Source organism: Nocardia uniformis NBRC 13702 (assembly GCF_001613345.1).
Lineage (GTDB): Bacteria > Actinomycetota > Actinomycetes > Mycobacteriales > Mycobacteriaceae > Nocardia > Nocardia uniformis.
The window spans coordinates 1-57671 of record NZ_BDCE01000040.1 but is presented as its reverse complement, the minus strand read 5'-3'; the positions used below and the strand labels follow the sequence as shown (position 1 = coordinate 57671).

The 57671-nt window shown below is 65.6% G+C and carries 51 protein-coding genes and 1 pseudogene (1 of these 52 running past the window's edge); 29 read left to right on the top strand and 23 right to left on the bottom strand.

Annotated features, from left to right (window positions below; translation table 11 throughout):
- Nucleotides 1-8098, bottom strand: partial view of a type I polyketide synthase gene (locus tag NU1_RS11660; RefSeq protein WP_067520231.1) — the 5' portion only. 2048 nt of this gene lie to the left of the window's left edge; the window shows 8098 of its 10146 coding nt (coding positions 1-8098); the start codon lies at nt 8096-8098; its stop codon lies beyond the left edge, outside the window.
- A gap of 255 nt (nt 8099-8353) precedes the next feature.
- Between NU1_RS11660 and NU1_RS11655 the strand changes: the two genes are divergently transcribed.
- The 3 genes from NU1_RS11655 to NU1_RS40255 all read left to right on the top strand — a co-directional run bounded on the left by NU1_RS11655 (nt 8354) and on the right by NU1_RS40255 (nt 11976).
- Nucleotides 8354-9694, top strand: a complete 1341-nt coding sequence (locus NU1_RS11655) for a cytochrome P450 (RefSeq protein ID WP_067520230.1) — start codon at nt 8354-8356, stop codon at nt 9692-9694.
- A gap of 317 nt (nt 9695-10011) precedes the next feature.
- Nucleotides 10012-11643 carry an ABC-F family ATP-binding cassette domain-containing protein gene (locus NU1_RS11650; RefSeq protein WP_067520228.1) on the top strand — a complete coding sequence of 544 codons (1632 nt, stop codon included), beginning with the start codon at nt 10012-10014 and terminating at the stop codon, nt 11641-11643.
- A gap of 81 nt (nt 11644-11724) precedes the next feature.
- The gene (locus tag NU1_RS40255) at nt 11725-11976 is read left to right on the top strand and encodes a helix-turn-helix domain-containing protein (protein WP_084521199.1); all 252 of its coding nucleotides are present in this window, start codon (nt 11725-11727) and stop codon (nt 11974-11976) included.
- A gap of 331 nt (nt 11977-12307) precedes the next feature.
- Here the strand turns inward: NU1_RS40255 and NU1_RS11645 are convergent, their stop codons facing one another.
- The 4 genes from NU1_RS11645 to NU1_RS11630 all read right to left on the bottom strand — a co-directional run bounded on the left by NU1_RS11645 (nt 12308) and on the right by NU1_RS11630 (nt 14992).
- Nucleotides 12308-13270, bottom strand: coding sequence for an MvdC/MvdD family ATP grasp protein (locus NU1_RS11645; RefSeq protein ID WP_067520226.1), 963 nt, complete (start codon nt 13268-13270; stop codon nt 12308-12310).
- A 30-nt stretch (nt 13271-13300) separates the two neighbouring features.
- Nucleotides 13301-13786, bottom strand: a complete 486-nt coding sequence (locus NU1_RS11640) for a hypothetical protein (RefSeq protein WP_067520224.1) — start codon at nt 13784-13786, stop codon at nt 13301-13303.
- A gap of 161 nt (nt 13787-13947) precedes the next feature.
- Nucleotides 13948-14364: an acyl-CoA thioesterase gene (locus NU1_RS11635; protein WP_067520222.1), complete on the bottom strand. Its 417-nt coding sequence runs from the start codon at nt 14362-14364 to the stop codon at nt 13948-13950.
- A 130-nt stretch (nt 14365-14494) separates the two neighbouring features.
- Entirely contained in the window at nt 14495-14992 is a 498-nt protein-coding gene (locus NU1_RS11630; RefSeq protein ID WP_067520220.1) for a cupin domain-containing protein, read from the bottom strand.
- Between the two features lie 72 nt (nt 14993-15064).
- Between NU1_RS11630 and NU1_RS11625 the strand changes: the two genes are divergently transcribed.
- From NU1_RS11625 to NU1_RS11615, 3 genes are all read left to right on the top strand, one after another.
- Entirely contained in the window at nt 15065-15571 is a 507-nt protein-coding gene (locus NU1_RS11625; RefSeq protein ID WP_067520218.1) for a MarR family winged helix-turn-helix transcriptional regulator, read from the top strand.
- 224 nt (nt 15572-15795) lie between these two features.
- A complete protein-coding gene (locus tag NU1_RS11620; RefSeq protein WP_157552109.1) occupies nt 15796-16002 on the top strand; it encodes a hypothetical protein in 207 nt (68 codons plus the stop codon).
- The gene (locus NU1_RS11615; RefSeq protein ID WP_067520214.1) at nt 15999-16319 is read left to right on the top strand and encodes a hypothetical protein; all 321 of its coding nucleotides are present in this window, start codon (nt 15999-16001) and stop codon (nt 16317-16319) included. The genes NU1_RS11620 and NU1_RS11615 overlap by 4 nt, the downstream gene beginning before the upstream one ends.
- Here NU1_RS11615 and NU1_RS11610 read toward each other — a convergent pair.
- From NU1_RS11610 to NU1_RS11600, 3 genes are all read right to left on the bottom strand, one after another.
- Nucleotides 16303-16863: a DUF1254 domain-containing protein gene (locus NU1_RS11610; protein WP_084521198.1), complete on the bottom strand. Its 561-nt coding sequence runs from the start codon at nt 16861-16863 to the stop codon at nt 16303-16305. The two genes, NU1_RS11615 and NU1_RS11610, sit on opposite strands and share 17 nt — an antisense overlap.
- A 292-nt stretch (nt 16864-17155) precedes the next feature.
- Nucleotides 17156-17722, bottom strand: coding sequence for a TetR/AcrR family transcriptional regulator (locus NU1_RS11605; protein ID WP_067520212.1), 567 nt, complete (start codon nt 17720-17722; stop codon nt 17156-17158).
- A gap of 256 nt (nt 17723-17978) precedes the next feature.
- Entirely contained in the window at nt 17979-20795 is a 2817-nt protein-coding gene (locus tag NU1_RS11600; RefSeq protein ID WP_281221101.1) for an aconitate hydratase, read from the bottom strand.
- A gap of 226 nt (nt 20796-21021) precedes the next feature.
- Between NU1_RS11600 and NU1_RS11595 the strand changes: the two genes are divergently transcribed.
- Nucleotides 21022-21579 carry an Rv1476 family membrane protein gene (locus NU1_RS11595; RefSeq protein ID WP_067520208.1) on the top strand — a complete coding sequence of 186 codons (558 nt, stop codon included), beginning with the start codon at nt 21022-21024 and terminating at the stop codon, nt 21577-21579.
- 306 nt (nt 21580-21885) lie between these two features.
- The gene (locus NU1_RS11590; protein WP_067520206.1) at nt 21886-23301 is read left to right on the top strand and encodes an NlpC/P60 family protein; all 1416 of its coding nucleotides are present in this window, start codon (nt 21886-21888) and stop codon (nt 23299-23301) included.
- 54 nt (nt 23302-23355) lie between these two features.
- Here the strand turns inward: NU1_RS11590 and NU1_RS11585 are convergent, their stop codons facing one another.
- On the bottom strand, nt 23356-24033 hold the full coding sequence (locus NU1_RS11585; RefSeq protein ID WP_067520204.1) for a FadR/GntR family transcriptional regulator: 678 nt from the start codon (nt 24031-24033) through the stop codon (nt 23356-23358).
- A 168-nt stretch (nt 24034-24201) separates the two neighbouring features.
- On the opposite strand from NU1_RS11585, the gene NU1_RS11580 reads away from it, so the two are divergent.
- Genes NU1_RS11580 through NU1_RS11570 form a run of 3 tightly spaced genes read left to right on the top strand, consistent with a single transcriptional unit; the run spans nt 24202 to nt 28138 of the window.
- Complete coding sequence (locus NU1_RS11580; protein WP_067520202.1) at nt 24202-25650, top strand: amino acid permease; 1449 nt, start codon at nt 24202-24204, stop codon at nt 25648-25650.
- Complete coding sequence (locus tag NU1_RS11575) at nt 25647-26714, top strand: asparaginase (protein ID WP_067520200.1); 1068 nt, start codon at nt 25647-25649, stop codon at nt 26712-26714. The genes NU1_RS11580 and NU1_RS11575 overlap by 4 nt, the downstream gene beginning before the upstream one ends.
- Nucleotides 26711-28138, top strand: a complete 1428-nt coding sequence (locus NU1_RS11570) for an aspartate ammonia-lyase (protein ID WP_067520198.1) — start codon at nt 26711-26713, stop codon at nt 28136-28138. The genes NU1_RS11575 and NU1_RS11570 overlap by 4 nt, the downstream gene beginning before the upstream one ends.
- Before the next feature lie 4 nt (nt 28139-28142).
- On the opposite strand, the gene NU1_RS11565 is transcribed toward NU1_RS11570, so the two are convergent.
- Genes NU1_RS11565 through NU1_RS11535 form a run of 7 tightly spaced genes read right to left on the bottom strand, consistent with a single transcriptional unit; the run spans nt 28143 to nt 36571 of the window.
- Nucleotides 28143-29063, bottom strand: a complete 921-nt coding sequence (locus NU1_RS11565; protein ID WP_067520196.1) for an acyl-CoA thioesterase — start codon at nt 29061-29063, stop codon at nt 28143-28145.
- 40 nt (nt 29064-29103) lie between these two features.
- A complete protein-coding gene (locus tag NU1_RS11560; RefSeq protein ID WP_067520194.1) occupies nt 29104-30732 on the bottom strand; it encodes an amidohydrolase in 1629 nt (542 codons plus the stop codon).
- The gene (locus NU1_RS11555) at nt 30729-33125 is read right to left on the bottom strand and encodes a bifunctional salicylyl-CoA 5-hydroxylase/oxidoreductase (protein WP_067520192.1); all 2397 of its coding nucleotides are present in this window, start codon (nt 33123-33125) and stop codon (nt 30729-30731) included. Before NU1_RS11555 ends, NU1_RS11560 begins: the two co-directional genes overlap by 4 nt.
- A gap of 7 nt (nt 33126-33132) precedes the next feature.
- Entirely contained in the window at nt 33133-33615 is a 483-nt protein-coding gene (locus NU1_RS11550; protein WP_067520190.1) for an acyl-CoA thioesterase, read from the bottom strand.
- Nucleotides 33612-35225, bottom strand: coding sequence for an AMP-binding protein (locus NU1_RS11545; RefSeq protein ID WP_067520188.1), 1614 nt, complete (start codon nt 35223-35225; stop codon nt 33612-33614). Before NU1_RS11545 ends, NU1_RS11550 begins: the two co-directional genes overlap by 4 nt.
- 28 nt (nt 35226-35253) lie before the next feature.
- Complete coding sequence (locus NU1_RS11540) at nt 35254-35688, bottom strand: cupin domain-containing protein (RefSeq protein WP_212761185.1); 435 nt, start codon at nt 35686-35688, stop codon at nt 35254-35256.
- Nucleotides 35675-36571, bottom strand: coding sequence for a fumarylacetoacetate hydrolase family protein (locus NU1_RS11535; RefSeq protein WP_067520264.1), 897 nt, complete (start codon nt 36569-36571; stop codon nt 35675-35677). The genes NU1_RS11540 and NU1_RS11535 overlap by 14 nt, the downstream gene beginning before the upstream one ends.
- Nucleotides 36572-36702: 131 nt before the next feature.
- On the opposite strand from NU1_RS11535, the gene NU1_RS11530 reads away from it, so the two are divergent.
- Complete coding sequence (locus NU1_RS11530; protein WP_067520184.1) at nt 36703-37101, top strand: RidA family protein; 399 nt, start codon at nt 36703-36705, stop codon at nt 37099-37101.
- 49 nt (nt 37102-37150) lie between these two features.
- On the opposite strand, the gene NU1_RS11525 is transcribed toward NU1_RS11530, so the two are convergent.
- The 3 genes from NU1_RS11525 to NU1_RS11515 form a co-directional block, all read right to left on the bottom strand.
- On the bottom strand, nt 37151-38002 hold the full coding sequence (locus tag NU1_RS11525; protein WP_067520182.1) for a PaaX family transcriptional regulator: 852 nt from the start codon (nt 38000-38002) through the stop codon (nt 37151-37153).
- 75 nt (nt 38003-38077) lie between these two features.
- A complete protein-coding gene (locus NU1_RS11520) occupies nt 38078-39376 on the bottom strand; it encodes an MFS transporter (RefSeq protein ID WP_212761186.1) in 1299 nt (432 codons plus the stop codon).
- Between the two features lie 452 nt (nt 39377-39828).
- The gene (locus NU1_RS11515; protein WP_157552108.1) at nt 39829-40143 is read right to left on the bottom strand and encodes a hypothetical protein; all 315 of its coding nucleotides are present in this window, start codon (nt 40141-40143) and stop codon (nt 39829-39831) included.
- A 261-nt stretch (nt 40144-40404) separates the two neighbouring features.
- Here NU1_RS11515 and NU1_RS11510 point away from each other — a divergent pair, with 261 nt between their 5' ends.
- The 3 genes from NU1_RS11510 (at nt 40405) to NU1_RS11500 (ending at nt 42744) form a co-directional block, all read left to right on the top strand.
- Nucleotides 40405-40863, top strand: a complete 459-nt coding sequence (locus NU1_RS11510; RefSeq protein ID WP_067520176.1) for a PaaI family thioesterase — start codon at nt 40405-40407, stop codon at nt 40861-40863.
- A gap of 32 nt (nt 40864-40895) precedes the next feature.
- The gene (locus tag NU1_RS11505; protein WP_067520174.1) at nt 40896-42038 is read left to right on the top strand and encodes a N(5)-(carboxyethyl)ornithine synthase; all 1143 of its coding nucleotides are present in this window, start codon (nt 40896-40898) and stop codon (nt 42036-42038) included.
- 124 nt (nt 42039-42162) lie between these two features.
- Nucleotides 42163-42744 carry a Uma2 family endonuclease gene (locus tag NU1_RS11500; RefSeq protein ID WP_067520172.1) on the top strand — a complete coding sequence of 194 codons (582 nt, stop codon included), beginning with the start codon at nt 42163-42165 and terminating at the stop codon, nt 42742-42744.
- A 114-nt stretch (nt 42745-42858) separates the two neighbouring features.
- Here the strand turns inward: NU1_RS11500 and NU1_RS11495 are convergent, their stop codons facing one another.
- The gene (locus NU1_RS11495; RefSeq protein ID WP_067520262.1) at nt 42859-43830 is read right to left on the bottom strand and encodes a helix-turn-helix transcriptional regulator; all 972 of its coding nucleotides are present in this window, start codon (nt 43828-43830) and stop codon (nt 42859-42861) included.
- A gap of 107 nt (nt 43831-43937) precedes the next feature.
- On the opposite strand from NU1_RS11495, the gene NU1_RS11490 reads away from it, so the two are divergent.
- From NU1_RS11490 to NU1_RS11470, 5 genes are all read left to right on the top strand, one after another.
- Complete coding sequence (locus NU1_RS11490; protein WP_067520170.1) at nt 43938-46241, top strand: ATP-binding cassette domain-containing protein; 2304 nt, start codon at nt 43938-43940, stop codon at nt 46239-46241.
- Between the two features lie 66 nt (nt 46242-46307).
- Nucleotides 46308-47120, top strand: coding sequence for a VOC family protein (locus tag NU1_RS11485; protein ID WP_067520168.1), 813 nt, complete (start codon nt 46308-46310; stop codon nt 47118-47120).
- 16 nt (nt 47121-47136) lie between these two features.
- Nucleotides 47137-48078, top strand: a complete 942-nt coding sequence (locus tag NU1_RS11480) for a Gfo/Idh/MocA family protein (RefSeq protein WP_067520166.1) — start codon at nt 47137-47139, stop codon at nt 48076-48078.
- A 110-nt stretch (nt 48079-48188) separates the two neighbouring features.
- Nucleotides 48189-48596: a VOC family protein gene (locus tag NU1_RS11475; protein WP_067520260.1), complete on the top strand. Its 408-nt coding sequence runs from the start codon at nt 48189-48191 to the stop codon at nt 48594-48596.
- Nucleotides 48597-48767: 171 nt separating this feature from the next.
- Entirely contained in the window at nt 48768-49523 is a 756-nt protein-coding gene (locus NU1_RS11470; RefSeq protein ID WP_245720064.1) for an alpha/beta fold hydrolase, read from the top strand.
- 43 nt (nt 49524-49566) lie between these two features.
- Here the strand turns inward: NU1_RS11470 and NU1_RS11465 are convergent, their stop codons facing one another.
- Together NU1_RS11465 and NU1_RS11460 are read right to left on the bottom strand one after the other, a co-directional pair.
- On the bottom strand, nt 49567-50889 hold the full coding sequence (locus NU1_RS11465) for a carotenoid oxygenase family protein (RefSeq protein WP_084521197.1): 1323 nt from the start codon (nt 50887-50889) through the stop codon (nt 49567-49569).
- Nucleotides 50886-51443, bottom strand: coding sequence for a hypothetical protein (locus tag NU1_RS11460; protein ID WP_067520162.1), 558 nt, complete (start codon nt 51441-51443; stop codon nt 50886-50888). The genes NU1_RS11465 and NU1_RS11460 overlap by 4 nt, the downstream gene beginning before the upstream one ends.
- 95 nt (nt 51444-51538) lie before the next feature.
- On the opposite strand from NU1_RS11460, the gene NU1_RS11455 reads away from it, so the two are divergent.
- The 5 genes from NU1_RS11455 (at nt 51539) to NU1_RS11440 (ending at nt 54921) form a co-directional block, all read left to right on the top strand.
- Nucleotides 51539-52063 carry a PadR family transcriptional regulator gene (locus NU1_RS11455; protein ID WP_067520160.1) on the top strand — a complete coding sequence of 175 codons (525 nt, stop codon included), beginning with the start codon at nt 51539-51541 and terminating at the stop codon, nt 52061-52063.
- Between the two features lie 227 nt (nt 52064-52290).
- Nucleotides 52291-53334 (top strand): alpha/beta fold hydrolase, encoded by a 1044-nt coding sequence (locus NU1_RS11450; RefSeq protein WP_067520158.1) that lies wholly within the window; start codon nt 52291-52293, stop codon nt 53332-53334.
- Between the two features lie 44 nt (nt 53335-53378).
- Entirely contained in the window at nt 53379-53543 is a 165-nt protein-coding gene (locus NU1_RS41305; protein ID WP_169815040.1) for a hypothetical protein, read from the top strand.
- A 54-nt stretch (nt 53544-53597) separates the two neighbouring features.
- Nucleotides 53598-54374: an isocitrate lyase/PEP mutase family protein gene (locus NU1_RS11445; protein WP_067520256.1), complete on the top strand. Its 777-nt coding sequence runs from the start codon at nt 53598-53600 to the stop codon at nt 54372-54374.
- Between the two features lie 136 nt (nt 54375-54510).
- Nucleotides 54511-54921: a hypothetical protein gene (locus tag NU1_RS11440; RefSeq protein WP_067520156.1), complete on the top strand. Its 411-nt coding sequence runs from the start codon at nt 54511-54513 to the stop codon at nt 54919-54921.
- 169 nt (nt 54922-55090) lie between these two features.
- On the opposite strand, the gene NU1_RS11435 is transcribed toward NU1_RS11440, so the two are convergent.
- The gene (locus tag NU1_RS11435) at nt 55091-55474 is read right to left on the bottom strand and encodes a hypothetical protein (protein WP_067520154.1); all 384 of its coding nucleotides are present in this window, start codon (nt 55472-55474) and stop codon (nt 55091-55093) included.
- Nucleotides 55475-55621: 147 nt separating this feature from the next.
- Between NU1_RS11435 and NU1_RS11430 the strand changes: the two genes are divergently transcribed.
- From NU1_RS11430 to NU1_RS11420, 4 genes and pseudogenes are all read left to right on the top strand, one after another.
- A complete protein-coding gene (locus NU1_RS11430; RefSeq protein ID WP_281221100.1) occupies nt 55622-56407 on the top strand; it encodes a helix-turn-helix domain-containing protein in 786 nt (261 codons plus the stop codon).
- Nucleotides 56401-56580 (top strand): Scr1 family TA system antitoxin-like transcriptional regulator, encoded by a 180-nt coding sequence (locus tag NU1_RS43770; protein ID WP_307643584.1) that lies wholly within the window; start codon nt 56401-56403, stop codon nt 56578-56580. The genes NU1_RS11430 and NU1_RS43770 overlap by 7 nt, the downstream gene beginning before the upstream one ends.
- The gene (locus NU1_RS11425) at nt 56570-56770 is read left to right on the top strand and encodes a DUF397 domain-containing protein (RefSeq protein WP_067520152.1); all 201 of its coding nucleotides are present in this window, start codon (nt 56570-56572) and stop codon (nt 56768-56770) included. Before NU1_RS43770 ends, NU1_RS11425 begins: the two co-directional genes overlap by 11 nt.
- Nucleotides 56771-57342: 572 nt before the next feature.
- Nucleotides 57343-57671: pseudogene (locus NU1_RS11420) on the top strand (DUF6461 domain-containing protein); the annotation flags it as partial.

The following is a 57671-nucleotide window of genomic DNA, read 5'->3' as shown; positions in this document are numbered from 1 at the left end:
TCGCGTCGGCATGCATGCGGGTATCGACCGGGACCGCCACGGCGAATCGGTCGATCCGCTGTCGCCGCGCCAGCGCGATGGCCAGCGCGCCGAGGAAGATCGCGGCCGGGGTGAGGCCCAGGTCGCGAGCCCGGTCGGCGACCCGGTCGTGCAGTCCTGCCGGCATATCGAGCGCGATGGCTCCCGCACGGTAGCTGCGCTCGGCTGGACGAGGACGCGCCAGCGTCAGCTCGAGTCGGCGGGCTCCGGCGAAGGCCTCGCGCCATCGGTTAGCCGCGCCATCGGCAGCGTCACGCCTATTCGGCTGTGCGGCAAGCAATTGATGCATGTCGCGGTTGGTGACGGTGTCATCGAGTCGCACACCGGACAGGTCCGCGGCGAGCTCGCCCGCAACGAGCAGCATCGACTGCACATCGCTCATGCCGTGATGTGCGCCGAAGAGCAGGACCTGATCGGCGGCGGGGGCATCGAGCAGCTCGAAGCGCCACAGCGGACCCGTCTCCAGGTCGAACGGCCGCGCCATCAGCTCCCGGAAATGCTCCTGTACCGCCGCGTCATCGAGGTGGTCGAGGTCGCGCCAACCGGCCAGGTCGCCCGGCTCGCGTCGAATCTCGAGCTGCCGCCCGTGTTCGGCGTGGGGCCGAATGGTGGTGCGCAGTGCGGCATGTCGGCGGGCCAGTCGGGTGAGCGCCTGCGTCAGTTGCTCCCGGGTGATCGGCGCGGGCAGTCGCACGGCGACACCGCCGGTCTGCGCCGCGCTCGGGATACCGAGCTGTTCGGTCCGCAGCAACCGCATCATATCCCGGGTCACCGGCAGTACCTCGACCTCCGGCGCCTCCGCGGCCACCATATCCGGCCCTTCGGGTTCGCTGTGCCGCAACACTTCTCCGACGAGATAGTCGGCGAGGTCGGTGAGATTCTGCTCGGCGAGCATGGTGCCGAGCGGCACCGAGATTCCGGTGTGCTCGCGCACCTTGTTGCGCAGTTCGATCGCCATCAGTGAATCCAGGCCCAGACTCTGGAAGGTCTCCTCGGCCGCGACCGTCTCGGTGCCCGTATGACCGAGCACCTGCCCGGTCCAGTCAGCCACGGCGGCCATTGTCAGGGCGACCGCTTCCGCGCGCGGAACCGATCGAAGTTGTTCGGCGAAGCGCGATTCCGCCGCCGCGTCGACGGTCGGCACGTCGGCGACGGCCCGGCGCGGTACGCGGCGTACGAGTCCGCGCAGTAGCGGCGGGATGCCCGTCGCACGACGCAGGACATCGGTATCGAGCAGCAGGGGGACCAGTATCGGATCGCCCTGCCGCAGCGCGGCATCGAAGCAGGCCATGCCCTGCTGTACCGAGAAGGTGCGGATACCCGCGCGCTCGATACGCCGAATATCGGCCGGTGCGTAGTGGTCGTGCATATCGACCTCCCACGCGCCCCAGGCCAGGGATTGGGCGGGCAGACCGAGCGATCGACGGCGCAGCGCGAGTGCGTCGAGATAGGCGTTGGCCGCCGCGTAGTTGGCCTGCCCGGGTGTGCCGAACAATCCGCCCGCCGCGGAGAACAGCACGAATATCGACAGCTCCCGATCCGCCGTCAGCTCGTGCAAATACTGCGCCGCATCGACTTTCGGGCGCAGGACGCGGTCGAGCCGCTCCGGTGTCAGCGAACCGAGTACGCCGTCGTCGAGGACGCATGCCGCGTGGACCACACCGGCCAGCGGCACACCGTCGAGCAACCCGGCCAGCGCCGACCGATCGGTAATATCGCAGGCGGCGAATCGCACACTCGCACCACGGCGCTCGAGGTCATCGCGCAGTTCCCGGCCACCCGGCCCCTCGATACCGCGGCGACTGACCAGCACCAGGTCGCGGGCACCGTAGGCGTCGACCAGATGCCGGGCGAGTGCCGAACCGAGTCGTCCCGGCGCACCGGTTACCAGTACCGCGCCGTCCCCGAGTGATACCCGGCCCTCCGGTGTGCGCCCCGTGGTCTCCGGCAGCCGGGCCAGCCGTGGAATGAATCCGACGCCGTCCCGTACGGCCAGCTGCTGTTCGCCCGTTTCGAGGAGGGCACCGAAATCCACGGCGGTATCGGCGGTATCGATCAGTACGATTCGGCCCGGGTTCTCCGACTGTGCCGAGCGCACCAGCCCCCACACGACCGCACCGGCCGGATTCGGTATCTCCGGATCGGATACGGCGACGGTATCGCGCGAGACGGCCACCGCACCGCGGGTGCGCACGATCAGCGTCGTGTGCTCGAAGCGGCTGTCGCCGAGAATTGTTTGCAGCGTGGCCAGTATGCGCTGAGTGGTGGCGTGCACCTGCTCCGGCGAATCACCCGCCGGCACCGGCAGAATGATGGCGTCGGCGGTTCCGGCCTCGGCGGAATCCCACTCGCACACCGTGCGTGCCAGGGTCGGCACGGGAAGGGCGAGCTCCGACCACTCCATGTGGAAAAGACGACGGTAGGCGGGCATCAGCGCTGCGGCATCCCACTGCGCGGCGGCGACCGGTCGCAGGAGCACCGAACTCACCGACACCACCGGGCGTCCGCCGCGATCGGTCGCGGACATGCTGATGGTGTCGGTACCCGATCGGGTGAGTCGGACACGCAGCGCGGTCGCGCCTGAGGCCCACAGTGCCACATCGGTCCACACGAAGGGCAGTAGCGCGTGTTCGCCGTCCGCGGCGAACAGGGCGGTGGCGTGCAAGGCCGCATCCAGTAGTGCCGGATGGATACCGAACTTCGCGGCATCCCCGTGTGCGGATTCGCCGAGTTCGACGTCCACGTAGATCTCGTCATCGCGTCGCCACGCCGCGCGCATCGCGCGGAACAGGGGACCGTAATGGTGCCCGCGTGCGAATAGCCGGGCGTACAGCCCGTCGACATCGACTCGCTCCGCGTCCGCGGGCGGCCACACCGACGAATCGAACTGCGCCGCAGCGGGTTCGGATTCGTCGGCCAGGGTGCCGTCGGCATGGAGGGTCCACCGCGCATCCCGGTCCCGCTCGTCGCGGCCGTAGATACGCACCGTCCGCAGACCCTCGGAGTCCGCGCCGCCGACCACCGTCTGGATCTGCAAGGCTCCGCGCTCGGGAACCAGCATCGGGGCGCGCACCACCAGCTCTCGCACCACCGGGCTGTCCACTTCGTCACCCGCGCGAACGGCCAATTCGACGAATGCGGCACCGGGCAGCAGTACCGCGTTCGGACCCGCGTGATCGGCCACCCACGGCTGTAGCCGACGCGATACCCGGCCGGTCAGCAGGACACCATCCGAATCCGGCCGCGGCACCACGGCTCCCAGTACCGGATGGGTGACGTCGTCGAGTCCCAGCGCGGTGGTATCGCGGTGGACTCGTTCGGTCCAGAACCGGCGCTCGTCGAAGGCGTAGGTGGGCAGGTCCACTCGCCCGTACTCGGGAACCAGACCGGTCCAATCGAGTTCGTGACCCGCGACGTAGAGTTCGGCCTGCGCCCTGGCCAGACAGGTCGGTCCGTCCTGGTCCCGCACCAGCGAACCCACCGCCACCACCTCGCGCGCACGCTCCTCCGCCACCGTCTTCACTGCCGCGGTCAGCGACGGATGCACACCCAGTTCGACGAAATACCGGAATCCGTCGTCGATCATGCGCTCGATCGTGGGCGCGAACCGCACGGTGTCGCGGGCATTGCGATACCAGTAGTCGGGACCGATCGGCCCGCCTGTCATCGGTTCGCCCGTTACCGTCGAATACCAGCGCGTCACAGGCGAATAGGCCGCCACCCCGGCCAGTTCGACAGCCAATGGCTCGCGGATGGGTTCGATCAGCCTGCTGTGCCCGGCGAACCCCGCACCCGACCCGGCGAGCCGGGTGTAGACGCCCGCGCGGTCCAGCTCCGCCACCAGTTCCTCGACCGCGACCTGTTCACCCGCCACGACCGTCGAACGACCCACATTGACCGCCGCGATAGACACTCGGCCGTCGAAGGCCGCCAGCCGGTGCCCGACCTCGGCTTCGGACAGCCCGATAATCGCCATCGCACCCGCGCCACGAACGCCCTGCAACAGGCGGCTGCGGGTGGCGATAATCCGTGCGGCATCGCTCAATTCGATGGCACCGGCGCAGTAGGCGGCGGCGACCTCGCCCTGACTGTGTCCGATCACCGCATCGGGGATAACGCCCGCTGCCCGCCAGGTGGCCGCGAGCGCGGCCATGGTCGCGAACAATAGCGGCTGCACAACCGGAAAATCATCGAGATCCGCCGTGGTCATGGCGGTCAACCGGTCCACCAGTGACCACCCGGTGTGGGCACCGAAAGCCTTGTCGCACTGCTCGAATTCGGTGCGGAACTCCGCGGAGCGCGCGAACATATCGCGTGCCATGCCGACCCACTGGGTGCCCTGCCCGGGGAAGACGAACGCGGTTTTGGCGTTGGTGAGCACCGCACCGGCACCGACGACGACATTCGCCGACGACCGGCCGTCCACCAGATCGCGCAGCGCGCCGACCATCTCATCGCGATCGGCCGCCACCACGACCGCACGCCGCTCGAACTGGGTGCGCTGCAACGCCAGTGCACGTGCGACCGGACCCGGTTCCAAACCCGGATCGGCGACCACCAACTCCAGCAGCCGTTCGGCCTGACCGTGCAACGACGCTGTGCTGCGCGCCGAAATCGGCAGCAGCACAACACCCGTATGGTCGGTCGGCGTACCCGATGCCGCAGCGGGCTCGGCCGGAGCCTCCTCGAGAATCAGGTGCGCGTTCGTACCGCTGAGGCCGAAGGCACTCACGCCGGCACGACGCGGCCGATCGCCTCGCTGCCACGGTATCGATTCGGCCGCGACCGCCACCCCACTGCGTTCCCAATCGACGTGCGGGGACGGCACGCTAGCGTTCAAGGTGGCGGGAATTCGCTCATGCTGCAGGGCCAGCACCAGTTTGATGACACTGCCCACGCCCGCCGCCGCCTGGGTATGTCCCACATTGGATTTCAACGACCCGATACCGAGCGGCCGCGCCGGATCGCGATCGGGCCCGAACACCCGCGCCAACGCGCGCGCCTCGATCGGATCACCGAGTGCCGTTCCGGTGCCGTGCGCCTCGACATAGTCGATATCGTGCGGCGTCAGACCCGAGACCCGCAGCGCCGATCGCAATACCTGTTCCTGGGCCGCGCCATTGGGGGCACTCAGACCCTGGCTGCGGCCGTCCTGATTGACGGCCGAACCACGGATGACCGCGAGCACCCGGTCCCCGTCGCGGCGCGCATCGCCGAGCCGTTTCAACAGCAGCAGCCCGGCGCCCTCGGCCCAGACCGTGCCATCCGCCGCCGCGGAGAACGGCGCACACCGACCCGACGGCGACAGCACGCCCAGTTTGCACAGTTCGATATGGGCGATCGGTGACATCAGCAGCGTGGCACCGCCCGCGAGGGCGAGATCGCACTCACCCGCGCGCAACGCGGCCATCGCGGAATGCATGGCGACGATCGACGAGGAACACGCGGTGTCCAGGGTGACCGCCGGACCGTGCAGCCCCAACGTGTAGGAGATGCGACCCGATGCCACACTCGGCGAAAGTCCGGTTCCCACTTGACCGTTCAGCTGTTCCGGCGCGGGATCGGCCAGATAGCCGGTGCCGTATACGCCGAGGTATACACCGGTCGTACTGCCGTGCAGGGTGCGCGGATCGCGTCCCGACCGCTCGATCGCCTCCCAGCTCAGCTGCAACATCATCCGCTGCTGCGGATCCATGACCGCGGCCTCGCGCGGGCCGATACCGAAGAACGCGGCGTCGAAACGATCGACGCCGTCGACATATCCGCCACGGAAGGTGTACGCCTTACCGGTCGCGGAGGTATCGGGGTCGTAGAGCCCGTCGATATCCCAGCGGCCCGCGGGCACCTCGGAGAGCCCGTCGCGCTGGCCGTCCAGCAGCCGCCACAGGGCCTCGGGGGAATCCGCCGCACCTGCGAACCGGCAGGACATCGACAAAATCGCGATCGCGTCATCGTCCGCGTGGTCGTCGACGTCGTCCGAACCATGGTCCGTGGCCGCGGACTCGGTAGCGGCCGCGCCCAGCTCGATCGGCGCGGCGGGCGCCAGTACGGTGGCCACACCGTCGATCGTGGGATGGTCGAAGAACACATTGGTATCGATGAAGCGGCCGACGAAATCCGACAGGTCGACGACCAGTTCCACCAGATCGTGTGAGCCCAAACCGAATTCGACCAGCGGCAAATGTACATCGATCCGTTCCGGATCCAATGCCGCCTGCCGCGCGATCTCGGTCACCAACCAGGATCGAATCGCCTCCGCCGACGGGCCATCCGCGGTGGCGTCTGCCAGTTCCGCGGTCGCCGTGGTCGGTTCGAAGTCGGACAGCTCGTCCTCCGGCGATCTCAGCGGACCCGCCGACAGCGCGAGGAGCTCACCGGACACATACGCCGCACGACACGCGGAACGCTGGATCTTCCCACTGCTGGTCTTGAACACCGTGCCCGGACGAATGAGCAGTACCGTCGCGAGCGTGAGCCCGTGTTCGGTCGCCACCGCGCCGCGTACCGCACTCTCGATCGCGGCCAGTTCGAGGGGATCATCGGCGCGCACCTCGGCCACCACGACCGGCTGCTCGCCACTCGCCCCGAGATCGACGGAGAAGGCCGCGATACAGCCCGGCCGAATACTGTCGTGCGCGGTCTCGACCGTCGATTCGAGGTCCTGCGGGTAGTGATTGCGGCCATCGACGATCAGCAGGTCTTTGCGTCTGCCGGTGACGAACAGCTCGCCACCGGAAAGGAATCCGAGGTCCCCGGTACGGAGGTAGCGGCGATCGTCACCGGCCAGCATCGCCCCGAAGACGTCGGCGGTGGCCTCCTCATCCTGGAAATAGCCTGCGGCGACGCTGTTTCCGGCCACCCAGATTTCGCCTTCGACCTCGTCGGCGTGCTCGACACCGCGCTCGGGGTCGACGATCGCGATCGACATGCCCTCGGCCGGTCGCCCGACTCCCGACAGTTCGATAGTGCGGGCGCGGCCCGCCGACCCGGTGACCTCACGCAGCGTGGGCGTCGCACTGGTGGACGACGCGGTCACGATCAGCGTGGCCTCGGCCAGACCGTAGACCGGCTGATGGGATTTGGCGCGGAACCCGGCTCCGCCGAAAGCGTCGGTGAAGCGTCGCATGGTCGCGGCCCGCACCGGTTCGGAGCCGTTGAAAGCCACCCGCCACCGGCTCAGGTCGAGCCCATCGAGCTGCTCCGGCGTGACCTTGCGCGCGCACAGTTCGTAGCCGAAGTTGGGGCCGCCACTGGTGTGGGCGCGATAGGTGGAGATCGCCCGCAGCCAGCGCTCCGGGCGCTGCAGGAAATGCAGCGGCGACATCAGCACCGAATTGGCCCCGAGATAGACCGTATGCAGCAGTGGCGCGATGAGGCCCATATCGTGGTACATCGGCAGCCAACTGGCGAACAGCGCACCGTCCCAGGAATCGGCGAACGCGCGGTCGTGGCCGAGCCCGGAGGCAAGCGCCGCCTGGTTGTGCAGCAGATTCTCATGGGTGAGCAGGACGCCACGCGGTGCGCTGGTGGACCCGGACGTGTACTGGATGAACGCGACCGAATCCGGGGCGAGGTCGGGTGCCCGCCACTGCGCGGCCTCCGTGCCCGGGATCTGGTCGGTGGCCAGCCAGCGCACCGTCGTCAGCTCGGGAATCTCGGTACACAGCGCCGCCGAATCCGCGACGACCCGCTGTGGTGCCAGCACCACATCGACCTCGGCGTGCGCGACCATGCGCCGCAACCGGCGCAGTGAGCGGTTGTCCCATTCGGGCAGCGGCGCGGGCACGGCGACCACACCGGCCGCGAGGCAGCCGAGGAACGCCTCGGCGAACTCCGGGCCCGCCGGGTACAGCAATAAGGCCCGGCGCGGCGCCGAATCCCGCTGCGGGAACGAATCCCGCAGTGCGGCCCCGATCGCCCGTACACGGACGCCCAGGTCCGCGTACGTCATTTCGCGGACTACGCCGTCGACATCACCGCTGTCCAGGAACCGGTACACCAACTCGGTCGGCCGATTCTCGACCTGAGTGAACAGCGTTTCGACGAAAGTGTTGCGCACGAACTACATCCTCTACCAGTGAAACTCGAGATGCGGGTGGTCGTCGTTCCCCTGGTGTCCGAGGAATCGCGGGGGCGTGTTTGCGGCTGATTTGCGCCCACGATAGCCATGTTTACGCTTTCGCGCCGGACGTCGGCAAGCACGAAACCGCGGACCGCGCGCCCCTAAAAATAGGGGCAGCGAGCCTTCGAAGCCCGTTGTGGCTGCGGTGATTTCGCGTTTGCCAGGCGTCGAGTCAGCAGTGAGGATGGCTAGGTGTCACACACCCCGGTAGCCACGCCGATAACGCTGCGTCAACTCCCGCGACTACGCCCCCGCCACTACGGGCAGCTCGGTGGACTGCTGCGCCCCGGCACCCACTCGTCGCCCCTGCTGGAATTCGGAAAACGGTTCGTCATCGCGCCGCCGGGATTTCCCACCATGCTGGTCACTCACGATATGGACGATGTACGAGAACTGTTCGCCCATCGTGACGACTTCTCGATCGGCCAGGTGCTGAGCCGGTTGTCCAGCCACGATCGGATGTTCGGCAAGCAGACGCTGATCTTCCTCGACGGCGAGGAACATCGCCGCGAGCGCAAGCTGTTCGCGCCGTCATTCCAGCACAGGGCCCTCGAGTCCTACGAGGACCTCATGGTCGAGGTAGTGCGGCGCGAACTGCCCACCTGGCCGGTCGGTGAACCGATCGAATTCTTGACGATGGGCTACGACCTGGCCATCGGTGTCCTGCTCGGCGTCGTCTTCGGCGATGTCGCGCCGGCCCGCGCCGACCGGCTGAAGCAGGCGGTCAGCGACTGGTTCGGCGAGATCGAAAGTCGGGGTTTCCTCGCCGTCACCCTGCTCACGCCGCTGTTGGGCGGCTACACACCGCCGTACCCGCCGCTCGGCCGCCGTCAGGCCGATGTCGACACCGTCATTATCGAGGAGATCACCGCGCGCCGGTCCGATCCGGGCTACGGGAACGACCGCGGAGATGTGCTGTCCCGCTACGTCGGAACCGACCTGGATCAGCACGATGACGCCGCGCTGGCCCGCAACCTGCGCGGCATTCTGCTGGGCGCCTACGAAACCACCGCCATCACACTGGGTTGGATTGCCGCCATGCTGGCCGGACACCCCGAGGTGATGGCCGAGGTGGACGCGGCGGCCGACTCCGGCGACCGGGCCCGGCTCGACGCGTATCTGGACGCCGTGGTTGCCGAAACGATGCGGCTGCGGCCGGTGTCCCCGTTCACCGGACGACGCGCGCTGCGCGACACCGTTATCAACGGTGTGCACATCCCCAAAGGCGCCATCGTCATCGTTCCGATCCTGCTGATTCACGAATCGGCGGAGCACTACCCGGATCCGATGGCCTTCCGTCCCGAACGCTTCCTCGACGAACGACCGAACGGGCACCTGTGGCTGACCTTCGGTGCCGGTCCGCATCGCTGCCTGGGGGCCCAGTTCGCCCTCGCGGAAGCGCGAATTCTCTTCCGCACCGTCCTCGAACACCGCCGCATCGACACGAATTCCGGCCCGGTCGAACCCCCACGCCGCTTCCACACCGGCCTCAGCCCGGCCGACAATGCCCGGATCACCCTGCTGCCACGCTGACCGCAGGCCCGATGTGACCAAAGCGCAGCAATTTTCGACAGTGATTCGCGCCATGCCCGGATTCGCGGGGGAGGCCCACGGCTGCGGCCCGAATCCGGCACTGGCACAGGCGAACATCGGCGCACCTCCAGGCGAGAGGCGCGACGGCCCCCGCCGCGGAAGGCAGCGCGGTGGCGGCACATCGGCTCCACGCGGTAGCCGATGGTGTGCTCGATTCGTCGACTCGTCATCCGCGCCCGTAAAATGGGTGGTTCGTGTGTGTCGAGGGGACGCACAATCGAAACGTTTGCCACCCGCCTCGTGCCTAGGAGACTTTTGTGATCACCGCGACCGACCTGGAGGTCCGGGCCGGAGTCCGCACCCTGCTGACAGCGCCCGGCCCGGCGCTGCGGGTGCAGTCCGGAGACCGGATCGGCCTCGTGGGTCGCAATGGTGCCGGGAAGACCACCACGCTGCGCATCCTCGCGGGGGAGGGCGAGCCGTATGCGGGCATGGTCATTCGGTCCGGTGATCTCGGTTACCTACCGCAGGACCCACGCGAGGGCAACCTCGACGTGCTGGCCCGCGACCGGGTGCTCTCCGCCCGCGGCCTGGACAAGCTGCTCCGCGATATGGAGAAGCAGCAGGCGCTGATGGCCGAGGTGGTCGACGAGAGCGAGCGCGATAAGGCGATCCGCAAGTACGGGCGGCTGGAGGAACGGTTCTCCTCGCTCGGCGGATATGTCGCCGAGAGCGAGGCGGCGCGCATCTGCAGCAGCCTGGGGCTGCCCGATCGCGTCCTGGCGCAGGAACTGCGCACCCTCTCCGGTGGCCAGCGTCGTCGAATCGAATTGGCGCGCATCCTGTTCGCCGCCTCCGACGGTTCCGGCGGCAAATCCGATACCGTGCTGCTGCTCGACGAGCCCACCAACCACCTCGACGCCGACTCCATCACCTGGCTGCGCGGATTCCTGCAGAACCACGACGGCGGCCTCATCATTATCTCCCACGATGTGGAACTGCTCGGCGACGTGGTGAACAAGGTGTGGTTCCTCGACGCCGTGCGCGGCGAGGCCGATATCTACAATATGACCTGGCAGAAGTACCTCGACGCCCGCGCCACCGACGAGCAGCGCCGTCGCCGCGAACGCGCCAATGCCGAGAAGAAGGCCTCCGCCCTCAAGCAGCAGGCCGCCAAGATGGGTGCCAAGGCCACCAAAGCCGTTGCGGCACAGAACATGCTCAAGCGCGCCGAGCGCATGATGTCGGAGGTCGACGATATCCGCGTGGCCGACCGGGTGGCGCGCATTCGCTTCCCGGAACCGGCGGCGTGCGGCAAAACCCCGCTCATGGCGAAGAACCTCACCAAGCTCTACGGCTCGCTGGAGATCTTCACCGGCGTGGACCTGGCCATCGACCGGGGCAGCCGCGTCGTCATCCTCGGGCTCAATGGCGCGGGTAAGACCACCCTGCTGCGCCTGCTCGCGGGCGTCGAGGTCCCCACGGCGGGTGAACTCGAACCCGGCCACGGCCTCAAGGTCGGCTATTTCGCGCAGGAACACGACACCCTCGACGACACCGCCACCGTCTGGGAGAACATCCGGCACGCGGCTCCCGATGCGGGCGAACAGAATTTGCGCAGTCTGCTCGGCGCGTTCATGTTCTCCGGTCCGCAGCTGGAGCAGCCCGCGGGCACGCTGTCCGGTGGTGAGAAGACCCGTCTCGCCCTGGCCGGTCTGGTGTCCTCGGCCGCGAACGTACTGCTGCTCGATGAGCCCACCAACAACCTCGACCCGATCTCGCGGGAACAGGTCCTCGACGCGCTGCGCAGCTATGCGGGCGCGGTCGTCCTGGTGACCCACGATCCGGGTGCCGCGGAGGCCCTCAACCCCGAGCGCGTGATCTTGCTTCCGGACGGCACCGAGGATCATTGGTCGAAGGAATATCTCGAACTGATTCAGCTGGCGTGATTCCCATCACACAGAAGCGTTGATCACGGCACTCTGAGTGTCTAGCCTGGAAAGAGGCTGCAGGGCGACTCGGAGGAAGCCATGAGTGACAGGCCCGCACAGGGTAAGGCCGCATTGGGTAAAGGCACTCGCGTCACGGGAAAGTCGCGGGACCGCTTGCAAACCCAGCTCAAGAAGCAGTACGAGGCCGGGGCGAGTATTCGATCCCTAGCCCGGGAAACCGGGCGCTCGTACGGCTTCATTCACAACGTGCTGGTGGAGTCGCATGTGCAACTCCGCAGTCGGGGTGGGGCGAACCGGCGCAAGTCGACAGCGAAATCGTCCGGTAAGTAGGCGATTTCACGACGGAACGCGACGCCGCGATCGAAGGCGACGCGTGTGGGATTCGCACGCCGCGACCCGCCCAGTCGTGAAATCGTTCGGCTCCCTGGAGGTTTGGCGTCTCGGTGGTCGGCCACCGTCCGATCCCGTCATTCCGGCATGCTGTCCCAACCCGTCATTCCGGCATGCTTTTGGCCGGAATCCAGCGAAAACGGCTGGGCTACTGCTGGTGTGGATCCCGGCCAAGAACACGCCGGGATGACGGGAGCGAACAGGCCGGATGACGGAGCGGCATCGGGCCATCAATCTCAGTGGGAGTAGCCACGCTCCTGCGGCTGGCTGCTCACCGATCGAGTACGGTGCCGTCGCCGAGAACCAGTAGGTTGGCCAGGCTGTGGAAGATAGGCAGCCCGGTCTTGATCTCCAGGTAGGCGAACTGCCCCTGGGGGTTGACCTCGAGGAAGTAGTACTCGCCATCGAGGCCGACCCGCAGGTCGATGACGCCGAAAGTGAGTCCCAGCGCGCCCATGAGCGTGCTCAGCGACTTGCTCACCGAGGCGGGCAGCCGGTCCGGGGTGAAACCGACCGAGGTGTCCAATCGCGAATCCACCCATCCCACGCCGGATTGCGAGTCGATGCGCACCGCCCACTCGATACCGTCCACCCACACCACCCGCAGGTCGTATTCGGCGGCCACATAGTCCTGGAAGGTGGTGGGGGAGTGGCGGATCGTCGGTAGCCGGTGCAGATCGGCGGCGGTGACGATACGGGTCTCGGTGAACGCGCCGCGCCCGGTACCGGTGCGCTTGTAGATCACCGGGCCGGGGCGCGACGCGATGAAGCTGCGCGCCTCATCGACATCATTGGTAATGAGCGTTTCCGGAATGGCGCAGCCGGCGCGGTAGGCCGTCTCCAATTGCACGATCTTGCGGGTGGCGGTGCGGTCGGCCCCCGGATCGTTCACCCACAGGGCGGGAATCGACCACAGCGTGCCCTGCAGGAACCCGTCGCATTCGGCCTGTCGATAGTGGTCCTCGGTGCGTTCGGAACTGCCGGGCACCAGACATGGCTGTGGGCGGCGCCACCACACGGCGTTCACATCGTCGAGGCCCATGACATGCGACAGACTGCGGGTGGTGCCGTCGCTGGCGAGTCGGAAAGTCCCGTTCTCGCGCGGGAAGTCGCGCATATCGAGGCGAATCGGGCTGAGTCCGTGTTGGTTTCGCAGGGTGGTGGCGAGCGCGTCGCCGTGGAGGTCGTCGGCTTCGGTGACAATGAGTACCGAACCCGTTGCGAGGGCAGCCATATTATCGCCAGACGTCGGAGCGCGAGCTCGTCAGTCGAGGCTGTCGCAAGCGGTGCCGTCGTCGCTGCCGTGCTGCGAACGGGTCTGGCAACAGGTCATGGTCGCGCCGCCGACGCCGGGGCGAGTGGTGAGATCCATTCGGCGCGCCCAGTTTTCGGTGAGCCTCGCCAATTGTTCATCACCCCGGGTGGGGGTGTGGTCCTGTGGGAGGGTCATCGGACGATCGATAAGGGCAATGCGCCGCCGCTGGGTGAAATCGGCGGTGGTCCCCTCCCTGACCCGCACCAGTACCGGCCGCGCGTCATCGGTTCGCTGGCCCGGCGCCTCGAGGTCGCATTCGGTCAGTGCCAGGACATCCGCCCAGCGAAAGGTCCAGATGCCATCGGTGACGCGCACGCTGATCTCGCGTTCACTGGCATCGACCAGATATCCGGGTAGGGGTGGCGCGGTGATAGCGGCGGGCGGTGCGGCGGTCCCCAGGGGCGCTGAAACAGGTGGACGAAGGGCGCCGGTCATGCTGATCTCCGATCTGCTCGGGATTTGCTGTGGAGCCGAGCGTGATCTGGATCATATCCCGCGACGTCGCCTATTCGGTTCGCAACGAAAGATTTCAGGCATACCGGCAAACGCCTATCGACTATCCGCAAAACCGCTATGGCCGAAAGATTTTCGGCGGCTCAAACGCCCAGGACCTCCGGGTTCTCGGCAAGATCGCGGAACGCTGCGCGCGGATCGGCAATAAGTCTGCGGGTATTGAGGTCCAGCACGCCGCTGACCACATCGATGGTCGCCGAGAGGGTTCCGTCGAGTTTGCGAATCTCCTGGTGCATGCGGAAGACCTTGCCTTCGCTCCAGACGAATTCGCAGCTCACGGTCACTTCATCGCCGAGATGCAGTTCCTTGAAGTACTTGATGGTGTTCTCCAGTACCACCGGTCCGATACCGGCGGCGACCAGCTTGTCGCCCGGTGTCCCGGCCGCGCGCAGCAGCTCCCAGCGGACGTGCTCGGCGTACTGGAGGTACACGGCCTGGTTCAGGTGACCGTTGATATCGATTTCGTAGCCGCGCACGGTGACGGGCACAGAGAAAGCCATAACTGCGTGAACCGGTTGCTACTGAGCGGTATTCCAGTATGGACGGTGGTCTGGCGCACAATCGGCGATTGTCTGGTTACCGTTCGGCATGCCGCGGTCGCTCCGAGATCGCGCGTTGCGTACGGGGCTGTCAGTGGCGGTTGGCGTTGCGCTCCTGCCACCACTGCGGCGCGTCCACGAACCAGTTGTCGAACTCTTCCTGGGCGGCGGCGAGGTCGGCGAAGGTGGACTCGCCCTTGCCGATCCGGTCCAGCAGTCGGAAGTACTCGAACCGTTCGACCCCCGGCATGAGCGCGATCATGATTTTCGCTCCGCTGTCGGGCGTGGCGCCGAAGGCATGTGGCATGAGTTTGGGAACGATGAGCGACCCGCCGGTGCCGACCGTCAGGATTTGATCGCCCGCCATGACCTGCAATTCGCCCTCGGCGACATAGAACAGCTCATCGGAGCGCGTGTGATAGTGCGGCGCCGCGCCATCCGCGCCCCGGGCCATGGTGACTTCGAGGGTGCTCGCGACTCCGCCGGCTTCGGAGGAATCGAGGAGGAGGCGCACGGTGGCGGACTCGGTCCCCAGGGTCTCCGCGTCGGCGGGGTAGCGAATGGCGGCCTGCTGCGGGCTGGTGCTCATGGCGTTCTCCGTTGTAGTTCGGTGATAAATAATTCGCTACCAAACTATATCGCAGCGAATAGAATCCTGTCCATGGGTGAGAAGAATGCGGATCCGGTGGACGCGATCGCGGCGCAGTGGCGGCGGGAGCGACCCGACCTGAACCTGGAGGCCATGGCCGTCCTGGGGCGGCTCGGGCGGCTCATGGTGGTGGGCGAACAGTTGATCAACGCGGTGTTCACCGAGTACGGGCTACAGCGCGGAGAGTTCGATGTGCTTGCGACACTGCGGCGTTCGGGAGAGCCGTATGAGCTCAACCCCTCGGCGCTGGCCGATACGATCATGCTGTCGCGGGCCGGAATGACCGGACGCCTGGACCGTTTGGAATCGGCCGGACTGGTGCGCCGGATCGCGGATGCGGGGGACCGGCGGGCGATTCGAGTGGCATTGACCGACAAGGGACGCGCCCTGGTCGACGAGGTGGTGGTCGCCCACACCGAGAACGAGACCCGCATGCTCTCGGTGCTATCGGCCGACGAACGGCGCGAACTCGACCGGATCGGTCGAATCCTGCTGGACCGCTGGGAATCGGATCGCTGACGCGGGTCAGAGTGCTTTGCGGACCGGTGGCGGAGCCCAGGTTCCGTCGAGAGCCTCGACGCGCGGTGCGTAGAGCCGCATGGTGATGCCGAGCGGACCGCCCGGTGCGGGCAGCCAGTTCGATACCCGGTCGGGCCCGGGGTGCTGGGAATCGCCGCGCTGAGGCGGGTCAAGTGCGGGTCGACTGCCTCCCAATACAGTTCTGTCGCTGTATCCTCGGCTGTATGGCTAGGTTGAACATCACGATGGAGGACTGGCTGGCCCAGCAACTCCGCACGGCATCGGACGGCAATGTGTCCGGGTACATTCGCAAAGCCGTACTCGAGAAGATGATGGCCGAGGATTATCGGGCACTGGACGCCGCCGGGGTCTCCGATGGCGAGCTACACGAAGCGATCTACGGCCAGGGCGGCAGCAGCGGCGACGCATGAGTGAGCCGAAACAGGGCGAAATCCGGCCGCTGGCCGGACTTGTCGCGCGCGCCGAGGAACGCCGAGTGGTCGTCCTGGACGCCGATCTTCCGCCGTTGCGCGGACGGCGCAAGTTGATCGCCGCGGTGAAGCCCGCCCGGGAAGTGCTGTCCACCCTGCATTTGATGGCGGTCCCGATCGGCGACACCGGCGACGTGGTGTGCCTCTATGACTTGTCGGTGGTCTCGGCGGCCGGACTCGGCGAGCCAGTTGGCAATCTTGATGCTGAGGCACTGGATTGGGTGCTCACGGTAATGCTGATCAGGCTTGGCCGGTAAGCTGCAACCCGGCCAGTTCGGTGATCCGCAATCCGTCCTGGAACTTGTTGACCGCCGCGTAATCGGCCGGACCGTTCGTCTGGGTTCGGCCGATCATCCACGCGCGATGGGTCGGAGCACGAATCACCGAGACATCCGCGGGTAGGTCACCGTGGTAGGTCGGGCCGACGACGACGAAGTCCTGTTCCGCCGTGGCGGTCGTCCGCTTCCCCGGATTCGCGAACACATCGGTCCACGCGTCCAGGATCGGGAGCATGAAGTAGCGGTCACCGCTGTCGGGAACATGGATTCGGACGGGTCCCCGCGTCAGATCCAGCCACGCCGAGGAGTAGAGCGTGTCGAAGTTCGGGCGCACAACCGCGCGAAAATCGGCGTCGGGGAACCGGCGGAGGTGGTGGAACTGGTTCGGTGGTCCGAAGCCCGCGGTGGAATCGGCCGGAGCGTTGGTCTGCTGCTGGCGAGTGACATCCATCGTCACCAGCGAGTAGAGGTAGACATACGCTTCATAGCTCAGGGTTTGCAGATCACTGGACAACACGCTCATGTGGCCTCCATCGTGGATCCCAATCTGAAATTCAACTGCTTACCGAAGCTATCAACGCGTTGGATTCAGAACGGCCGCATAGAGGTTGCTGTCTGATTGCGGTAAGTGTCATCGTAGGTAGGGGCAGTCGGATCGGATTCCTACCGCCCATGCGGAAGAGGTATTCGCGTTCAACGCCGCGAACTCGACCGCAGCGGTCGAACCCTCCTGGGCTGCTGGGAATCACGGCGCCGAGGCGGTTAGGTGTGCGGATTTCTCTCGGGTCGGCCCGGGTGGCCCGCCGGCCCGGCGCTCAGTTCTTGCGCCGCACCGACGCTTCGACGAGATCGAGGACCTCGGAGAGATTGTCGCCCGCGTGACCGGAGGCGATTCGGGCGACGAGGCCGTCGAGAACCAGGTCGAGGTAGCCGAGCAGGACCTTGGTGGGGACGTCGTCGCGCAGCGCGCCCTCGGATTTGCGGCGTTCCAGACGGGCGACGGTGGCATTGGTGAGTTCTTCGGAGCGCTGCTCCCAGTGGGCGCGGAATTCGGGATCGTTGCGCAGGCGGCGCGCGATCTCCAAACGGGTTCCGAGCCAATTGAAATCCTCGGGGCGGGCGAGCATATCGCGCATGACCTGCACGAGGCCCTGGTTGGCGGCGACCTCGGCCATCCGCGCGGTGTCCTCCTGCGCGAGGGCTAGGAAGAGTGCGTCCTTGTCACGGAAGTGGTGGAAGATCGCGCCCCGAGACAGACCGGTCGCCTCTTCCAGTCGACGTACCGTGGCGCCTTCGTACCCGTACTCGGCGAAGCAGCTGCGTGCACCGTCGAGAATCTGACCGCGCCGGGCGGCGAGGTGGTCGTCACTGACCTTGGGCATGGACTCCTCCGAAACCGATTGTGCGGGGTCCGTGCACCGAAACAGTGCACGCACCCCGCACGAGCGACGAGCGAAGCGACCCGGACGGGTCGCGCGGCAGGCGGCGAACGAGGCCGCCTGCCACTGAAACCGACTGCGGTTCCTCGCTTCCCGACCCTGGGGTCGGGAAGCGAATCGCGCCTTCGGCGGATTGTTCCCGCAGCTGCGGGGAGTCAGCCGCGAATCATGGGCTTATCCCCGCATCTGCGGGGATCTTTCAGCCGCGAATCATATTGCGCAGCACGTACTGCAGGATTCCGCCGTTGCGGTAGTAGTCCGCCTCGCCGGGGGTGTCGATGCGAACGACCGCGTCGAACACGACCTTCTCGCCGGTGGTCTTGGTGGCGGTCACCTTCATGGTCTTCGGAGTCACACCCTCGTTCAGCTTGGTGATGCCCTCGATATCGAAGGTTTCGGTGCCGTCCAGCTTCAGCGACGCGGCGGACTCGCCGGCCGGGAACTGTAGCGGGACAACGCCCATGCCGATCAGGTTCGAGCGGTGGATGCGCTCGAAGGATTCGGTGATGACAGCCTTGACGCCGAGCAGGCTGGTGCCCTTGGCGGCCCAGTCACGCGAGGAACCCGAGCCGTACTCCTTGCCGCCCAGCACGACCAGGGGGATACCCGCGGCCTGGTAGTTCTGCGAGGCGTCGTAGATGAAGGCCTGCGGGCCACCTTCCTGGGTGAAGTCGCGGGTGTAGCCACCGGAGACATCGTCGAGGAGCTGGTTCTTCAGGCGGATATTCGCGAAGGTGCCGCGAATCATGACCTCGTGGTTACCGCGACGTGAGCCCAGGGAGTTGTAATCCTTGCGCTCGACGCCGTGCGAGTCGAGGTACTGCGCCGCCGGGGTGCCCGGCTTGATCGGACCGGCCGGGGAGATGTGGTCGGTGGTGACCGAGTCGCCGAGCAGCGCGAGCACGCGAGCGCCCTTGATGTCGGTGACCGGGGCCGGCTCCATCTGCATACCCTCGAAGTACGGCGCCTTGCGGACGTAGGTCGAGTTCTCGTCCCACGCGAAGGTGTCGCCCTCCGGGGTGCTCAGGTTCTGCCAGCGCTCGTCGCCCGCGAAGATGGTGGCGTAGGAGTCGGTGAACATCTGACGGTTGATCGCCGTCTTGATGGTGTCGTCGATCTCCTGCGGGGACGGCCAGATGTCCTTCAGGAAGACATCGTTGCCGTCGGTATCCTGGCCCAGCGGATCGGTCTCGAAGTCGAAGTCCATGGTGCCCGCGAGCGCGTACGCGATGACCAGCGGCGGCGAGGCCAGGTAGTTCATTTTCACGTCGGGGGAGATACGACCCTCGAAGTTGCGGTTGCCCGAGAGCACCGCGGTAACCGACAGATCGTTGTCGTTGATCGCCTTGGAGATCTCCTCCGGCAGCGGACCGGTGTTACCGATGCAGGTGGTGCAGCCGTAACCGCCGACGTAGAAGCCCAGCTTCTCCAGGTACGGCCACAGGCCGGCCTTCTCGTAGTAGGCGGAGACGACCTGCGAGCCCGGCGCCATATTGGTCTTGACCCACGGCTTGGAGGTCAGACCCTTCTCGACCGCGTTGCGCGCCAGCAGGGCAGCGCCCAGCATGACCGACGGGTTCGAGGTGTTGGTGCAGGAGGTGATGCCCGCGACCACGACGGCGCCGTGGTCGAGTACGAAATCACCGCGCTCCGGATCGGAGACCTTGATCGGCTTGGACGGGCGGCCGGTATTGCCGTTCGCGGCGGACGGGATCAGCACCGCGTCGTCGTCGGCGAAGGACAGTGCGGCCGGATCGGACGCCGGGAAGGACTCCTCGAGCGCCTCGTCCAGATGCGTGTGCGGGGTGAGGGCGGCGGGGCCGGACTCCGCATCGCTGGTGTAGTTGTGGATGTCCTTGCGGAACGCGGTCTTGGAGTCCGACAACAGGATTCGGTCCTGCGGGCGCTTCGGGCCGGCGATGGACGGCACCACGGTGCTCAGGTCCAGCTCCAGGTACTCCGAGTACTGCGGCTCGCGCTCGGCGTCGTGCCACATGCCCTGTTCCTTGGCGTACGCCTCGACGAGCGCGAGCTGCTCATCGCTGCGGCCGGTGAGGCGCAGGTAGTTGATGGTCTCGGCGTCGATCGGGAAGATCGCCGCGGTGGAACCGAATTCGGGGCTCATATTGCCCAGGGTGGCGCGGTTCGCGAGGGGAACCTCGGCGACGCCCTTGCCGTAGAACTCGACGAACTTGCCGACGACGCCGTGCTTGCGCAGCATGTCGGTGACGGTGAGCACCACGTCGGTGGCGGTCACGCCGGGCTTGATCTCACCGGTCAGCTTGAAGCCGACGACGCGCGGGATCAGCATGGAGACCGGCTGGCCCAGCATGGCGGCCTCGGCCTCGATACCGCCGACGCCCCAGCCCAGCACGCCCAGGCCGTTGACCATGGTGGTGTGCGAGTCGGTGCCGACGCAGGTGTCGGGGTAGGCCTGGCCGTTGCGGACCATGACGGTGGGGGCCAGGTATTCGATGTTCACCTGGTGCACGATGCCCATACCGGGCGGGACGACCTTGAAGTCGTCGAAGGCGCCCTGGCCCCAGCGCAGGAACTGGTAGCGCTCGCCGTTGCGCTGGTACTCCAGGTCGACATTGCGCTCGAGGGCATCGGCGCGGCCGAAGACGTCGAGGATGACCGAGTGGTCGATGACCATATCGGCGGGGGAGAGCGGGTTGACCTTGTTCGGGTCGCCGCCGAGGGTGGTGACGGCCTCGCGCATGGTGGCGAGGTCGACGATGCAGGGGACACCGGTGAAGTCCTGCATGATCACGCGGGCGGGCGTGAACTGGATTTCGGTGTCGGGCTGGGCGTTGGGGTCCCAGTTCGCGATGGCGCGCACGTGGTCGGCGGTGATGTTCGCGCCGTCCTCGGTGCGAAGCAGGTTCTCCGCGAGGACCTTCAATGCGTAGGGCAGCTTCTCGGTGCCGGGCACGGCCGAGAGCCGGAAGATCTCGTAAGAGTTGCTTCCGACCTCGAGGGTGCCCTTGGCGCCGAATGTATCGATACTCGTCACGTTCAGCTCCACTCGTCTGTGAATGGGTGGGCCAACGGCGGGGCTGTGCCGATGGCTCGTCGAGGCGCGGAGCCTCGTCCGGTTTCGAACCCTAACAGTACGCTTGTCCTGTGAACTAACCGGGGAGGGCCCCTTGACATTCCGGGAAGGGGCCCCGGACCGGCCCGGCGACCGCTCGGCGCGCCGTGGTGAGGTGATGTGACAAGTGGTCCCGTACTCTGCACCCGTGACCGTCTCGCACACCCAGGGCTTCACCCCGATGCTCGCCGAGCTACCGCCCAATACCGATCTGAAGGCTATTCTTCGCGACTTGGCCGACAATCACGTTGCCGCCCCCAAGGGGCGCGAGCAGGACGGCCTTGCCGAAATCGTCGCCGGTGCGCGCGATCACGGCATCGACCTGAATATCGTTGTGGTGCCGGGTAACCCGGGCATCGAGGCGAATCTGCGCGATTTGGCCACCGAAGTGGGCAAAGAGGAGCACGGCACCGTCGTCGTCTTCAGTGACGACTGGATCGGCACCTGGAGCGATACCTATGCCCGCGCCCGACTCGAATGGGCCGAGGACAAGTCGAAGTACCACGGCCCGGAGCGCACGGAGCAAGCGGCACAGACCCTGGTGAATCGGCTGGAAGCACCCGAGGGCATCTCGTGGACGCTGATCGCCGGTGTATTGACCGCCGGATTGGTGGCGATCATCGTCGGGTTGTACTTCGTGAAGTCGCGCCGCGCGGCAGCAACTGCCCCGGTCGAGAGCGACGCCGACCGCGAACCGGTCGCCTAGCTCGCCTATCGGGCCCGTCGTGGGCCCGATCCTGTTCGCTCCTTCTTTGCTGATGGCCGGAATATTTTCCGGCCGGTAAGCCGCTGCCGCATTCCCTGACGCGCCAAGAAATCAGGCAAACGGCTGGCTACGAGTGAACCGCGCGCAGGTCATCCTGGCGTGCCTCCCCGTTCTGGCCTCAACCATGTCGTACGGTCTCATTACGACACTGTTGGGGAAGAAGTGTCTTGCGGGTCTCATGAGGCTGATGTTGCTAGCGGCGAAATCTCATTTCCCCCGGGACCAGGCAGGAACCAGGGAGGCGCAATGCGAATACCGGCGACGTGGCGAGAACGCCCGGTTCGGTTCGCTGCGGAATTGCTTGTAGTCCTGACCGTGCTGGCGGTCGGCGTCGCCTCCGGACATGCCGTACCACCGCCGCCCCCCAATCCCAGTGACAATGAGATCGCCGACGCGGGTGCGCAGGTCGATGCGGGCGTGGGCGAGGTATCCGCGCTCATCAATCAGGTCGCCTCGGTCGAACAGCAATTGCGCCAACTCGACGACGCCGTCGCCGCCCGCCGCGAGGCCGTCAACAAGGCGCTGGTGGATCTACAGATCGCGCGCTCGGCCGCCGATGCCGCGGCGCAGGTGGTCATCGCCAGCAAGCGGGAGCTCTCCGCCGCGGGCACCCAGGTCGATTCGGCGCACCGCGACTTCAACAGGTATGTCGCTCAGATCTATATGCGCCCGGCCTCCACCTCACTGATCACCTACCTCTCTGCCCCCGACCCGGAGACGGCCCTGGCCCGCGCCCAGGTGCTGACCATCGCGTCGAAGAATCAGCAGCAGGTGGTCCAGGCGCTGCGCCATGCCCAGGTCGATCAGGCCAATAAGAATGCCGCCGCGCGCCAGGCTCAACAGGTCGCCGACGCCGCCGCGGCCGATGCCGAGACGAAGAAGACCGAGGCGGAGAATGCCGTGGCGGCCGCTCAGGCCGAACTGAACCAGCAGACCGCGGTCCGCAATGGTCTTCAGGCGCAACGCGATACGGCCCAGCAGCGGCTGGACGAGGCCCGCATCCGGGTAGGTGGTCTGCAAAGTCAACGCGACGCGTTCGTCGCGTGGGACCAGCAGCGCCTGGCCGAGGAAGCCGCCAACCGCGCCGCGGCCGCGGCGGCGGCGGCCCGCGCCGCCGCCAACCACGACGCCAACGACCGCGCCAACAATGCCGCCGCCACTCACCGCCCCCACACCCAACTGGGCAATTCGCCCACACCCCCGCGCTACGGCCAATCCCCGGGCCGTCCGAGCGGAGACCGCGCCACCCTCATCGAAACCGTCGTGGACCGCGCCATGGCCCAACTCGGCGTCGACTACGCCTGGGGTGGTGGCGACGAGGCCGGCGCCACCCTCGGCATCCGTGACGGCGGCGTCGCCGACAGCCACGGCGACTACCAAAAAGTAGGCTTCGACTGCTCCGGCCTGATGATCTACGCCTTCGCCGGAATCGGTGTCTCCCTACCGCATTACAGCGGCTACCAGTACAACATGGGCACCCGCGTAGACGTCTCCGACCGAGAACGCGGCGATATGCTCTTCTGGGGCCCGGGCGGCAGCCAACACGTCGCGCTGTACCTCGGCAACGGCAAAATGGTCGAAGCCCCGCAATCCGGTGAGGTAGTTCGGGTTTCGCCGGTTCGTGAGGGCGGGATCATGCCGTACGCGGTGCGGATAATCTGAGTCAGCAGCAGCCGCCTACCGATCGGGTCGGTTCCGATCGGTCCAGAGGAGACGTCAGTCGCCGATGCGAGCGATTGTCTCGGCGACCTTCTCCAGGTGCTCGGCCATGGCTCGGCAGGCGAGGTCGGGGGAGCGGGCTTCGATGGCGCGGACTATGGCTTCGTGTTCGCGGTCGGAATTGGCGCGGCGGTCCTGGGTGACATTGAGGAATTCCGACTGGGGGTCCAGGGCGCGGCGGGTGTCGGCGACGAAGGTGGTGAGCATGGTGTTTCCGCTCGCGGCCGCGATCGCGGTGTGCAGTTCGCCGTCGTAGCGAACCCACTCGCGCGCGTCGGTCGCGGCGGCGAGATTGTCGAGGATCTCGAACAGGTGCCGTAGCTGCTCCGCGGTGCGGCGTTCGGCGGCGTAGCCCGCGGTGGGGATCTCGACGAGGCGGCGCGCCTCGATAAGATCCGCGGCATCGACGCCGGCGAAGGTCAGGCGCGGGCTCTCCTTTTTGGAGACTACGAAAGTGCCACGGCCCGTATGGGTTTCGGTGAGACCCAAGGTGGCGCACGCGTGCAGGGCCTCACGTACCACGGGCCGACTCACGCCGAACTCCTTGGCCAGTGCCAATTCGCCGGGTAGGCGGTCGCCGACCGAGTAGTCGTCGCTCTGGATCAGGCTCTTGAGTCGGCGAAAGACCGCTTCGGTAGCGCCGATGCGCTGCACCTGTCCTTCTTCGACTGTCACGCGATAAGTATGGGCAGCGGGTCAGATGGCGTCAAAGCGTCGAAGCCGCATGTCGGGCCGACATTGACACCGGTTGTGACCCGCGTTACTGTCTGGCTGTCTTACAGCCTGACAGGTAGGTGTGGTCACCGTCGCCGCCTGGGCTGGACCCGCCTCAGGAAGGTTTCGATGCAGCACCACAGCGACACGGCGACCGATACCGCCACACCGGCAGCCAAGGTCGATATCGGCGATATCGGCTATCAGAAGCAGCTCCGCAAACGCCATATGCAGATGATCGCGATCGGCGGATCCATCGGCACCGGGCTGTTCCTCGGTGCCAGCGGCCGCATGGCGCTGGCCGGACCGTCCCTGGCCTTCGTCTACATCGTGTGCGGCATCTTCACCTTCATGGTCGTGCGCGCCCTCGGCGAACTGGTGATGTATCGGCCGTCATCCGGGGCGTTCGTCTCCTACGCCCGCGAATTCCTCGGCGAGCGTGGCGCATACACCGTGGGCTGGCTGTATTTCCTGAACTGGTCGACAACGCTGGTTGCCGATATCACCGCGGTCGCGCTCTACGCGCATTTCTGGGCCATGTTCGTTCCGGTGCCGCAGTGGGTGCTGGCGCTCATCGCGCTGGCACTTGTTGTCGCACTCAATGTCGTCTCGGTGCGGCTGTTCGGTGAGATGGAGTTCTGGTTCGCGCTCATCAAGGTGGGAGCCATCGTCATCTTCATGCTGGTGGCCATCGGGTTCATCGTCACGGGCACACCGGTGGGCGGCAATGTGCCGGGCATATCGACAATCACCGACAATGGCGGTCTGTTCCCGCAGGGTCTGGCTCCCATGTTCACCATTGCCCTCGGCGTGGTCTTCGCATTCGGTGGTACGGAGATGATCGGTGTAGCGGCGGGCGAATCCGATAATCCGAAGGCCGTCATCCCGAAGGCGGTGAACTCCATCATGTGGCGGATCATCCTGTTCTACGCCGGCTCGGTCATCCTGTTCACGCTGCTGCTGCCGTGGACGGCCTACTCCGCCAAGGAAAGTCCCTTCGTCACGGTGATGAGCTCGATCGGCGTTCCGCACGCCGGTGACATCATGAACCTGGTGGTGCTCACCGCCGCACTGTCGAGCCTGAACGCCGGTCTGTACGCGACGGGCCGCACCCTGCGATCGATGGCCATGGCCGGTACCGCCCCGAGTTTCGCCCAGCGCATGAACCGCAATGGCGTTCCCTACGGCGGGATTCTGATCACCAGCTCGGTCGGGATCGCCGGTGTGGCGCTGAATCTGCTCATGCCGCAGAAGGCATTCGAGATCGTGCTGAATCTGTCCGGACTGGGGATTGTCGGCACCTGGGCGTCGATCATGATCTGCCACTGGATCTTCGTGCGCCGATCCGAGCAGGGGGAGTACGTCCGGCCCGCCTTCCGCTTGCCGTTCGCTCCCGTCCTCAATATCGCGACACTCGTCTTTCTCGCCGGGGTCGTTGTCCTCATGGTCTTCGACGCCGAGATCGGGCGGATCACCGTGGTGGTATTCGCGGCGGTCGTTGTCGCCATGGTCGTGGGCTGGTTCCGGGTGCGCGACCGACTCGCCACCGATGTTCTCGCCCCGGTCGATCCCTCGTGACGGCGGTCGAGCGGCCGCCGATGCGGGTCGAGATCCTGTACACCGGAGGCACATTCGGGATGGTCGACCACGGGGCGGGTATGCATCCCCGGTCGGGACTCGATGCCGAGATCGCCGAGATCATCGATGAGTTCGAGGAGGCAGCGGAGGTTTCGGTCGATTGTCGGTACGGCGAACTCGATCGGGTCATCGACAGCGCCGACGCCGATGCGGGCACCGCCGTCCGGATCGCCGAGCGGGTGCGTTCGGGTACGGCGGCCGGAACGGATGGTGTGATCGTTATTCACGGCACCGACACGATGGCCTATGTCGGTGCGCGAATCGCGTTCGAACTGCGCGATATCGCGGTTCCCGTGCTGCTGACCGGAGCCCAGATTCCCCTGGGTCATCCAGGTAGCGATGCCCGCGGCAATCTGCACCTGGCACTGAATTCGATTGTCGCCCAGCCCGTCCCGGGTACCTACCTGGCCTTCGGCTCCGCATTGCATCCCGCGGTGCGAGCCTCCAAACGCGCCATCGACGACTACGACGGATTCGCCACCATCCGCGACCTGACGCCACCTGAGCGGCCGTCCGCGCTACCGATCCCGCGGCGCGGCGGCGCGGCGAACGATCCGGTCGGGCTCCTCACGGTGTTCCCGGGGATGCATGCCGAACTGCTCGACGCGGCGCTGGGGCACTACCGGGGCGGCCTGGTGCTCGAGTGCTACGGGGCCGGTACCGCGCCACTGCACAGCGCCGACCTGATCGCGTCGATCCGCTCCGCGACCAGGCGCAGCACACCGGTCGTCGTCATCACCCAGTGCGACAGCGGCTCCATCGATCTGGAGCGGTATCAGCCGGGGCGGGCGCTGCTCGACGCCGGTGCCATCAGCGGCGGCGATATGACGAGGGAGGCTGCTCTCGCCAAACTGTCCTTCCTCGTCGCCCACGGACTCACCGGCGCCGCCCTGCGGCACTGGGTGACCACGAACCTGCTCGGCGAGCTCGCGAATCCCCGTGCCGCACCGAAGCTCCCGTCACCCGCCCGCGAATCCCACTCACCCTCCCGGAGTTATCAATGACCGACAGCACCCGGATCGAAAGCGACTCCCTCGGCGCACTGCCCGTGCCGAACGATGCCTACTGGGGCGTCCACACCGCCCGCGCCCTACGGAATTTCGCGGTCACCGGCGACGCCATCGGGAACTACCCGGCCCTCATCGCCTCCCTCGCCGCGGTGAAACAGGCCGCGTGCCGGGCCAATCGGGAACTGGGTGTGCTCGATGCCCGTCGTGCCGAGGCGATCGACAGTGCCTGCGCGGAAATCAGGAACGGCGCCCTCCACGACCAATTCCCCATCGACCCCATCCAGGGCGGTGCGGGCACCTCGACGAATATGAACGCCAACGAGGTCATCGCCAACCGTGCCCTCGAACTGCTCGGCCACGAGCGCGGCACCTACGGCGAGCTCGACCCCCTCGACCATGTCAACCTCGGCCAATCCACCAATGACGTCTACCCGACTTCGGTGAATCTCGCTGTGGTACGCCATGTCCGGGACCTCGCCGCCGCCCTGGGCCGCCTCGCGGACGCCTTCGATCTCAAGGCCGTCGAATTCGCCGACGTCATCAAAATGGGCCGCACCCAATTGCAGGACGCCGTACCGATGACGTTGGGTCAGGAATTCGGCACCTTCGCGGTCATGGTGCGCGAGGACTGCCTCCGGCTCGCCGAAGGTGCCGCACTGCTGTGCGAGAGCAATCTCGGCGGCACCGCCATCGGCACCGGAATCAACGGTCACCCAGAGTATTCCGCGCTGGCCTGCGCACATCTGAGCGAGCTCACCGGTGAAGCGGTGACTCCGGCGGAGAACCTGATCGAGGCGACCCAGGACGCCGGGGCCTTCGTCCAGGTGTCGGGCATCCTCAAGCGGGTCGCGGTCAAACTCTCGAAGACCTGCAATGACCTGCGCCTGATGTCCTCCGGTCCGGTGACAGGATTCGGCGAGATCCAGTTGCCCCCTCTGCAGGCCGGGTCGTCGATCATGCCCGGCAAGGTCAATCCCGTTGTCCCCGAACTCGTCAACCAGATCGCCTACGAAGCCATAGGCAATGATCTGACCGTAACCATGGCCGCCGAGGCCGGACAGTTCCAGCTCAATGCCTTCGAACCGATCATCGCCTACAGCCTCCTCAAAACCACCACCCATCTGATCGCCGCAGCCGATGCCCTGGCAACGAAATGCGTCCCCGGCATTACCGCCAACCGTGAGCACCTGGAGCAGGGGGTGCGCCGGTCGGTAGGTATCGTGACGGCGCTGACCCCCCATATCGGCTATGCCGCGAGCGCTGCCATCGCCAAACAAGCCTTGCTGACCGGACAATTCGTCGGCGATATCGCGACCGAGCTCGGACTGCTCTCGCCAGAGCGGGTCGCCGAGCTGCTCGCGCCCCATCGCCTGGCGGGTCTCGCCGCCCCAGTGACCGAGGGTGGCCCGCTGCCGTGATGACCTACACGTCGCGCGGTTGGGAGTCGCGGATCATGCCCTCCTGGAGCACCGTCGCCAAGTGCCGGTGATCGCGAGTGTAGAAGCGGCCGGTGGCCAGGCCTCGCCCCGAATCGGCGGCGACTGCCTGCTGGACGTAGAGCAGCCAGTCGTCGACCGGTCCCGAACGGTGAAACCACATTGCGTGGTCGAGGCTCGCGGTGACCAGAGTGGGCTTGGCCCAGGGTAAGTCGAGTACCCGTAAGACCGGCTCGAGAATTGTGTAGTCGCAGACATAGGCGAGGGCGGCCAGATCCCGCTGGGCTTCGCTCAGGCCGTCGACCGGCCGCAGCGGGTCGAATGGCTTTACCCAGACCGCCTGGTGCGGCACGCGGTCTCCATCGACGGCGAGGTAGACCGGCCCGGGTACGTGCCGCATGTCGAAGCTGCGGCCACCGGACCAGTAGGCCTTGGACTCTTCGGTCATCGATCCGCCGGTGCGATCGGTGAGGTAGGCCGCCGAACTGGGCAGTCCTTCGGGATCGGGGACCACCTCGGTGAGTTCGGTCTGGAAGGTTCCGCTCGGCTCGCCCGCGGCGAAGTTGGCCAGGCAGACATAGACCGGCTTGCCATTCTGGTAACCACGCACCTGCCGTGTGCTGTAGCCGCGGCCGTCCCGCAGCAACTCCACCTCGTACCGGACGTCGGCACCGATATCGGCCGGGCGCAGGAAGTAGCTGTGCATCGAGTGCATTGTTTTGCCATCGGTCACGGTTCGCATGGCCGCAGCCGCGGCCGCGGCCACCAGATCGCCACCGTAGGCCTTGGGCCAAGGGCACGGCTGTGTGGTCGCGGTGAAGGCAATGTCGAAGTGTTCGGGGTCGGCGGGCGTCAAATCGACGGCCGCGGTGAAGATCGCGGAAGTAGCCAGCGTTTCGGTCGTCATGAGTTCAGCCAATCTCGCAGGTATATCGCAGTTTTCATGGTCACTGGCTCTGGAGGCCCGCGTCGTGGACGACACGACCACCGATCACCGTCGCCAGCGGGGCCAGACCGCGCAACTCCTCGATCGGGGCCGTCCGGGGGTCCACGGGCCAGATGGTCAGGTCGGCCAGTCGCCCCGGGGACAGGCTGCCGCGGGTATCGCTCTCGCCGAGCAGTCGAGTCGCCGCGACCGTATGCATATCGATCGCCTCATCCCGGGTGATGGCGTGTTCGGGCCCCAGCACACCGGCGACCGTCTCCCGCGTCACCATGCCCCACACCGACTGCATCGCCCCGAACGGGCCGACAGGGAAGTCGGAGCCACCCGTGACCAGGGCACCCGCGTCGATCCATTGGCGAGCGGGAAACAGCTGCGCGACACGTTCCGGACCCCAGTAGCCGATTTCGACCTCGGCGGTGTCGTGGAGGAGCGGCTGCTGAATGGTCACCGGAATCCCGAGAGCGACCGCACGCGCACGCTGCTCCGAAGTCGCGAGACCACCGTGTTCGATGACCAATGATCGGGCCGGCAGCCCTGGGTTGCGTTCCAGGACTTGCTGATAGACGTCGAGTAGGGTGCGTACCGCACGGTCACCGTAGGCATGGGTGCCGACCCGCCAGCCGCGCCGGACGACGCGCTCGACCGCGTCGACGAGCGCGTCCGGCTCACACATGAGCAGACCGCAGAAATCGTCGTGGCCGACGTAGGGGTCTTCGGTCGCACCCGCCTCCAGGCCGCCGTCCAGAACGAACTTCACACCCCAGACCCGCAGCCAGGGATCCGAGCGGTAGCGCCACGGCTCCATCGCGTCGAGCAGTTCGTCCACTTGCCTCGGATCGGTCATACCTCCCGCCATCACCAGGGCGCGAACCCTGGTGTGCAGACTGCCCGCATCGTGCGCGCGGGCGAGCACGTCGAGATCCGGCAGTGGCACCGCACAGTCCCGGACGGTGCCGATGCCGCTGGCGGCGTAGTCGTGGGAGGCCAGGTTCAGGCCGGAGATTCGCTCCTCGAGACTCGGCCGAGGTAATAGGTGATCGACCAAATGCATTGCGGAGTCGATCAATCGCCCATTGAGGGTGCCGTCGTCGTTGCGGCCGATCAGCCCGCCAGGAGGCGTCGCGGTGTCGGCGTCGACACCGGCCAGGCTCAGGGCATAGGAGTTGGCGACAGCGTTGTGACCACCGCGCCGGACCAGAACGGCGTGCTTATCGGTGGCGGAGTCCAATTCGGCGGCCGTGGGCATGCGACGGTCGGCGAGATTGAGTTCCTGCCAGTTCGTGGTCGTGCGGATCCACTCGCCCGGTGGTGTGACCGCGGCACGTTCCCGGATCAGCTCCAGAAATTCGGCGATGTTTCTTGCCCGATGGACCGGAACGTCGTGCGCACCGAACCCGGCATAGATGAGATGGGTGTGGGTGTCGTCGAAACTCGGCAGCACCGCGCCATCGGGGGCGTCGATTACCCGGGTCTGGGCAGTGATCCACGGGTCGAGTCCGCCGTACTCCTGTGTGCTGGCGACTATCCGGTCACCGCGCACCGCGATGGCTCGCTGCGGAGGAAGATCCGCGAGGGTGTGTATGACACCGGCCCGGATCACCAGGTCCGCGCCGGTAGCAGTCTCGGTCATGAGAGCCTCTCGTGCGTAGCGACGCTCGCGGCAGGCTGCCAGCGGCGGCGGATGTCGGGCGGTCGCGCCGTGTCCCGGATCAATTGCAGTCGCGGCGCCGGACCGTCGGTGCGTCCGGTCGGCGGCTTGCGGTTGCCCGCCCGGAACTGTGCGGGCCAGTGCGCGCCCTCGCCGCGATAACCCTGTTCGGTCGCCGCGTGCAGCGTCCACTGCGGATCCCACAGGTGGGTTCGGCCGACCGCGACCAGGTCGGCACGGCCGGCGAGTAGTACCGAGTTGACATCGTCGTATGACGAGATCGCGCCCACCGCGATCACGGCGATACCGTGTGGGATCCCGACCTCGTGCCGGATCCGGTCGGCGAACGGGGTCTGGTAGCTGCGCCCGTAGGCGGGCCGTTCGTGTTCGACCACCTGTCCGGAGGACACGTGCAGCACATCCACGCCGTGTTCGGCGAAGGCGCGGGCGATGTCGACGGCGTCATCGATGGTATTGCCGCCGTCGGCCCAGTCCGTCGCCGAAATGCGCACCGACAGTGGACGTCCCGAAGGCCAGACCTCCCGGACGGCGTCGAGTACCCGCAACGGGAAGCGGAGCCGGTTCGCCAGTGACCCACCGAATTCGTCGGTCCGCTCGTTGGCCAACGGCGACAGGAAGGAGGACAGCAGATACCCATGCGCACAGTGCAGCTCGAGTAGGTCGAAACCGGCGCGCTCGGCAGCTTGTGCGGCCACGATGAACTGGGCGGTTATCTCATCCAACTCTGCGGCGGTGAGCTCCCGCGGGGTGCGGCTGTCCGGGCCGTACGGAATGGCCGACGGACCAACGGTTTCCCAGCCGCCGGACTCCAGCGGCGCGTCGATTCCCTCCCACATGACCTTGGTGGCGCCCTTGCGTCCGGAGTGTCCGAGCTGCACACCGATTTTCGATTCCGAGTTGCTGTGGACGAAGTCGACGACGCGTGACCAGGCCCGCTGCTGCTCCTCGTTGTAGAGGCCTGCGCATCCGGGAGTGATGCGGCCTTCCGGTGACACGCAGACCATTTCGGTCATCACCAGACCCGCGCCGCCGAGCGCCTTGCTGCCGAGGTGGACCAGGTGGAAATCGCTCGGAACGCCGTCGACCGCTGAATACATGTCCATCGGTGCGACCAGGATGCGATTGGGCAGCTCGACGTCTTTGATCTTCAGCGGGTAGAACATCGGTGGACGAGGCGTCGCCACGGTATCGGCCTGCGTGGACAGGTACCAGCGGTCGAGTGCGTCGACGAAGTCGTCGTCGCGCAGCCTGAGGTTGTCGTAGGTGATCCGGCGACTGCGGGTCAGTAGATTGAATGCGAACTGGTCCGGTTGCTGGTCGGTGTAGCGGCCGATCGACTCGAACCATTCCAGACTGGCTTGGGCGGCCCGCTGCAGCGACTCGACAACCGGTCGGCGTTCCGCCTCGTAGGCGTCGAGTCCACCTGCGACCGAATCGTTTTCGTGCAAGCAGGCGGCGAGAGCGAGGGCATCCTCCATGGCCAGCTTGGTGCCCGAGCCGATGGAGAAATGGGCGGTATGCGCCGCGTCCCCTACCAGGACGATATTGTCGTGGCGCCAGGTCCGGTTGCGCACGGTGGTGAACTGGATCCACCGGGAGTTATTGGCCAGCAGGCTATTACCGTCCAGTTCTTCGGCGAAGATATCCTTCAGCAACGCGATGGACTTGTCGTCGCTGTCGCCCGGCAGGAATTCGCGATCGGCGAATTCGTGGAAACCGGCGTTCCGCCATACGGATTCGTGCATTTCGACGATGAAGGTGCTCTCGGTGGCGCTATACGGGTAGCCGTGCACCTGCATGACGCCGTACGGAGTGTGCTTGACGAAGAACTCGAAGGCTTCGAACGCCCGGTCGGTGGCCAACCACATGTACTTGTTGTGTCGCAGGTCCAGAGACGGGCCGAAAATATCAGCGTATTGGTTCCGGACAGCGGAATTCAGGCCGTCAGCGCCCAAGACGAGATCATACGTGGCCGCGAGTTCCGCCACCGCCGGCGCCAACTGGCCGAAATGAATTGTGACGCCCAGTTCGCGACAGCGCTCCTGCAGGATATGCAGCAGTTCCTTGCGGCTCATCGCAGCGAAACCCTGACCACCCGAGGTTCGGATCTCACCCCGGTAGCTGACGTCGATATCGCTCCAGCGGGCGAACCGCGCGCTCATCCGCTGGTAGACCTGCTCATCGGCATGCTCGATGGCGCCGAGGGTCTCGTCGGAGAACACCACGCCGAAACCAAAGGTGTCGTCGGGAGCATTGCGCTCCCAGATCGTGATCTCATGGTTCGGATCGAGCTGTTTCATCAAGGCGGAGAAGTACAGACCCGCAGGTCCTCCGCCGATTACGGCAATGCGCACGATGGCCTCACACCTCTCGGATCGGGGTCGGTCGTAAATGGATTGGTTGATCGCCGGTGTCAGGTGCCGGTCCGAACGCGCCGCGCAGCGCGGCGGCGATGTGGTCCGGCCATGGCCGCGACCCGTTCTCGGTGCCCGGCGCATACGTCGCTATCAGGGCGCCGCGAGCCGCGATCGTCCACGAATCGGACGCGGGCATTGCCGCCCGCGCGGGGATCCTGCTGACGACGAAGTCGTAACGAATTGACGACCGGCCGATCTTGCCGATGGACAGTTCGATAGACGCGGTATCGCCGAACCACAGCCGGTCGAGGTAATCGACCTCGTATCGGACCCGCGGAATATGCCCGAACAGCCGGGCCAGATCGACCCGGTCCAGCAAGGCGGCCTCGGCGGCCTCTACCCAGCGGATGACGGTGCTGTGGTGATAGTGCCCGGCCGCGTCGGTGTCCTGCCAGTCGATCAGACGCTGGATGGTGACGCCATTCATTGCGCGTCCCCGTAAGCGCGGAGTTTGAACCGCTGCAGCTTTCCGGTCGGGCTGCGGGGCAGGCTGTAGACGAATTCGATGCTGCGGGGGTATTTGTACGGCGCGGCAGCACGTTTGACGAAATCCTGTATCTCCCGGATCTTCGCCGCATCACCGACCACGCCCGGCCGCAGCACGATCGCGGCGTGCACGATCGTGCCGCGATCATCGTCCGGCACTCCGACCACGGCACTCTCGATCACATCGGGGTGCTGGTCGAGGACACCTTCGACCTCGGGGGCGCCGATGTTGTAGCCGGCGGAGACGATCATGTCGTCGCTGCGGGCGTGATACCAGAAGTAGCCGTCCGCGTCGCGGGTGTAGGTGTCACCGGTCATGTTCCAGCCATTGCGGACGTATTCGCGCTGACGCGGATCGGCGAGGTAGCGGCATCCGGTCGGGCCCTTGATCGCCAGGAGCCCCGGGGTGCCGTCCGGTACGGCCCGCCCGTTCTCGTCGTGGATCTCGGCACGGAATCCCGGTACGGCCCGCCCCGTCGCGCCCGGCCGAATATCGTTGTCGGCGGCGGAGATGAATACGTGCAATAGCTCGGTTCCGCCGATGCTGTTGATGATCGGCAATCGGGTGCGTGCACGGAATGCCGTGAATACGGCCTCCGGCAGGTGCTCGCCCGCCGACACACAGCGACGTAGCGACTGCACCCGGTCCAGGTCGTCGCGTTTGAGCAGGGCCTTGTAAGCGGTGGGCGCGGTGAACAGCACCGTCACCGAGAATTTTTCCACGGTCTCGACAAGCGTGTCCGGGTCGGCCTTCTCGAGCAGGACAACCGAGGCTCCGACGCGTAGCGGGAAAATGACCAACCCGCCGAGGCCGAAGGTGAAGGCCAGCGGCGGGGTGCCACTGAACACGTCGTCGGGCTGTGGCCGGACCACCTGTGCCGAGAATGTGTCGGCAATGGCGAGCACATCGCGGTGGAAGTGCATCGTCACCTTCGGTGTGCCCGTCGTGCCCGAGGTCGGCGCCAACAGCACGACATCGTCGGCGGCCGTCCGTACGTCGTTGTAGGACACGGGTTTCGCGGATACCCGGGCCGTCAGGTCGTCGGTGGTCGAACCGCCGACCGGGACAGTCGGCAATGACGGATCCGCCAGGGACAGCTCGTCGAGGAGCGTGCTGGCACACAGCGCGAGGGCCGGGCGGGTCAACTCGATCAGCTTCGACAGCTCGGTCGCACGCAGCAGGGGCATGGTCGTCACCACGACCCCACCCGCCTTCACGACGCCGAACCAGCAGGCCACCAGCCAGGGGTTATTCGGTGCGCGCAGCAGCACGCGGCCACCGGGGAGCAGGCCGTGGTCCTCGGTCAGCACCCGCGCGATCTGGTTCGCGCGGTCGAGCAGGTCGCCGTAGGTCCAGAGGTCGTCGTTGGTGATCAGGCACGGTCGATCGCGGCCGTATCCGGCCACTGCCGTGTCGAGCAGAGCGCTCGCGCAGTTGAGTCGATCGGGGTAGTGCAGCTCGGGTAGGTCGAAGACCAACTCGGGCCACTCTTCCTCGGAGGGGAGGTTGTCCCGGCAATATGTGTCGATATGGGCAGAGGGTGTGAACATCGTCGGCTCTTTCGGAGTATCTATATGTTCACGCGCGCCGGTACCCGGCGAGGGTGGCGTCTTCGACGTCTTCGAGGTTGACGACGATATTGTCGGGAGTACGGGTGGTCAGCCACACCAGTTTCTCGGTCGTGCTCATATTCACCTCGATATGCGGCATGAAGGGCGGCACGAAGACGAAATCGCCGGTTTTCATGTCGAGGAACTCCGAGTAGTTCTCGCCGAAATAGATTCGAGCTTTCCCTTCGAGGACGTATCCGCCTGTTTCGGCTTCACCGTGATGGTGCGGCAGTGACCGGTATCCCGGCTCATTGGTGACTTTGCCGAACCAGATCTTGGTCGCGGGTGTGTGCTGGATGCTTACTCCAGAGACCCTCACGGCACCGCCGGACTGAGCGGTATCGGCGAATTCGTGTCCTGCGCGGGTGACGATCGGGACGATCCGGGTTTCAGTGTTCGACATATGCGGCGAGCTCCTTATCTCGAGTGATGTACGCGTCATGTGGGAGAAAGCGAATGCTGTTGCGCAATCGCCCGATTCGTTCGATGTCGACGGTGATGGTGTCGCCCTCGGAGAGGTAGCGCGGCGGGACGGCTGCCGCGCCGACGCCGCCGGGGGTGCCGGTCAAGATCACGTCACCGGGTGCGAGGGTGGTGAATTGGGAGATGTAGGACACCAGGTGGGCGGGGTCGAACACCAGGTCGTCGGTGAAGCCGATCTGCACTTGTTCGCCATTGACGGTGCAGGTGATCGGCAGGCCGTCGGCCGGGTCTATTTCGTCGGCGGTGACCATCGCCGGGCCGAGCGGGGTGGTTGCGTCGAATGCTTTGCCCTGCAACCACTGTGGGGTGCGGCGCTGCCAATCCCGGACCGAGATGTCATTGGCGGCGGTGTAGCCGGCGATGTGATCGCGAGCTTGCGCCGACGTGACCGCTCTGCATGTTGTTCCGATGACGAGCGCCAACTCGGCCTCCCAATCCACCTGCCGCGCGATATCGGGAAGCTCGATGTCGTCGTGCGGCCCGGCGAGCGTGTCCGCGAACTTCGCGAAGAGCGTCGGGTACTCCGGTTCCGGTCGGCCCATTTCGCGAATGTGTGCGCGGTAGTTGTGTCCGCAGCACACGATCTTGCGCGGGCTGGTCACGACCGATGCGAGGGGGAGAGTGCCCTGTTCGAGATAGTCGTCTGCGGATGCGGTCCTTCGGATGTCGGTGACTGTGCCACGCCACTCGGTGTGCCGGATGAGTTCGCCGACATCGGTAGCCGGTAGCGGTAGCCACCGACTGTCGGTGGCCAGCACCGCCTGCGTGCGGTTGTCGGCGTGCCGAATGGTTTGTAGTCGCATGAAGGGGACCTCCGTCGCTGTCTTCCCGATCGTATAGCGGATCAATGTCGACAGCAATATAAACGATATATATCATCGGTGGGGTCATCGGTCGTCGACATCGCGACGTCTCTTCCCATCGAAGGAAAACCATGAGCATCAGCCGCGTGAACCCCGCCGCCCTCGCACGTCCGTCGGGCTTCGCCCATGCCGTGCGGGATCGGGACACGGTCTATCTGGCGGGTCAGACGGCGCTGGATAAATCGGGCAAGATCGTGCCGGGCGGCATCGTCGAGCAGTTCCGGCAGGCGTTCGCCAACATGTTGACGGCGTTGGAGGAGGCCGGTGGCCGCCCGGAGCATCTGGTGAACGTCACGATCTATCTACTCGACATCCCCGACTATCAGGCGAATGGTCGTGCGATCGGCCAGATCTGGCGCGAGATGGCCGGCTCGGAGTACCCGGCGATGGCAGGGATCGGGGTGACGGCGCTGTGGCAGCCGGAGGCCCTGATCGAGATTCAAGGGATCGCTTCGATCCCGGTGCCGTAATCGTCGCGCGTCGGCGGCGGAGTACCTCGGTACTCCGCCGCCGGTGTGACTACTGGTGGATCAGTTTGAGTGCGTGTTCACGGGCCGGCCCACCGAGAGCCTCGTTCAGATCGGCAAAGAGGTCCTCGGCGACGACCCCGTTCCAGCCGTGTGGGAGCAGTGCGATCGGGAGGCCCGGATCGAGGTACGGCAGGCGCCGCCAGGTCGTAAGCATGGGAACATATTCGGTGAATGCGGCCTGATCGGAGAGCTGCCCCTCGCGGGCGCGCCGCAGCACGGGCCGGTGGGTGGTGATGAAGTCGGAGTACAGCAGGCTCAGTTCGTCGAGGTCCCACCACTGTCGGATCTTCGACCGCAGATCGCCGAAGGCGATATGCCTGCCATCGAACATTTCGACATAACCGGATAGGCCGCGACGGCCGAGGGCTTCGCGTACTTCCCGTTCGGTGTGGGCGGGGGCGATCCACACGCCCGGTGCCACGGTGCCGAATCCGAGTTTGGTCAGGGTGACGCGCAGTGCATGCCGCTTATCGCGTTCGGACTCCGGAACCGAGAACACCAGCACGAGGAAGTTGTCGTCCAGGGTGGCACGGCGGCGGCCGAAGATGCGCGAGTCGCCCTCGTTGACAACGTCGAGTACCGATTGCGAGAGCGAATACCCGGCGACGCCGTCGTGCCGCGCGCTCAGCAGGACGTTGCGCCGTTTGAGCCGCGAGATCGACGAGCGCACCGAGGGGCCGTCGACTCCTATGTGGTCCATCATCCGCACCACCGAAGCGACCGAGAGCCAATTGCGCTCACCGCGGGCGTACAAACCGAACAGAGTCACGATCAACTGACGCGGCTGCGGTTCGGTGCCGCGGCTCACCGTGGTATCGGCTTCGCTCAGATCGACCGTCATGAATCAACAATATAAGGGAAGGGTCGGGCATCCCCGATCCGGTGCGGGCCGCACTCGGATCGGGGATGGCCTTCGCTACTGATCGTCGCGGACGAGTTCGGCATCGACGCGCGCCGGGGGCTTTTCGGTACCGGAAGTGATTGCGGCGTCACTCATCTGGCGTGGCACCGAGGCGGCGACTACGGCACCGAGGACGGCAACCGTCGCGAAGACATAGAAGTTGACCTGGTAGCCGAGCATCCAGCTGGCGATCATGCCGCCGAGAATCGGCCCGCATATCGCGCCGATTCGCCCGACGGCGAGCGAGCTGGCCAGCGCGGTGGCGGTGAGATGCTGCGGATAGTGGGTGGCGCAGAAACCGCCGACGAGGATCTGGGTTCCGACGCTACCGAAGCCGGCGACGGCCACCAGGAGGAAGAGCAGTCCCGCGGGCAGGTTGAGGCTGATCAGGAAGATGGCGACGAACGCGATCGAGAACGAGGCGATGACCACCTTTTGCACCCCGACCCGGTCGGCGATGTAGGAGGCGCTGATGGCGCCGACTATCGCGCCGAGGTTCAGGACGAGCAGGAAGGCGAGGGAGCTGCCGAGGGCGAATCCGGCGCTGCGCATGATCTGCGGTAGCCAGGTATTGAGGCCGTAGACCAGGAGCAGGCCACAGAAGTTCGCCGCCGCGAACAGCACGGTCGAGCGACGCCAACGGGGCGACAACAGCTGACGCATACTCGACTGCGGCTGGGCAGATCCGTCAGGGAGCTGGTCGGTCGTCACGATATCGCCATAGACCAGTCCGTAGCGGTGGGCCGTATCGACCGCCAAGTCTTCTTTCCCGGTGCGCGCCAGATACGAAATCGATTCGGGCAGGTACCTGTAGGCAATGGGCAGCAGTGTGATCAGCGGTAAGGCGCCCACGGCGTACAGGACCCTGAAGTCGACCTCGGGTAGCAGTGCAATCGCCAGTACCGCAGCACCGACACCGCCGACTGAGTAACCACTGAACATCACGGCATTGGCGAGGTTCCGCCGGCCCTTGGGAGCGAACTCGATGGTGAGGGCAACACAGGTCGGGACGACACCGCCGAGACCGATTCCGGTCAGGAAGCGCAATGCGCCGAAGATGTGCTCGTTAGGCGCGAGCGGCGTGAGCAACATGCAGGTCGAGAACCACGCGATCGACCAGAGCATGATCCGGCGGCGGCCGAACCGGTCAGTAATCAACCCGACCGTCATGGACCCGATCAGCATGCCGACCAGGGCGAAACTGCCGATGAAACCCGCCTCGGCCGAGTCCAGGTCCCATGGTTCGTACGCCATCAGTGTCGGGACGGTCGATCCGTAGACGACGAGGTCGTACCCATCGAAAACGATTGTCACGAAACACAGGAGGAAGACCACTGCCCCACCGCGTCTGTGTTGGGGAGGATGGCTTGTTGATCTCGTCATAGGTGTTCCTAGCTAGCGATCTGCGTGGGGCAGACGAGGCGAAGTCCGGGCGGGATGCGGTGGGTATGAGCCAGACCACATGCGCAGAACATACCGAAAACGTGACGCTCGTCAAGAGAAAGCGTCAAAATTGCGATGGTTCAGCAATCGAATGGAGGCGACGATGCGTGCATTCGGACGTTGTCAATGCGGATCACTGATCATCACTGCAGGTTGAGCTGCTAGACATCCTCTTGACCTCAGCGATTCGGGCATCTGACCTGAGTGTAAAATGTGCATATCGCGCAGGTGACTATCGTTTGTCATGATTCATGCATGACCGAAGATTCGGTGCGAGACGCCGACCATCAGCGTGGTCCCGCGCGTCCTTTCGGCAGGTACTGTCACCGACACGACAGGAGATAACCGGCGATCGCCGTGCGGGCGGTGGTGGTTTCCTTGCTGCGCAGTGGTGCGGTGGCCGCTCCCGGCGCTTGCCCGGCGGCCAACGCGGTGGCGGTCTGTTCGGCGGCGGTGATGATGGTCGAGACATCGTCGACGAGGGTTTCCGGCACATCGTGCAATGCCGCACCCTGTGCCCGCAGCAGGTTGAGCGTCGAGTCCCGGACGGGACTGACCTCAGCAAGGTAGTCCGGCATGCTGGCCGCCAATTCCGCGTCCTGGTACGCGGTTTCGGCATGGACTGCGAATTCGCTCATAGACGTACACACCGCGGCCGTATCCACCCCGGCCGAAGTGGCCGTGACCGACGTCGAAGGCGCCGCTGCCGGGGATTCTTCGTCACCGCATCCGACCAGCGCGACGGCAATGAGGGAGGCCATCGCAAGGCGCCACGGCCACCGAGTTAGCCTGCAAATCAGCTGATCTCGGAAACCGGACCTCATCGACCGATTTTAGACGAGCCATGCGCGAGATCTATCAGAACGAAGCTGAGTAGACCAGGTCGGACGAGGAGACTGATGCAAGCCCAGACGCTGCACGAAGAGGCGAGCCCCGAGGTGCAGGCACGCATCCGGGCCAGTTTCGAACGTCAGGGATTGATGGGCCATCTCGGCGCACAGCTGAGCCACATCGGGCCGGGACGTGTGCACATCACGCTCCCGCATCGACCCGAGGTGAGCCAGCAACACGGTTACATTCACGCGGGGGCCACCAGCACGATTGCCGACAGCGCCGGCGGCTACGCGGCCTTCACCCTGTTCCCGGAGAACAGTTCGGTGCTCACCGTCGAGTTCAAGATCAATCTCCTGGCGCCCGCGGCAGGCGATTCCCTCGAAGCCGTGGGCACCGTCCTCAAATTCGGACGCACGCTGACCGTCTGTCAATTGGAAGTCTTCGCCCTGCGCGACCAAGCGAAAACACTCGTCGCGACCGGTCAGCAGACACTGATCTGCCTGCACGAACGACCTGAGCGGTAAATAGAACAGCTCGTCCCACGTAGACTCGCATAGTGAAGCAACTGACCATCGGTGTAGTCGCGACCTCCCGCAAAGAGGACGAGCACCGACTGGCGATACACCCCGCGCACTTCGACCGGATCGATCCGACGCTTCGCGACCGTGTTCTCGTCGAACACGGCTACGGTGAGCGTTTCGGTTACACCGACGAGCACCTGGCACCCCTGATCGGCGGTCATCGCACGCGCGAAGAGCTCTTCGCCGAGTGCGACGTACTGCTGTTGCCCAAGCCGCTGCCCGAAGACCTCGAGACTCTGCGCCCCGGACAGGTGGTGTGGGGCTGGCCGCACTGCGTGCAAGACACGCGGATGACACAGCTGGCCATCGATCGCGGCCTGACGCTGATCGCCTGGGAGGCGATGAACCACTGGACGAAGGAGGGCAACTTCAGCGTCCATGTCTTCCACAAGAACAATGAGCTGGCCGGCTATTGCTCGGTCATGCACGCGCTGCAATTGCGCGGAACCACCGGCGATTACGGGCGCCGGATGCGCGCGGCGGTGATCAGCTTCGGCGCCACCGCCCGCGGCGCCGTGCGGGCGCTGTCCGCGCTCGGGATCAGCGATGTCACCGTGCTGACGCAGCGCAGCGTATCGGCGGTCGCCTCGCCGTTCGCGTCGGTGCGGATGCAGCATTTCGCGCGCGACCCCGAGAATCCCGGTCGAACCCTCGCCCTGAAAGCGCCCGAAGCCGGACCGCTCGCGCAGATGCTGGCCCAGTACGACATTGTCGTGAACTGCATTCTGCAGGACACCGAGGATCCGCTGATGTTCGTCCGGAACGAAGACCTCCCGCTGTTCGCGCGCGGGACGCTGTTCGTCGACGTCTCCTGCGACGAGGGCATGGGTTTCGAATGGGCCCGTCCGACCTCGTTCGCGGACCCCATGTACACCGTCGGCGACGACCTGCACCACTACGGCGTCGCGCACAGCCCATCCTTCCTGTGGAACTCCGCCACCTGGGAGAACTCCGAGGCGCTGCTGGAATACCTGCCGATCGTGATGGCGGGCCCCGACTCCTGGGACGGCAACGCCACCATCCGCCGCGCCATCGAGATCCGCGAGGGCCGGGTCCAGAACCTGCGCATCCTGTCGTTCCAGAACCGCGCCGCGGCCTACCCGTACGCGGTCGCCTGAGGGACCGGCGCCGCTGAGTGTTGGAGCGCGACACGACATGCGACTCGCCTGGTCACCAGCGATAATCTATTCCTGTCCGCTTGTTTGCCCCGCGTCCCGCCGCAGTGACCCCTACCGTGAGGACATGACCGCCGTGCATGAGTCACTCATGACGATCGAAGAGTTCGAGGAACTCGCCCAAGCGGCCGATCGTATTGCGGAAGGTGTCCGACTCGAGTACATCGACGGGAAGCTGGGGGCGAAGGCGGTGCCGGACGGGGACCACAATCGAATAATCCAGTGGCTCATCCGCATCTTCGTGAATCTTCGTCCCGATCTATTCCTGAGTCCGGAGCAAGGGCTCCAGGTAGACCGATATCGGAAGGGCCGAGCTCGGCCGGACGGCGTCCTGGCTGATGCCGATGCCTTTGTCGGCCAAGGAGAATGGGCGGACCCCGGCTCGGTTCTGCTCGTGGTCGAGGTGACCTCCGCCGACCAGGACACCGAGCGTCGTGACCGGCAGGAAAAGCCCCGAGCGTATGCCGATACAGGCATCCCCGCCTATCTGCTGATAGACCGTGATTCGTGCACGGTGACCGTCTACAGCGAACCCAGGGAAGGTACGTACGAACGAACAGTGGCGGTGCCGTTCGGCGCCACCGTGCAACTCCCTGACCCGGTAGGTGTCACCCTGGATACCGAACCGCTGAAAGATTGGGTGCGCTGACCATCGAGATTCGGTGAACGCCTCGCAGCGGCTCTGGTGCACGGCGGGGCGAGTCCACCGCTGCACATCGTGGCACCCGACGACCCGACGTGATCCAATTGCGGCGCAGGGCGACTATAGACGTTGCGGGCCAATGCCTTTGGTGGCGCGGTCGGTGATGGTACGCAGGGCGGTGATGACCTCGGGTGGGCCCTGCACCGTGTAATCGATGGGTAACAGGGTGATGGCGCGGGCGAGGTATTCAGGGGTGTCGGGGTAGGTGGTCAGGACGCAGGTGTCGGCGTCGAGGGGTTCGAGGATGCCGTTGCGGGCAGGGACGTGGGCGGCGGCTTCCTCGACGGACTGATGCAGCACGACTCGGGCACGGATTGAGCCGGAGTGAGCGATCAAGGATCTCGTGAGCCAGGTGGCCGCGTCGACGCCGTCGGGTAGTTCCCTGGCGGGAACCCGTAGGCCGGTGCGGTGGACCTCGGTGATGCGGTCGAGGCGGAAGGTGCGCCAGTCGCCGCGGTCGCTGTCGTAGGCGATGAGATACCAGCGGCGGCCCGCGGCGACCAGCCGGTGCGGCTCGACGAAACGTTTGCTCTGTTCGGAACCGGGCTTGGCGTAGGTGAATCGGACCTTTTCATGGACGAGACACGTAGCGCCGAGCACAGCCAGGATCTCGGGATCGGCGGACGGTCCCGCACCGGCCGGTGGGACGACGGTGGCCTCGGACAGGGCGGTCAGGCGGTGCCGCAGTCGACTGGGCAGGACCTGTTCGAGTTTGGCCAGCGCCCGCAGTGACGCGTCTTCGATGCCGGTGACGGCGGCCGTCGCGCCGGTGCGCAGCCCGATCGCGATGGCGAGGGCTTCGTCGTCGTCGAGCAGTAGTGGCGGCATGGCGGTGCCCGCGGTGAGCCGGTAACCGCCGATATTGCCGTGGGTGGCGTCGACGGGGTAGCCGAGCTCGCGGAGGCGGTCGACGTCGCGGCGAATCGTGCGGGGAGTAACCCCGAGGCGTTCGGCCAGCTCGACCCCGGTCCATTCACGCGGGGACTGGAGCAACGACAGCAGCCGCAGCAGCCGGCCCGATGGATCACGCATGGTTGCCATTCTCCGCCACCAATAGGTCATCGAGTGACCTACTAGAGGTTTAGCGTCGCGATACGACCCACCCGAACCAGGCAGTCACCCTGCCGGAGGGAGAACGTATGACGACCCGCACCACCGCATCCGGCGCCGGTCACCGCGACTGGATCACCATCGAGGGCGCCCGCGAGCACAATCTGAAGAACGTCTCGATCCGGATTCCCAAGAACGCGATCACGGTCTTCACCGGCGTGTCCGGCTCGGGTAAATCCTCATTGGTGTTCTCCACCATCGCAGTGGAATCCCAACGCCAGCTCAACGAGACCTACCCGACGTTCGTACGTAACCGGCTGCCGCGCTATGAGAAACCCGATGCTGACAGCATCGACGACCTGACCACCACGGTGGTCGTGGATCAGAAACCGATCGGCGGCAATGCGCGCTCGACGGTGGGCACCGCCACCGATATCTATTCGATCATCCGGTTGCTGTTCTCCCGCGCCGGGACGCCGTCGGCGGGGATGGCCACAGTCTATTCGTTCAACACCCCCGAGGGCGCCTGCCCCCGCTGCGATGGCCTGGGCCGCGCGACCACCGTCGACGTGGACGCGATGGTCGATACCTCGCGCTCACTCAACCAGGGAGCGCTGCGGTTTCCGCTGTTCAATGTCGGCGGTGTGCAGTGGCAGATGTTCGCGCGATCGGGGCTGTTCGATCTGGACCAGCCACTGTCGCGGTACACGAAAAGCGAGTGGAAGAACCTGATCGACGGGCCGGATCAGCCTGTCGAAGTCGCGATGGGGTCCACGCAGATCGGTTATGAGGGCCTGGTCGACAAATTCACCCGCCTCTATCTCAACCGTGACCTGTCGAGTTTGTCGGCGCGCACCCGCCGCGCGGTGGAACAGTTCATCACCCAGGGTTTGTGCCCACTGTGTGGTGGGGCGCGGCTGAACCAGGCGGCATTGAAAACGAAGATCACCGGTCACACCATCGCCGACTATGCCGCGATGGAGGTCACCGAACTCATCGAAGTGCTCGGCAAGATCGACCACCAGCTCGGTACACCGTTGGCGACCCAGGCGATTGCCGGATTGCGTCGTCTCGACGAGATCGGTCTCGGCTATCTCAGCCTCGGCCGCGAAACCCCGACCCTGTCCGGTGGTGAATCGCAGCGACTGAAGATGGTCCGGTACCTGGGCTCCTCGCTCACCGGTATGACCTACATTTTCGACGAACCCAGCGTCGGACTGCATCCCCGCGACGTCGGCCGCATGAACACCCTGCTGCGGCGACTGCGCGACAAAGGCAACACCGTACTGGTGGTCGAACACGACCGCGATGTCATCGCCATCGCCGACCACATTATCGACATGGGCCCGGCCGCCGGTGTGCACGGCGGTGAAATCGTCTACGCCGGAGACTATTCCGGGCTACGGTCCAGCGGCACACCCACCGGCCGGGCACTGCGGCGGCATCCGCGACTGAAGGATGATTTCCGCGTCCCCACCGGATGGCTGCGCATCGAGCACGCGAACCTGCACAACCTGCGCGATGTGAGCGTCGACATCCCGACCGGAGTACTGACCGTATTCACCGGCGTCGCCGGCTCGGGCAAGTCGAGCCTGGTGTCGCAGGTATTCACCGCCCAGCATCCGGAAGCGATCGTCGTCGACCAGCGTGGTCTGGGCTCGGCACCGCGCTCGACACCGGTCACCCACCTCGGCGTCATGGACGGCATCCGCAAGGCCTTCGCCACCGCCAACGCCGTCGAGCCGGGATTGTTCAGCTTCAACAGCACCGGGGCCTGCCGTGACTGCGGCGGCCGCGGCGAGGTGACCGCCGATATGGCCTTCATGGACCCCGTCACCACCGTCTGCGAACGCTGCTCCGGCACCCGCTACGACCCCGAAGTCCTGCGATACACCTTGGGCGGCAAGAACATTGTCGAGGTCCTCGCCCTGACCGCCGAGGAGGCCGCGGACTTCTTCACCGATCGTGGAGTCCGACGCAAGATCGGCTCGCTTGTCGAGGTGGGCCTGGGCTACCTCACGCTCGGACAACCCCTGTCGACCCTGTCCGGTGGTGAACGCCAACGCCTGAAACTGGCCGGGGAACTCGGCAAATCCGGCGGGATCTATATCCTCGACGAGCCCACCACCGGCCTGCACATCTCCGATATCCAAACCCTGCTCGCCCTGCTCGACGGCCTCGTCGACGCCGGAAACACCGTCCTGGTCATCGAACACGACCTCGACGTCGTCGAACACGCCGATCACATCATCGACCTCGGCCCCGACGGCGGCCGCCACGGCGGGCGCATCGTCTTCCAGGGCACCCCCGCGCAGCTCATGAATTCCGAGATGTCCTGCACCGCTGAACACCTGCGACGTGATCTGCGAGTCATTTCCCTCGCACGATACTAATAGGACTTTCAGTGTCCTACTAGCTCTTTAGATTGGCTATGTACCACCGCAACGTAAGGAGAAACAATGAGTTTCATGGCACCCGGACAGGTTGTCTGGTTCGAAATCGGCACCCGCGAAGCGTCCACCGCCGAAAAGTTCTACGGCGAACTGCTGGGCTGGAATTTCGAAGTCGACCCGGATTCCTCTGTCGATGGACGCCGCTACATCCGCATCATGGCGCCGGAGGCGCCATGGCCAATGGGCGCCATCAGCGAGAGTGGTTCCGGCGGTGAGCAAATCAATGTGTCGGTGTTCTCCGAAGATGTCTCCGCCGACGTCGACCGGTTATGCGAGGCCGGGGCCACGGTACTGGTGCCCGCTACCCAGGTCGCCGATGTCACCTGGTTCGCCGTGCTCGCCGACCCGCAGGGCAATCCGTTCTCGCTGTTCTCCCGCACCAGCAACGAGGACTTGAAGGATCGCGCGAAGGCGACCGAGGAGCACTTCGAGCAGTCGTCCTACGCGCCGTCCCAGGGGTCGTTCGCGTGGTTCGAGATCGGGACCACCGATGCCGACGCTACCCGCGCGTTCTACAGCCAGGCATTCGGCTGGCGATTCGAACGCGATGAGACCGCAGGCGGCAAGCCCTATTACAACGTCTTCACCGGCAATCAGTGGCCCTCGGGCGGCATGTACGACCACGGTGCGCAGGGGACGGACTACGTGATGCCGAGCTTCCTCTCCGGCGACGTCGCCGCACAGTCCAAGAGCGCCGAAAACCTCGGTGCGGTCATCGAATTCGGTCCCGACAGCAACCCGGACGGCCTGGTTTACTCGCGGATCGTCGACCCGAACGGTAATCGGTTCGGCCTGTTCTCCATGCCCACCCAGTCCTGACAGGAAGACGGCCGTCATGAAAATCGCCCTGCTCGGTACCGGATTCGGACAAGCCCACGCCGCGGTATTCGCCAGCCGCGACGACGTCGAGGTCATCGTATTCGGCCGCACCCCGGCGGCATTGGAACGCATCCACGACAGCTACGGCTTCGCGACCTCCACCGACCTCGACAGCCTCTACGACGATCCCACGATCGACCTGATCGATATCTGCCTGCCGACCGCGCTGCACGCCGAGCACGTGCAGCGCGGCCTGGCCGCGGGCAAACACGTCCTGTGCGAACTGCCACTGGCCTTGTCCATGGCCGATGCGCGGCGCGTGGCCGACGCGGCCGCGGCCAGTGATCGGCAGGTATTCGTCGACATGTTCGATCGTTTCAGCCCGGTCAACCGAATCCTGTTCGAGGCGACGCGCTCGGGTACCTACGGCCGACTGCTGGAGCTCGAGCTCGAGCTGCGCACCGCGCTGCTCTGGCCGGGCTATGACCTCGGGTTGGATTCCATCGCGCTCGATGCCATGCACGGCGATCTCGATGTGCTCACCCGTGTCCTCGGTGTTCCCGAAACCGTGTCGGCTATCGGAACAGCTGGCGCACAACGTGGTTCGGCCGCCTACGTAACCCTTACCTACCCGAACGCGGTCGCGAGGGTGAGCGCGAGCTCACTGATGCCCGACCCGTACGGCTCCCGAGGCGGTTTCCGCGCCACCTTCACCGACGGCGTCCTCGAACACCGCTTCGGTGACGGCCGGGATGCGGATTCGGCGGTCATCGAATACAGCGGCTCCGGAACTCGCACCCTGAAGGCTGAGGGTCCCCAGAATTACGCCGCGATGATCGACCATGTCCTGACCTGCCTGCGTGGGGAGACCGAGAACGAGATCGCGCCGTCGAGCGTGCTCGACACGCTGGCGCTCACCCTCGATATCCACGCCGCAATCCAGCAGGAGCCCCGATGAACCCGCCGTCACCCTCGATGAAGATGACGTCGTCGCCATCGACCAACTCGGCACCGGCAAACACTGACCTCCAAACCTGAATGTCGACCAGAATCGCAAAGGAGATCATCATGGCGTTCATCCCCTGCATCGCGGTGACCGACACGGCCGCCAGTGCAGCGTTCTATGAAAAGCTCGGATTCACCGTCGACAGCCAGATGGCGACCGATACCGACGACATCCACATGCTGCTGTACAAAGGTGAACTCTGCGCAATGCTCTACCGTCGCGCCCAGCTCGACACCTGGCTGCCCAACCTCGCCGACCAGCCCACCGGGTTCTCCGGCATGTTCTACCTCTCGGTCGAGGACTATGACGACACCTACCGCGACTTCGCGGCCAACGCGACGGTCGTGCGGGACAGCGCCACCGACCACACCGGTACCCGCGAGTTCTACATCACCGATCCCGACGGCTACGTCATCGGCGGCAACGACGCCGCCTCCCGTCGCAACAGCGAACTCGTCGGTAAATACTGATTTCGGCGGTGACAACAGCCGTTGAGTGCACCGTGCTGCCCGCGGTCGACTTGAATTGCTGCGACTGAATCACCTGGCGTGGTGTCGAACTCGGGTGGCGAACGCTGTGGGTTTGGCGGACGCTTGGTTGGCCAAGGAACTGGTGTCACCGGGTTGCGAAGGGGTATGCGAGTGAACGTTCCGATGAGGGCGGCGGTCACGGTGATTCGGGAGGGCACCGGACCGGACGTTGTTCTGGTGCACGGCGGGGCGGGGCCGCGGACCACGTGGGCCGGGTTGGAATCGCTGCGGGCGCGGTGGACGCTCGCGTCCGTGCATAGGCGTGGATTTCCGCCGAGCCCACCGCCTGTGGGCGGACGGCAGGATTTCGAGGTGGATGCCGATGATCTCGCGGTGGTTTTCGGTGACAGTCGGCCGCACGTGGTCGCCCACTCCTACGGGACGCTCGGGGTGCTGGTCGCCGCTTCCCGCCGCCCCGACAGCGTCCACTCACTGACGATCATCGAACCGCCGCTGTACTTCGTGGCACCGGACGACCCCGATGTGATCCGCCTGCGGCAACTCGGTGACGCGGTGCTCACCGACGGCCTCGCTATCGACGCCGCGGAATTGCGTGAATTCCTCTCCCTCTCAGGGGTGCCGGTGCCGGACGGACAGCCCTTACCGGATGCGGCTGTGGCGGCGGTCCGCCGCGCGCACGGCGGTCGGCTGCCGGGGGAGGCGTTACCACAGCTGGAAGTGTTGCGCGCCAAGGGGGTTCCTGCTCTGGTTGCGTCGGGCGGGCACCTGCCCGCGCTGGAGCGAATCTGTGACGCGCTCGCCGATGTTCTGGATGCGGAGCGCGCAATAGTTCCCGGTGCGGGGCATTTCGTCCCGGCCGCCCCTGGTTTCGCGGCTCGATTGGAGCGGTTCCTCGCGTCGGCGTGAATCGCTATCCGCCGTGGACACCGCCGCTCCGTGCGACCAATCGTCAGTGGTCGGGTAGCCAGCTGCCGTGGAACCCGAAGGGGACGCGGCGCGGGAGGTGCACGGTGGCAAGGGGTTTCGCGGCCAGATCGGTGGCGTCGAGAATGACTAGGTCGCTGCCGTCGGAGGCGGCGTCGTAGACATAAGTCATCAGATAGCCTTCGCCGCCGGGGTTTTCATTGGCAGGTGCGAAGACCGCCTCGGCGGGGACCCGACCCGCGCCGAAGTCGTGGGTGGTCCGGCCGCCGGTATGCAGGTCGTAGCGGACGAGTGCGCCGCCCCCTCCGTTCGGTTGCGAATCTCCGGATACGGTCGCATGACCGAAACGCGAATCCAGGCCGGTCAGGCGGTCGTCGATGCGGGGGAATTCGGCGAAGCGGTCGTCGAGCTGGTCCTCGCGCACGGCGCCGGTGGTCAGGTCGATGGTCCAGCGCCACAGGGTTGCCCCGGGGATGATGTCGGAGCCGGTGCGCCACAGGTCGGGATAGCGCATGACGTGCAGGATGATTCGGCCGGGTTCGTCGTAGGCGTTGAGGGAGTGGAAAACGTAGCAGGGGGCAATGGGGAACCAGGCGATCGCGCCGTGCGGGTCGTCTCGGCGTAGGACACCCAGGCGGGCCTGATGGTCGTCACTCCACCGGAAGGGCATACCACCACCGGACATCGCGACTTCCAGATCGAAGACGACTGGCAGATCCATGAATACGACGTGGTCGGCGGTGAGGGCGAAGTCGTGGTGCATGGTGGCGGCGGGTACGTCGATCGGGCGGCTCAGAAGGAGTTCGCCCGCGGCGTCGGCGCGGTGATAGGTGAGAAACGGTGGCTGCACCACGTCGTAGCCGAAGAAATGCAGTTCGCCGGTGCGCGGGCAGGTTTTCGGGTGCGCGGTCATGGCCGTTCGCAGCGCGCCGTCGAAGTCGTACGGGCCGATGGTGTCGAGTTCTGCCGTCAGTTCGTACGGGTAGGAGGATTCGACCAGTGCGAGCGTATGCCCGGCGTGCCGGACGACATGGGTGTTCGCCACACCCGCCGTCAGGTCGCGAGTGCCGTCGCTCTGGTATCCGCGCGCCCCGTCGGTGAAGGTGGTGGTCCGCACCCAGCGGTTGCGGTAGGAGACAGCGCGGCCGCGCTCCAGCCGGACGCCGTGCACCATGCCGTCGCCGAGGAACCAGTGGCTGGACGCGGCGTCGTGCGGGTTGGGGCCATTGCGCAGGTACCAGCCGGACAGTTCCGCCGGAATGCGGCCGGTGACCGAAAGGTCCTGGGCGGTCATCTCATTCGGGACGGGTGCGTAGTTTCCGGCCAGGTGCGGCGGGGACATGGTCATGACGGATTCACCAGATTCTGAGCTATGGCCCGCATTTGGGCCACGTATGTGATGGTAAAGGCGACCGGGATAGCGAAGGCCGTGATCTGCGCGGTCGTACGCAGCCCGGTGGAGGAGTGCGCCAGCGCGGTGAGCACCGCCGCGCCGATCGAGAAACTCGCGGTCCAGACCCAGGTAATGATGTAGCTGGCGCGAATGAAGCCCGGATGATCCCACAGCTCGGGCGGGGTGTTCCGCTTGGCGATGGGCAGGGTGAACGGATTCCGCAGTGCCAGTGAGGTTCCCGCGATCAAAGCCAGCACCCCCGAGGACAGTGCGGGTGAGTACGGGTGTAACGGGGTGTTCGGATCGGCGAAGGCGAGCACGGTGAGCGCCGCGAAGAAGACCGCGGAACCGATATCGATGATCTGCGCGTCCAGCGCCTGGCCTGCGCGAGTCTGACGGGCGAGGGTGGCGGCCGAGATGCCGAAGGCGATGAGTGCAGCCCACTTCCAATGCTGGGAGGGCACCACCGCATAGGCGATCCAGGGGGCGAAGGTGCGCAAGTAGGACATCGTCGCGGGCTCCTCGGGATAACATTCCTATTCAGACATGTCGAATGTAGAACCTGAGGTTTCGACATGTCAATAGTGGAAGGTAGGATGGCCGAATGAGCCTCAGGTACGCCCTGCTCGGCCTGCTGGCCGACGAACCCGCGAGCGGATACGACCTGCTGCGGCGATTCAAGAGCTCCCTGGCGGAGGTATGGCCCGCCACGCAGAGTCAGATCTATACCGAACTCGCCAAACTCGCCGATGGCGGCCTGATCGCGGTATCGGACGCGGGTGCGCGCGGCCGCAAGGAATACCGCATTACCGATGACGGCCTGGCGCAGCTGCGCCAATGGTTGACCGAGACCACGCCGAAACGGGTGGCGCGCAACGAAACAGTGCTGCGCGTGTTCTTTCTCGGTGCCGTCAGCGCGGCCGAGGCCCGTAAATACCTGGCCGATATCGAGGCCCGAAGTGCACGAGCTCTCAAGGATCTGGAAAGCCTGAAGACGAGTATCGACTGGGATGACAGCGATCTGTCCATCTATGGCCACATTGCCATGGAATGGGGCGAGCGCGTGTATGCCATGAACCAGGAATGGGCGCAATGGGCGATCGAACAGATTCCGGAGCGCAATACCTAGCGCCCTGCCGCAACCTCATGTCACGCGCTCAGTGTCGTCGCCTGCGGTGCTCCGGATCGGTTCTGTCGCGGCGGGGCGTGCGAGTCACCGGCGTGATTGCCCCCTGTCGGACTCGCGTAACCCGAGGTGCCCTCGCGCACCGAGTGTGTGGTGATATACATGTTACGAATAGTATCGCTAACAATCGATCGTTCTTCGATCATCCGCGCTGTGTAGAAGGAGTTCCGGTGGTCGCGAACGTGGCTCGCTTGCCGCGCGCCGTACGCAATCTGTGGTCGGTGTCGTTCGGTGACGGCATCGAACCGCCGCGACCGGCTCCGGACAGCACCGTCTACCGTCGGCCGCACGCGCACCTGCGGCGCTATGACCGGTCGACGCCCGGTAGTGGAAATCCCGTGCTGTTCGTGCCACCGCTCGCGGTGACGCCCACCTGCTTCGATCTGCGGCCGGGGCAGAGTCTGGTGCGGTACCTGATCGAGCACGGCAAGCAGCCCTATGTCATCGACTACGGCGAGTTCACCTCGGCGGATCGTGGTCTCGGGCTGGAGGATTGGACGCATGACATCGTGCCGACGGCTATCCGGAAGGTGGCCGACGAGCACGGTCGGCCGGTCGACGTCATCGGCTGGTCGCTCGGCGGTGTGCTCGCGATGATGAGCGGTGCGGCGCAGGCCGATCTGCCGATCGCGTCCATTGCCGCGCTCGCGCCTCCGCTCGACCAGCGCCATACGCCGTTCCTCGGCCCGATCCGGCTCGCGGGTCGGCTCACCGGCGGGCGCGAGATCGCCTGGGCGACAAAGCTCATGGGCGGCATCCCGCAGGAGTTCGTCCGTCTCGGCTTCCGGCTACAGGCCATCGATCGTGAACTGTCCCGACCTCTGTTCCTGGCCCGCAACGCACACGACACCGAGGCTCTGGCGCGCATGGCCGCCGTCGACCGCTTTACCGCCAGCATGCCGGGCTACCCCGGCCGGTCGTACTGGCAGATCTACCGCAGTCTGATCATGCGCAACGAACTGGCGAGCGGCGCAATCCGTTTGCGCTCCGATCTCACGATCGAACTGGCCAAACTCACCTGCCGCGTCCTGCTGATCGGCAGCCGTACCGACCCGCTCGTCCCCGCCGCCGGAGTGCGCAGTGGAATCGATATTCTCTCCGGCGCTTCGGAAGTCCAATTCGTGGAGGTGACCGGCGGTCATCTGGGCCTGGTCGTCGGCCCCGACGCCCCCACGACGACCTGGCCCGCCGTCCTCGAATTCCTCGACCGCTGACCCTTCCACCCCTCGAAACCGACTCCTCAAAGAAGTGGATGACCATGATCGAGCCGACCACCCTCATTCTGCCGCTGGGCATCTGGGCAACCCTGCGGGTCGCGTCCTCCCTGGGCGGCGGTGCCGACCTCGACTACCGCCAGTACGAACAGCGTGCCGCCTACGCTCAGCGGGAGGCCCGCCGGGATCTGATCGACGTGCGCGCCTGACCGGTCCGCATCGAGTCCCGGTCGCCGGGTCCGCCCTCGTGTTCAATGGGTTTCATGAACGGCGCGGTGAAGAGTGAGTTGTTGGCCTGGCTGCACGAGAAAGACATCTTCGTCGTTGGCAATTCCTGGGACGCGGAGAGTGCCGGAATCCTCACGGATTTGGGCTTTCCGGCGCTGGCGACCTCCAGTGCTGCGCTGGCGGCCGCGCTCGGCCGAGCCGATGGCGAGAACCAGGTGACTCGTGCGGAGGCACTGGACAATCTGGCGGAGATCGTGGCCGCCACCCCGCTGCCCGTCACCGCCGACCTCGAAAGTGGTTACGGTGCAACGCCGGAGGAGGTCGCGGAGACCATCCGTCGGGCCGCGGGAATCGGTGTGGTCGGCGGTTCTATCGAGGACGCCTCGGGTGAGCGCGACAATCCCATCCGCGATTTCGAGGAATCGGTGTACCGGATCGCCGCCGCGGTCGAGGCGGCACGCTCACTGCCCTACAAGTTCACGCTCACCGCGCGCGCCGAGAACTTCCTCTACGGCCGCACCGACCTCGACGGCACCATCGCCCGACTACAGGCGTTCGAGGCCGTCGGCGCGGATGTGCTGTATGCCCCCGGGCTGCCGGATGCGGAATCGGTTCGGGCCGTGTGCGCTTCGGTCGGAAGACCGGTGAATGTGCTGGCGCGCGGTCCGATTACGCGTTTGTCGGTCGAGGAACTGCGGGAGCTGGGTGCCAGGCGTATCAGTGTGGGCGGCGGGTTGGCCCGCCTCGGTACGGGCTGGGTCGATGTCGCGACGGACATCATCGAACACGGCACGTTCACAGGTCTGCGATAGCGACGGCCGCGAGTACCGGGGGGTCCTTTGCTATGAGGTAGCGGTAGGGGAGTATGGATAGGCGGTGCGTACGCACCGCGATCTCTTCTGAGCTTGTTCGGCGATCCGCTTCCGCAACGCAGGAGGACGAAGATCCATGACAATTTCTCGGAAAAACCGCCGCTCAGCCCTCATTATCGCCGCCTTCGCGGCGGTCGGCTTCGCGGTCACATCCACCGCTGCCCCCGCTCACGCCGCCAACTCCATCGATGTCACCGGCGTCGGTCCGGTCAATGTGGGTGTCGACTACAGCTGCGATGCCACCGCCGGAGTGGTCGCCATCAAGGCGATGGTGGGCGATCCGGACGCGGAGAGCCCGTCGGCCACCGGCACACAGAGCAGTGTCACCTGCGACGGCACCCAGCAGACCGCGGTAATCGTTCTCGCCGGAGCGTCCGGTGCGGATGCACCGCTGTCGGCGGGGCAGACCGTGCAGGTGCGCGTCGCGCTGGTCGATCACGAGGACACCGTTGTTTCCGGGCAGGCCAAGGTGGTGTCGCTGGGGTAGTCGCCACCGGCGACCCCCGACCCGTCGGACGAACTCTGACGCGCCAAAAAGTTCGCCGCCGCGCGGGCCCTCGGGCACGGGGGAGTGCACGGAGCGTGGATTTTCAGAATCCCCTCCGCCCTCCGCCGCCCGTTGACATTGCCGTTCTCGCAGAAGTCATTGATCCAATTCATCGTTCCGCCGTCCGTTCGGCTCGCACATCGGGCCGAATCCGCCCGTCCGCCACCAAAGTCCAATAGGCCATTCGTTTGCGATCGCAGTTCTCCATCCGGCATGCGCGGTGGAGTTGCATTGCGTCGTGCGCCTGCGATGGAGCGAGCGACGTCGGAGGCGCGTCGTGCGACCACGCCGACAGCCGTGAATCCAATTGCACGGCAATCGGAGTCGACTGATACTCGGCCGCTAGCCGCTGTCGCAACGCGGCGACACTTATCGCATTGTGGCCGCCGTAGTGGGCGGCGCTGCCGACCCGAATGATGAGCGCTGACCGTACGAAGAGCGCACCGAAACACAGCGAGACCATCAAGCCGAACATCGCGGCATTGCTGAACATGTGTCCTCCCTGATCTGGAATGTGTCTGTGCCAGAGTCGATTTCCGTTCCAGCACCTCACCAGAACACGCCTATCGCGAGCCCTCTACCAGCTAAAATGGGTAAACCATCAGGATCGAACCAAAGCCCAAGCAAGGTATCCGCATCCATGGGCACGATCATCCAAACCTGGTGGCCGCGTCATCCAAAAACAAGGGTTGCACCATCCGCTCAGGAGGGCGTCATGGTCGAAACAGGCTCTACGGTCCCGCGTCGTCAGCTCGGCCGCTATCTGCGGGATCTACGTCAGCAGTCAGGTATGACCATCGCCGAAGTCGCCCGCCGGATCGAGCGCGGTGCATCCACGGTGCAGCGCCTGGAGACCGGCGAGGCCGATCGCATCCGGGTAGGGGACGTCGAGGCCCTATGTCAGGTGCTCGGAGCATCTGAAACCGAAACCGCCGCACTCAGAGGGCTTGCTCAGCGGGGCAATACGAAGAGCTGGTGGCATGAATACGGTGACCTCATTCCCGCGAATTTCGATGTATACATCGGATTGGAATCGGCGGCGGTCACGCTGACCTTGTTCCAGGAATTGGTGCCCGGGCTTGTTCAAACAGCCGACTACACGCGGGCCCTGATCCGGTCGGTACACCTCTACGACCCTGATTCCGAGATCACGCGCCGTGTCGAGATGCGAATGCGTCGGCAAGTTATGATCACACGCCGAGCGCAGCCCGCTGCCCTCGATATCGTTCTCGACGAGTCAGCCTTGCATCGTGTGATCGGCAATCGGCGAATCATGGCCACACAGCTGAGGCATCTCGCCGATGTGGGGACGAAACCGAACATCACCATTCGGGTGTGCCCTACGCCTCCGGGCTGCCGCTGGGCGATCAGACCGGCCCGTTCATCATTCTGGACTTCGCCGCGGACTCCAATGGGCAGATGCTAGAGCCGACAGTGGTCTACATCGAGAGCTACACCGGTGCAATGTATTTCGATGGAATCGAGATCGTCAGGCGGTATCGTACGGCGCATGAGGTGTTGCGGCGCGTAGCGTTGGACGAGCATCGCAGTCGAGAGTTGTTACGCCAGGCGGCAAGGGAGCACGACCGTGAACGATGACTTTTCGGGCGCTCGGTGGTTCAAGAGCACCCATAGTGGGGGAACTCAGGAGTGTGTGGAGATCGCACACCTTGATGGGGGATCGGTGGGCGTCCGTGACTCGAAGAACCCCACCGGCCCAGCCCTCGTCTTCGCCCCCGGCGAGTGGGACGCATTCACCGCCAAGGTGGCGAGCGGTGAGATCGCCTAGCCGTTGGCGTAGTCAGTCCTGGATGGCGACAGTTGCGGGCGGGGACTCGGGGACGTAGCGCTCGCGGTGCTGGGCAGCAGCGGCTGGCCTCCCGATTGCTGGTTCGAACCGCATAGTTGCGCCTCGGGCGCACGAGGCTGACGACACTCGATCGTCGACCAATGTCCGCCTTCGCTGTACCACCCGGCGGCACGCTTCTGCCTAGCCTCGCAGTGGAAAATTCTGCACGAAGATCGGGGTTGCGGCCCCAACCTACGAACCAACCTCGAGGTCCACCTGCCTCAGTTGATCTTCGGGGTGTCCGCGTGGCCGTTACGAACAGCGCGGTACGCTGCAGTTCAGTGCTTTCGGGCGGTCCCGGATGTCGGTCCGGCGTGCTCGGTGCCGAAGGCCACCTCACCGCGCGGCAAGAATGGTCGCCAGTGGTAGCAAGTCCGGTGATCTGCTGACCCTCGCGGATCAGCCCGGCGAGCCGCTCGGATGTCAACGGAGCCACGGGAAGTCCGCGCTGAGGACAGTGGGTCGATCAGGCATTCCAGACGATCGAATAGTTGTCGGTGGGGTCTGCCACCATGACCGATATGGTGACAACCGATCCTCTGGCCCCATTTCAGTGGCTCAACGCATCCGAGAGCCCGGGCGAGATCTTCAGCGTCGGTTTCTTCCGAAGCCTGGACCCATCGGAGGTGGTGCGCCGCTTCAGCAACGGCGACGACTCCGGCCAGGAGTCGGACTTCGAAGAGCTCAACGACAGGATGGTCGAGTTCCTCGGCAAGACTGGCGGCGTGCACGGCGGCGGTCACGTGGGCGTGTTTCGGGCCGGTGCATGGAGCGTGGCCATCGAACCGTGCGGGTGGTGGATGACTGACCGCAAGGCGCTGGGGGAACTATCGCGAGACTG

Excerpts from the sequence above, each read along its gene's own strand:
- NU1_RS43770 (WP_307643584.1), top strand. The coding sequence starts at position 56,401 with ATGCTAGAGCCGACAGTGGTCTACATCGAGAGCTACACCGGTGCAATG.
- NU1_RS11510 (WP_067520176.1), top strand. The coding sequence starts at position 40,405 with ATGCAAGCCCAGACGCTGCACGAAGAGGCGAGCCCCGAGGTGCAGGCA.
- NU1_RS11445 (WP_067520256.1), top strand. The coding sequence starts at position 53,598 with ATGAACGGCGCGGTGAAGAGTGAGTTGTTGGCCTGGCTGCACGAGAAA.
- NU1_RS11490 (WP_067520170.1), top strand. The coding sequence starts at position 43,938 with ATGACGACCCGCACCACCGCATCCGGCGCCGGTCACCGCGACTGGATC.
- NU1_RS11545 (WP_067520188.1), bottom strand. The coding sequence starts at position 35,225 with ATGTTCACACCCTCTGCCCATATCGACACATATTGCCGGGACAACCTC.
- NU1_RS11625 (WP_067520218.1), top strand. The coding sequence starts at position 15,065 with ATGGGTGAGAAGAATGCGGATCCGGTGGACGCGATCGCGGCGCAGTGG.
- NU1_RS11515 (WP_157552108.1), bottom strand. The coding sequence starts at position 40,143 with ATGAGCGAATTCGCAGTCCATGCCGAAACCGCGTACCAGGACGCGGAA.
- NU1_RS11590 (WP_067520206.1), top strand. The coding sequence starts at position 21,886 with ATGCGAATACCGGCGACGTGGCGAGAACGCCCGGTTCGGTTCGCTGCG.
- NU1_RS11525 (WP_067520182.1), bottom strand. The coding sequence starts at position 38,002 with ATGACGGTCGATCTGAGCGAAGCCGATACCACGGTGAGCCGCGGCACC.
- NU1_RS11620 (WP_157552109.1), top strand. The coding sequence starts at position 15,796 with ATGGCTAGGTTGAACATCACGATGGAGGACTGGCTGGCCCAGCAACTC.
- NU1_RS11565 (WP_067520196.1), bottom strand. The coding sequence starts at position 29,063 with ATGACGACCGAAACGCTGGCTACTTCCGCGATCTTCACCGCGGCCGTC.
- NU1_RS11435 (WP_067520154.1), bottom strand. The coding sequence starts at position 55,474 with ATGTTCAGCAATGCCGCGATGTTCGGCTTGATGGTCTCGCTGTGTTTC.
- NU1_RS41305 (WP_169815040.1), top strand. The coding sequence starts at position 53,379 with ATGATCGAGCCGACCACCCTCATTCTGCCGCTGGGCATCTGGGCAACC.
- NU1_RS11630 (WP_067520220.1), bottom strand. The coding sequence starts at position 14,992 with ATGAGCACCAGCCCGCAGCAGGCCGCCATTCGCTACCCCGCCGACGCG.
- NU1_RS11635 (WP_067520222.1), bottom strand. The coding sequence starts at position 14,364 with ATGGCTTTCTCTGTGCCCGTCACCGTGCGCGGCTACGAAATCGATATC.
- NU1_RS11485 (WP_067520168.1), top strand. The coding sequence starts at position 46,308 with ATGAGTTTCATGGCACCCGGACAGGTTGTCTGGTTCGAAATCGGCACC.
- NU1_RS11460 (WP_067520162.1), bottom strand. The coding sequence starts at position 51,443 with ATGTCCTACTTGCGCACCTTCGCCCCCTGGATCGCCTATGCGGTGGTG.
- NU1_RS11560 (WP_067520194.1), bottom strand. The coding sequence starts at position 30,732 with ATGACCGAGACTGCTACCGGCGCGGACCTGGTGATCCGGGCCGGTGTC.
- NU1_RS11570 (WP_067520198.1), top strand. The coding sequence starts at position 26,711 with ATGACCGACAGCACCCGGATCGAAAGCGACTCCCTCGGCGCACTGCCC.
- NU1_RS11480 (WP_067520166.1), top strand. The coding sequence starts at position 47,137 with ATGAAAATCGCCCTGCTCGGTACCGGATTCGGACAAGCCCACGCCGCG.
- NU1_RS11500 (WP_067520172.1), top strand. The coding sequence starts at position 42,163 with ATGACCGCCGTGCATGAGTCACTCATGACGATCGAAGAGTTCGAGGAA.
- NU1_RS11550 (WP_067520190.1), bottom strand. The coding sequence starts at position 33,615 with ATGAATGGCGTCACCATCCAGCGTCTGATCGACTGGCAGGACACCGAC.
- NU1_RS11615 (WP_067520214.1), top strand. The coding sequence starts at position 15,999 with ATGAGTGAGCCGAAACAGGGCGAAATCCGGCCGCTGGCCGGACTTGTC.
- NU1_RS40255 (WP_084521199.1), top strand. The coding sequence starts at position 11,725 with ATGAGTGACAGGCCCGCACAGGGTAAGGCCGCATTGGGTAAAGGCACT.
- NU1_RS11540 (WP_212761185.1), bottom strand. The coding sequence starts at position 35,688 with ATGTCGAACACTGAAACCCGGATCGTCCCGATCGTCACCCGCGCAGGA.
- NU1_RS11610 (WP_084521198.1), bottom strand. The coding sequence starts at position 16,863 with ATGAGCGTGTTGTCCAGTGATCTGCAAACCCTGAGCTATGAAGCGTAT.
- NU1_RS11645 (WP_067520226.1), bottom strand. The coding sequence starts at position 13,270 with ATGGCTGCCCTCGCAACGGGTTCGGTACTCATTGTCACCGAAGCCGAC.
- NU1_RS11455 (WP_067520160.1), top strand. The coding sequence starts at position 51,539 with ATGAGCCTCAGGTACGCCCTGCTCGGCCTGCTGGCCGACGAACCCGCG.
- NU1_RS11580 (WP_067520202.1), top strand. The coding sequence starts at position 24,202 with ATGCAGCACCACAGCGACACGGCGACCGATACCGCCACACCGGCAGCC.
- NU1_RS11495 (WP_067520262.1), bottom strand. The coding sequence starts at position 43,830 with ATGCGTGATCCATCGGGCCGGCTGCTGCGGCTGCTGTCGTTGCTCCAG.
- NU1_RS11440 (WP_067520156.1), top strand. The coding sequence starts at position 54,511 with ATGACAATTTCTCGGAAAAACCGCCGCTCAGCCCTCATTATCGCCGCC.
- NU1_RS11465 (WP_084521197.1), bottom strand. The coding sequence starts at position 50,889 with ATGACCATGTCCCCGCCGCACCTGGCCGGAAACTACGCACCCGTCCCG.
- NU1_RS11640 (WP_067520224.1), bottom strand. The coding sequence starts at position 13,786 with ATGACCGGCGCCCTTCGTCCACCTGTTTCAGCGCCCCTGGGGACCGCC.
- NU1_RS11535 (WP_067520264.1), bottom strand. The coding sequence starts at position 36,571 with ATGCGACTACAAACCATTCGGCACGCCGACAACCGCACGCAGGCGGTG.
- NU1_RS11475 (WP_067520260.1), top strand. The coding sequence starts at position 48,189 with ATGGCGTTCATCCCCTGCATCGCGGTGACCGACACGGCCGCCAGTGCA.
- NU1_RS11430 (WP_281221100.1), top strand. The coding sequence starts at position 55,622 with ATGGGCACGATCATCCAAACCTGGTGGCCGCGTCATCCAAAAACAAGG.
- NU1_RS11605 (WP_067520212.1), bottom strand. The coding sequence starts at position 17,722 with ATGCCCAAGGTCAGTGACGACCACCTCGCCGCCCGGCGCGGTCAGATT.
- NU1_RS11530 (WP_067520184.1), top strand. The coding sequence starts at position 36,703 with ATGAGCATCAGCCGCGTGAACCCCGCCGCCCTCGCACGTCCGTCGGGC.